This is a genomic window from Mesorhizobium sp. BR1-1-6, assembly GCF_020165355.1.
Lineage (GTDB): Bacteria > Pseudomonadota > Alphaproteobacteria > Rhizobiales > Rhizobiaceae > Mesorhizobium.
Genome location: NZ_JAIUHZ010000005.1, coordinates 56144 through 112784, shown reverse-complemented (window position 1 = coordinate 112784; position 56641 = coordinate 56144). Strand labels below are relative to the sequence as shown.

The following is a 56641-nucleotide window of genomic DNA, read 5'->3' as shown; positions in this document are numbered from 1 at the left end:
GACATCGGATTCGGCTATAGGCCCCGCGCGGCCTATGCCAGCGATCCGGCGCGCTCGCGCGGGCGCCTGTTCGAAGAGGTCGAAAGCCCGACCCGTACGCCGTTCCAGCGCGACCGCGACCGCATCATCCATTCCACCGCGTTCCGCCGGCTGAAACACAAGACGCAGGTCTTCATCGCCCATGAAGGCGATCATTACCGTACCCGGCTGACCCATTCGATCGAGGTGGCGCAGATCGCACGCGCCCTGGCGCGGGCGCTGCGCGGCGACGAGGATCTGGCTGAAGCGGTGGCGCTGGTGCATGATTTCGGCCACACGCCCTTCGGCCACACCGGCGAGGACGCCCTCAACGAGAAGATGGCTGATTGGGGCGGCTTCGACCACAACGCGCAATCGCTGCGCATCGTGACAAGGCTGGAAGCGCGCTACGCCGAGTTTGACGGACTGAACCTGACCTGGGAAACGTTGGAAGGCCTGGTCAAGCACAATGGTCCGCTGACCGATGCCAACGGCAAGGGCCTGAAGGGTCCGGTGCCGCAGGCGATCCGCGACTATTCGGAACTGCACGACCTCGAACTCGACCGGTTCGCCGGCATCGAGGCGCAGTGTGCTGCGATCGCCGACGACATCGCCTACAACACGCACGACATCGACGACGGCCTGAGGGCGGGGCTGCTGACGCTGGACATGCTGAAGGCCGTCTCGCTGCCGGGGACCATCCTGGAGGGGGTGCGCGCGCGCTATCCCAATCTCGACGAGGTGTGCACCGGCCACGAGCTGATGCGGCGCCAGATCACCGCCATGGTCGAGGACGTGATCAGGTCGACCACCGCCAACCTGGAACGCACCGGGCCGCGGAGCGCCGATGCGGTGAGGGCGGCGGGCGAGACGATGGTGACCTTTTCCGCCGAAATGGCCATCGCCGAGAAAGAGCTGAAGGCCTTTCTCTACAAACACCTCTACCGGCACAAGGAAGTCATGCGCGTGCGCGCCGATGCGGAGCGGATCGTCAGGGACCTGTTCGACGTCTATTTCGCCGATCCGCGCGCCATGCCGGACGGCTGGCGCGAGGGGCTCGACCGGGCCGAGGATCGCATCAAGGCGCGCAGCGTGGCCGACTTCCTGGCGGGGATGACCGACACCTACGCGCTGAAGGAACACCGCCGTTTGTTTGACCATACGCCGGATTTGAGCTAGGGCGGGCTCGATTTTGCCGGCCAACAAGCCGGATTCCCTGCAAAGCCGCCAGAGTCATACCCATGAACATCTTCGCCGACTTCACCGCGCGAATCATAAAAGCCGTCGAGACGCTTGATCTGAAAGACAATGACGGCGTTTCGCCCGACCTGTCGCGCATCGCCGTCGAGCCGCCGCGCGATGCCAGCCATGGCGATCTTGCGACCAATGCGGCAATGGTGCTGGCCAAGCCCACCGGCCAGAACCCGCGGGTGCTGGCTGAGCGCCTGGCGCTCGCGCTGCGGGACGACAAGGATATCGCGGCCGCCGAGGTTGCTGGCCCGGGCTTCGTCAATTTGCGGCTCAAGGACGGTTTTTGGCAGGCACATCTCACGATGCTTCTGGGCGAGGGCCGCAATTACGGCCGCTCCAGCATCGGCGGCGGCAGGAAGGCCAATGTCGAATATGTATCGGCCAACCCGACGGGGCCAATGCATGTCGGCCATTGCCGTGGCGCCGTCGTTGGGGATGCGCTTGCCAATCTGATGGCCTTTGCCGGTTACGACGTGACCAAGGAATATGTCATCAACGACGCCGGCTCGCAGATCGACGTTCTCGGCCGCTCGGCGATGCTGCGTTATCGCGAGGCGCTTGGCGACGAGGTCGGCGAGATTCCGGCCGGGCTCTATCCAGGCGACTATCTGGTCCCGGTCGGGCAGGCGCTGGCCAAGGAATTCGGCCGGTCCTTGCTGCAGATGCCGGACCAAGAGGCGCTCGCCATCGTCAAGGACCGCACCATCGACGCGATGATGGCGATGATCCGCGAGGATCTGGCGCTGCTCAACGTGCATCATGACGTGTTCTTCTCCGAGCGCACGCTGCACGCCGACAATGCCAGGAAGATCCGCTCGGCGATAAACGACCTGACGCTGAAGGGCCATATCTACAAAGGCAAGCTGCCGCCGCCCAAGGGCGAGAGGCCGGACGACTGGGAAGATCGCGAACAGACCCTGTTCCGTTCGACGGCGGTCGGCGACGACATGGACCGGGCGCTGGTCAAGTCGGATGGTTCGTTCACCTATTTCGCCGCCGACGTCGCCTATCTCAAGGACAAGGTCGATCGCGGCTTCGTCGAGCTGATCTACGTGCTCGGCGCCGACCATGGCGGCTACGTCAAGCGGCTGGAAGCGCTGGCGCGGGCGATCGCCGGCGACGAGGTGAAGCTCACGGTTCTTCTGTGCAACCTGGTAAAGCTGTTTCGCGATGGCGAGCCGGTGCGCATGTCCAAGCGGTCCGGCGATTTCGTGACGCTGCGCGAGGTTGTGGAGGAAGTCGGCCGCGACCCCATCCGCTTCATGATGCTCTATCGCAAGAACGATGCGCCGCTCGATTTCGACTTCGCCAAGGTGACCGAGCAGTCCAAGGACAATCCGGTGTTCTATGTGCAGTACGCTTCGGCGCGCTGCCATTCGGTATTCCGGCAGGCGAGCGAGCAGTTGGGAGAGGCCAATTTCGATCGCAACAGTCTGGCGGCTGCCGTGGCGTTGCTGACCGACGAAGGCGAGATCGGCCTGATCAGGAAACTCGCTGAATATCCACGGTTGATCGAGTCGGCGGCACTTGCGCTCGAGCCGCATCGGCTGGCATTCTACCTCTACGATCTGGCCTCAAGCTTCCACGGGCACTGGAACCGCGGCACCGATAATCCGGACTTACGTTTTGTTAAGGTTAACAACCGACAATTGACGCATGCCAGACTAGGGCTGGTGCAGGCTGTTTCGGATGTCTTGACGTCCGGCCTGACGCTGATCGGCGCCGCGGCGCCCACCGAAATGCGTTAGGTTTGACTAAAAAACCTGTCACCTTTTGCCCACATTGCGCTGGTAAGGGCCAACCCTGCGCGACGTCCATGGCGTCCGAATGAGTGCGAGTTCGGGAACAATAATGGCAGACAGAACCCAGCTGAGAATAGCCGACAACAACGACATCGCCAACGATGATCCGTTCGCGGAACTGACCAGGATCATGGGGTTCGACCCGCGCCAGCCGGTCAAGCCACAGGCGCCCGCCCAACCGAAAGCCGCCGCTGATCAGCAGGCGCAGGAGGTCGATTTCGACCTCGATCTCGAAAAGGAGTTGATGGGCGACTTCGACTTTGCCGAAGGCAACGCCGCGACGGTCGCCGATGTTGATGAGCCGGCGTTCGACGCCGCCGCTACCGACGGCATGGATGACGAACTCGCCATGGCGTTCGACGACATGCAGCTCGACGATGAGCATGGTGCCGACGACGCTGTTGCCGAGGCCGCGCCAACCGTCGATGCCGCTTTCGATACGGATTTCGACGATGCGGTAGCCAGCTCTCTCGATGGCGTTTCGCCGCTCGATGACGATCTGCCCATGGCGGACGAGCTTGCGGCATCGCTCGATCAGGACTTCCGGCTTGATGACGCGACCGATGCGGCCGAGCCCGCCTTGGCCGCCGAAGTGGCGGAGCCTACCGTCGACCATGAATTCGACGATGGCTTTGCCCTTTCGCTCGAAGACGAACTGATGCTCGATGGTCACGTGGCGCAGCTGCAGCCTGAAGCGGCCGCGGCTCCGGTCGAGCTTCCCCTCGAGACGGCGCTGAACGCGAACCAGGCGGTTTCCGAAGAGGATTTTGGCGATCGCTTTGATGACGCCACGGCTTTCGGCGACACGTTGGCGGATATCGATTTCGATCTGGCTGCCGATCACTCGGTCGCGACCGATGCGCCCGTGGCTGCGGAGACGGATGCGCTTGACGCGCACGACGTGACCGCCGAGACGGCCGATGCGCACGAAATGGATGACGTGTTCGCCAAGGTGACGGATGCGGAAGGCGAGACAGCAGACCTGGCCGCCGATGCGCCGCTGGACGATGCTTTCGAGCAGGATTTCAACGACGCGCTTGCCGAAGCGACGGACGAGCCGGCCGCTGAGCCTGTGGCTGCCCCCGTTCAGCCCGCCGCCCCGGCTATGGCCGAACCGGTGCATGCCGCCGCCGACGAGCGTAGCCTTGAAGACGAGTTGAACGCGCTGTTGGGCGCCATGAGCGCACGCCCGGCGCCGGTGGCCGAGGAGGAGGTCGCGGTTCAGCAGCCTGTCGCCGCGACCGCGAAACCCGACGAAGAACCGGCGGCCGGTGACCTCGACTGGAACCTGGACGAACCTGCGGCGGCGCAGCAGCATCAGGCGGTCTCGGCCGCTGACGTCGATCTTGACGATCTCATGCTCGATGAGCTTCAGGACCAGGACCTCGGCGCGCATGCCGCTGCCTCTGAAGGCGATGATTTCGAAGCGGAACTCGCCGCAAGCATCGACCTGGCCGAAGGAATCGACCGGGATGAAGACCTCGCAGCGGATTCCGCCGCGCCGGAAACTTTCCGCGACGATCCCCTCGATTGGCTGACGATGCAGTCCACGCCGCCCGAGCCGGCCCGCTCGTGGAGCCGGGTTACGCCGGTCCCACAGCCGCAACAGGCGAGTTTTACCGCCCAGCCGATGGCTTCGGCGGCCCCCATGGCCGCGGCGCCGTCTACCGCGGTCCCGACCTATCGTGCGGCCGAGCCTGCCGCTTATGCGGCGCCGGCCGCCGCACAGCGCGAGCAGTCCGCGTTCGATGACGAGATGCCTGATGTCGAGACCGTCGATGTGCCGGAGCGCGTCGTGGCGCTTCAGGATGATCTCGAGATTCCGGAATTGCACTTCGAAGAGGACGAGCCGGCCGCGCCCGGCTACGACGATCTCGACGCCGAATTCTCCAATCTGCTGACCGAGATGAATACAGTGGATGTCGCTGCGGCTCCCGCAAACACCAGCGCGCCCTATGCCGACGACTCCTACAATCCCGGCTTCAAGTCGGGATACGATGCCTTTGAACAGGGCTATGAGGCTCTCAAGCCGGGCTATGAGACGCTCAAGCCGGGCTATGAGGGGCTCAAGCCGGGCTATCAGCCCGAGGCGCGCACCTACGCGGCACGGCCAGCGGAAATGTCTGCCCGCGCGACAGCGCCGGCGGGTTATGCCGACGCCACCAATGGCTTCGACGTCGACGACTTGCCCGGCAGCCAGCCGGTTTCACAGGCCGACGATTTTGCCGTCGACGAGCTCGACTACGATCCCGAGCTGGACGAGGCGATGTCGGTTCCTGGTCTCGCCGAACGCGAGGCCGGCGGGTCGCCGCGCAGGCGCGGCCTGCTCATCGCCGCCATTGTCGGTGCAGTCGTTGTCACCGGAGGCCTCGGCGCCTTCGCGCTGTCTCCGGGCGGCCAGGGCGGCAGCGACGCCCCGGTCCTGGTCAAGGCGGATAACGCACCGATCAAGGTCAAGCCGGAAAATCCGGGCGGCGCCGTGGTGCCGAACCAGGACAACAAGGTCTACGACGCGGTCGCCAAGGGCGCCAAGCCCGCCGAGCCGGTCCAGCAGAAGCTCGTCACCAATGTCGAGGAACCGGTCGATGTGGCGGCGAAAGATCCGGCTCGCGCCGTCGATCTCTCGCCCGACCAGACCGCAGCCGACGCGACCGACGGCGACGGCGGCGATGCTCCAACCGCCGTTGCGGCGCCAGCCGATAACGCCGCGCCCGCAGCCAAATCCGAGGACCGCATCGCGCAGGTCCTCCAGGATGCCGACAAGGGAACGAATCCCGACGTCGTCGCCGTGGCGCCGCGCAAGGTTAGGACCATGGTGGTCAAATCGGACGGGTCGCTGGTGCCGCGTGAGGATCCGGCGCCCGCCGCACCGAAAGTGGCTGCCGTGGAGCCGGTCGATCCGGCGCCGCAACATGTCGCGCCGTCGGCTCAGGCCGATGCCGACCAGACCGGCACGGTGGCGCCGGACGCCGCGCAGGCGGCCGACGAGCCAGCCCTGAAACCGGTGACCGAGCCCAAGGCGGAAGCCAAGGCCCAGTCGGCCAACACGCCGGCCAAGGTCCCGGTCGCGCCGCAGCGCCCGTCCGACCAGCCGGTCGACGTGGTCGGCGAGGTCAAGCCCGATCAGGTTGCCTCCATCAGTCCCGCGGCGCCCTCGACCGGCGGCGGTTCGTGGTCGATGCAGATCGCCTCGCAGCCGACGGTCGAAAGCGCGCAGTCGACCTATCAGGATCTGCAGCGTCGCTATGGCGGCGTGCTTTCCGGCCGCACCGCCAACATCGTCAAGGCGGAGATCGCCGGCAAGGGGACTTTCTACCGCGTCCGCGTGCCCGCGCAGTCGCGCAACGATGCCATCAATCTGTGCACCAGCTACAAGGCTGCCGGCGGCAACTGCTTCGTGTCGAGGTAGTCATTCACCTCCCGTGTCGGAGGAGAGCAGTTTGAAAACCGGCGCGGCCTCAACGCCGCGCCGTTTTCTTTTTGCACTTTTCGACGTGATTCCCTTTGGCCGCGGAAGATTCTAGACTCGTCGGCATGACCGAATCAAAATCCATGATCCTCGGCTGTGCCGGGAAATCGCTCACCCGCGAAGAAATCAGTTTCTATCGCAATGAATGCCCGTGGGCCTTCATCCTGTTTGCCCGCAACATCAGCGAGACCGAGCAGATCCGCGATCTGGTCGCCGAGATGCGCGACTGCATCGGACGGCCGGACGCGCTGGTGTTCATCGACCAGGAAGGCGGCAGGGTGCAGCGGCTGCGGCCGCCGCTGGCGCCGAACTATCCAGCCGGCGGCGCGCTCGGTGCGCTGTGGCGCGACGACCATGACGCCGGAGCCCGTGCCGCCTGGCTGATGGCGCGGCTGCACGCTTTCGACCTTCTGCGCTACGGCATCACGGCGGATTGCCTGCCGGTGCTCGACGTGCCGATCGAAGGGGCGAGCGACGTCATCGGCGCGCGCGCCTATGGCAAGGAGCCGCGCCCGGTCATCGAACTCGGTCGCGCCGCGGCGGAAGGCCTGATGTCTGGCGGCGTGCTGCCGGTCATGAAGCATATTCCCGGCCATGGCCGGGCTTTCGCGGACACGCATTTCGAACTGCCTGTCGTCGACGCTTCGATGAGCGAGCTGCAGCGGCACGATTTTGCGCCGTTCAGGGAACTCAACCACCTGCCGATGGCCATGACCGCGCATGTCGTCTACAGCGCGATCGATCCGAAAAACCCGGCAACCACCTCCGGCAAGGTCATCGACGAGATCATTCGCCGCGAGATCGGCTTCGATGGGCTGCTGATGAGCGACGACACCTCGATGAAGGCACTTTCTGGGGATTTCCCGACAAAGGCGGCCTCGATCCTTGCGGCCGGCTGCGATCTGGTCCTTCACTGCAACGGCGTTTTCGAGGAGATGGCGGGCATCGCATCGCGAACCAAAGGGCTTGAGGGCAAGTCGCTTGAGCGCGCAAACCGGGCAATGACCTATATAGAAAAACGCGACGCGGCTGAAGAAACCGAGATACGCGCCGAATTCGCCACCTATTTCGATGCGGTGGCCTGACAGAGGGAAGAACGGGACGTGGCGGAAGCATTGGAAAGCAAGGCCGGGAAGGCCGCACCGATGGACCGCCTGTGGGCCGAAAGCGATGATACCCGGCTGACCGGCGATCCGTCGCTGGTCGTCGACGTCGCAGGATTCGAAGGCCCGCTCGATCTTCTGCTGCATCTTGCCCGCAACCAGAAGGTCGATCTCGCGCGCATTTCCATCCTGGCGCTGGCCGAGCAGTATTTGGCCTTCGTCGAGACGGCGAGGGCACTGAGACTTGAGCTCGCCGCGGACTATCTGGTGATGGCGGCGTGGCTCGCCTTCCTCAAATCGAAGCTTTTGATCCCGAAGCAGCCGGGCGAGGAAGGCGAAAGCGGCGAGGAACTGGCGGCGGTGCTGCAATTCCGGCTCAAGCGGCTGGAAGCCATGCGCGATGCATCGGCGCGGCTGGTCAACCGGAACCGGCTCGGCCGCGACGTGTTCGCGCGCGGCATGCCGGAAATGGTCATCATCGAGAAGCGCAATGCCTATTCGGCGTCGCTCTACGATCTGCTCACCGCCTATGCCCAGCAGCGGCAGAAGCAGGCAATCACCAATGTCACGATCGCCAGGCGCGGCGTCTGGTCGCTCAAGGACGCCCGCGATATCCTGACAAGGCTGATCGGCTCGCTGCAGGACTGGACGGCGCTCGACAGTTTTCTCGTCCGATATCTGTCCAGCCCGGAAGAGCGGCGCACCGCGATCGCCAGCTCGTTCGCGGCGACACTGGAACTCGTGCGCGAGGGCAAGATGGATGTGCGGCAGGACGAGGTGTTCGCGCCGATCTATTTGCGCGACCACCGCGCACAGGCAATCAAGGCAGTCGAGGTGGCATCATGAGCGAACGCGCCAACGCTTCGGTTGTCCCGTTCAAGATGGACAACGAACCGGAGGAGGGCGAGATCGACCAGGCTTCGGTTCAGAATCCGACCCAGAATCCGGCGCAGAATCCCGCCGAGCGGCTGCATATGGCGGAGGCGGTGCGCATGGCCGAGGCGATCGTTTTCGCCAGTGCCGAGCCGGTCAGCGAAAAGCAGTTGGCCGCGCGCCTTCCCGATGGCATCAACATCGCGCTCGCGATGGCCGAGCTGCAGCAGATCTATGCGCGGCGCGGCGTCAACCTGGTGCGGGTCGGCGATGCCTGGGCGTTTCGCACCGCCGGCGATCTCGCCTTCCTGATGAGCCGCGACACCGTCCAGCAGCGCAAGCTGTCGCGCGCGGCGCTCGAAGTGCTGGCGATCATCGCCTATCACCAGCCGGTGACGCGCGCCGAGATCGAGGACATCAGAGGCGTCGAAACCTCGAAGGGCACGCTGGATACGCTCTTGGAGACGGAATGGGTACGCATGCGCGGCAGGCGCAAAACGCCCGGCCGTCCCGTGACCTATGGCACCACCGAAACCTTCCTCGACCATTTCGCGCTCGAGGAAATCCGCGATCTCCCCGGCATGGAGGAGTTGAAGGGCGCCGGCCTGCTTTCGGGCCGCATGCCGTCGAATTTCTCCATTCCGCAGCCGCCGGCCGATCCGGATGCGCTGACCGAGGACGAGGATCCGCTGACCGATATCGATCTCGAGGAACTCGGCCTGCTGACGCCGCGCGTCACGGAAGATTGACCACAAGCCCCTGTTCCTGGAGGCTTTCCCGGGCTAGATGCGCCGATTGGTAGCGGACCGCATCGCCGAAAATGCGTGACATCCGACACCCTTTCATAAACTCTGTCGCGGTTGTGTTTGAATCCCAACGCGAAAACGCATAGATCATCGCCAGGGAAACCATTCGAGAGAGAGTTGCTATGGGTTCATTTTCGATTTGGCACTGGATGATCGTGCTGGTCATCGTGCTTCTGGTGTTCGGCCGCGGCAAGATACCCGAGCTGATGGGCGACATGGCCAAGGGTATCAAGAGCTTCAAGAAGGGCATGGCCGACGACGACGTTGCCGACGACAAGCGTACCGTCGAACATCGCGCCGACGAAACCGTTTCGGCAGCGAAGGAAAAGGCCAGCAAGAGCTGAGCCAAGGGTTGTTGCTTTTGTGTGTGTCGTTGTCCCAGAACCGCTTCGCACTTTTGGGCGGCATGCATTAGTCGGAACGGATAGCCATGTTTGAAGTCGGCTGGACCGAAATGCTGGTGATCGCGATCGTTATGATCGTGGTCGTCGGGCCGAAGGATTTGCCCAACATGCTGCGCACCTTCGGCCGCACGACGGCGAAGCTGCGTGCCATGGCGGCCGATTTCCAGAAGCAGTTCAACGAGGCGCTGAAGGAAGCGGAGCTCGACGACGTCAAGAAATCGGTCGACGAGCTAAGGGGGCTCAGCCCGGTTGCCGAGATCAGGAAACAGCTCAATCCGTTCGAGCAGGCGGCCGCCGATGTACGTTCCGGCGTCGACGCGGCGATGAAGCCGAAGCCGGCCGTCGATACGGCAGCGCCCGCCGGCTCGGTGCCGCAGGCGGCCGAACCGTTGAAGAACGGCGCGACCACCATGCCGGGGCCCACTGAACCCGATACCGCGCCGGCCGCGCCGATCTTCCCAGTCATGACCGATGAATCGGTGGTGGCGTCCTCAGCGCCGACAGAGCTGGCGCCAAAGACACCTGCGGCAGGGAAAGCGGCCAAGCCCGCCAAGGCTTCGGCGAACGGCGCGAAAGCTTCCACGCCTGCGAAAGCGGCGACCGCCAAACCCGCGCCAGCACCCAAAGCGCCGGCGAAGCCCGTGGCGGCGTCAAAGGCTGCCAAACCGGCAGCAGCCAAGGCGGCGACGACCAAGGCCGAGGCGAAACCGGCTCCAGCGAAGAAGTCAGTGGCCAAAAAGACGGCGGGAGCCGCCAAGTGAGCGTTTCGGACAAGGAAAAGGACGAGATCGAGAAATCCTCGGCGCCGCTGATGGAGCATCTCATCGAGTTGCGCCGCCGGCTGATCTGGTCGCTCGGCGGCTTCTTCGCCGCGTTCCTGGTCTGCTTCTTCTTCGCCAAGAAGCTGTTCAACCTACTTGTCGTGCCATTCAAATGGGCGACGCAATGGGCGGGGCTCGACCCGCACAAGGTCGAGCTGATCTATACCGCGCCGCAGGAATTCTTCTTCACGCAGGTCAAGCTCGCCATGTTCGGCGGCATGGTGATCGCCTTTCCGCTGATCGCCACGCAGATCTACAAGTTCATCGCGCCCGGCCTCTACAAGAACGAACGCAACGCCTTCCTGCCGTTCCTGATCGCGTCGCCAATCCTGTTCCTGATGGGCGCCTCGCTGGTCTATTTCTTCTTCACGCCGATGGTGATGTGGTTTTTCCTCGCCATGCAGCAGTCGGGCACCAACGACCAGGTGCAGATTTCGCTGCTGCCGAAGGTGTCGGAATATCTCAGCCTGATCATGACGCTGATCTTCTCCTTCGGCCTGGTATTCCAACTGCCGGTGGTGACCAGCCTGATGACGCGCGTCGGCATGCTGTCATCCAAGGCGCTGGCCGAGAAGCGCAAATGGGCGATCGTCATCGCCTTCGTCGTCGCGGCGGTGCTGACGCCGCCCGACCCGATGAGCCAGATCGGCCTCGCCATCCCGACCATCCTGCTCTACGAGGTCGCCATCTGGTCGGCGCGGATGATTGAACGCAGCCAGGAGCGCGAGCGCCTGGCGCGGGAGAAGCAGCAATCCGAGGAAGAGGTGGCGGAAAAGCCGGCAGACGCATCCTCCACATAGGGCAGGCGCGTCGCCCCTGCGGGCTGCCGGCCTCGGAATCGGTGCGCGGCCCGGTGCCGATAGGAATTTTTTCTTGACTTGGTGCCCGCCGCTATGGTACATATTCGGTTATGGTGCTGATTTGCGCCAACGACCCGCCGCCGAGGCGGGTTTTTTATTTCTGGACTGTCGCGCTATCCCTCACCACTCGAAAGCGGGCTCGCGGCCCCTGCCGTCAGCAAGCCCGATCTTGCATCGATCAGAGATGCGGTTTACCCCCTCTGGCCTGAAACGCATCGCGAAACCGACGATGCGTTTCAGGCTATATTCTTGGAGCATATCGTAGCGCAAACCGCCGCGCGCTTTGGCGGCAAGCTACCGCAGGAGCTTTCAGACCATGCTTGACATCAAATGGATTCGCGACAACCCGAAGGCCCTTGTCGAGGCGCTGGTCAAGCGCTCGTGGTCGGTCGAGGAAGCGCAGTCCACCGTCGATGACCTGATCGCCAGGGACGAGGCGCGGCGCGAACATGTCACCGAGCTGCAGACCAAGCAGGAACGCCGCAACGCCGCCTCGAAAGAGATCGGCAACGCCATGCGTTCGGGCGATGCCGCCCTTGCCGAAAAACTGAAAGCCGAAGTCGGCGAGATAAAAACCTTCATCCAGAACGGCGAGGCGCGCGAGCGCGAGCTCGACAAGGCGCTGAACGACGCGCTGGCGGTGCTGCCCAATGTGCCGCTCGACGATGTGCCGGTCGGCAAGGACGAGCACGACAACGTGGTCAAGCATATCGTCGGCAAGGTGCCGACCCGCCCGAACTGGGTGAAGGAGCATTTCGAGATCGGCGAAGCGCTCGGCATGATGGATTTCGAGCGTGCGGCAAAGCTGTCGGGCTCGCGCTTCACCGTGCTGAAGAGCGGGCTGGCGCGGATGGAACGCGCGATCGGCCAGTTCATGCTCGACCTGCACACGACCGAGCATGGCTATGAGGAAGTCATCCCGCCGCTGATGGTCAAGGACGATGTTCTTTTCGGCACCAACCAGCTGCCGAAGTTCGAGGAGGATCTGTTCTTCACGCCGCATGGGGACGGCAGGCTTGGCCTGATCCCCACCGCCGAAGTGCCGCTCACCAACCTCGTGCGCGAGGAGATCACCGCCCATGAGAAACTGCCGCTGCGCTACACCGCGCTGACGCCGTGCTTCCGCTCGGAGGCCGGCTCGGCAGGGCGCGACACGCGCGGCATGCTGCGCCAGCACCAGTTCTACAAGGTCGAGCTGGTGTCGATCACCGATCAGGAGTCCTCGCTCGCCGAGCATGAGCGGATGACCGAGTGTGCCGAGGAAGTGCTGAAGCGGCTCGAATTGCCGTTCCGCACCATGGTGCTGTGCACCGGGGACATGGGTTTTGGCGCGCGAAAAACCTATGACATCGAGGTGTGGCTGCCCGGCCAGAACGCCTATCGCGAAATCTCGTCCTGCTCTGTCTGCGGCGATTTCCAGGCCAGGCGCATGGAAGCCCGCTACAAGGACAAAGACGGCAAGGGCAACCGCTTCGTCCATACGCTGAACGGCTCAGGCACGGCTGTCGGGCGCGCACTTATCGCCGTCATCGAAAACTACCAGAACGAGGATGGCAGCGTAACCATTCCTGAAGTGCTGCGGCCTTATATGGGCGGGCTGGAAAAGATCGAATCGAAATAATGCGTATTCTCCTGACCAATGACGACGGCATTCATGCCGAGGGCCTGGCGTCGCTCGAGCGCGTCGCGCGCACATTGTCCGACGATGTCTGGGTGGTGGCGCCGGAGCAGGACCAGTCCGGCTATGCGCACTCGCTCTCGATCTCGGAGCCGCTGCGGCTGAGGAAAATCGGCGAGAAGCACTTTGCCGTGCGCGGCACGCCGACCGACTGCGTCATCATGGGCGTGAAGAAGATTCTGCCCGGCGCGCCCGACCTGATCCTGTCGGGCATCAATTCCGGCGCCAACATCGCTGACGACGTCACCTATTCGGGAACCGTCGCCGGCGCGATGGAGGGCGCGTTGCTCGGCATACGCTCGATCGCGCTCAGCCAGGGCTACAGCACTATCGGCGAGGACCGCGTCGTTCCCTACGAGACCACCGAGGCGCTGGCGCCGGCGCTGCTCAAGAAACTCGTCGCGACGCCGCTGCCGGACGGCGTGCTGCTCAACGTCAATTTTCCGAACTGCCTGCCTGAAGAGGTCGCCGGCACGGTGGTCACCTCGCAGGGCAAGCTCGTACACAGCCTGTGGGTCGAGGAACGCCGCGATGGGCGCGGGCTGCCGTACTACTGGCTGCGCTTCGGCCGCGAACCCGTCGAGGGCAAGCAGGGCACCGACCTTTTTGCGCTGCGCAATCGCCTGGTGTCGGTGACGCCGTTGCAGCTCGACCTCACAGCGCATGAGATTCGTGACCAGCTGAGCAAGGCCCTTGCATGAACCTGCCGATCGATGACCGAGAAGGATTTGCCGCCTTCCTGCTGCGCCTGCGCGGCAGGGGGACCGTGCCGAAGGCGCTGATCGCGGCCTTCGAGGCGACACCGCGGCGCGGCTTCCTGGCCGCCCAATTCCATTCCATCGCCTGGTCGGACCGCATGCTGCCGATCGAATGCGGCGAAGCGATCGAGGGCGCGGACATGCAGGCGGCGGTGATCGCCGCACTCGCCATCGAAGTCGGGAATCGCGTGCTCGAGATCGGTACCGGCTCCGGTTATACGGCAGCGGTGATGTCGCGCCTGTCAGGCCGGGTTGTCACCATCGACCGCTACAAGACGCTGGTCGAACAGGCGCGGCAGCGCTTCGAGGCGCTCGGCATCGGCAACGTCATCGCGCGCCAGGTGGATGGTTCCTCCGGTTTGGCCGCAGAAGGCCCGTTCGACCGGATCGTCGCCTGGGCCGCCTTCGACAGCCTGCCGCGTTTCCTGCTCGACCAGTTGTCGAGCGGCGGCATCGTGATCGCGCCGATCGGACCGGAGGAGGGCGAGCAGGTGCTGGCCAAGCTCACCAAGGTCGGCAGCCGTTTCGAGCGCGAGGATATCGGCCTCGTGCGCCTGCAGCCGGTATTGCGCAGCCTGGCGGCCGTTATCTAGGGATTGTCCATGTCAGCCGGCCTGCAACGGCGGCTGCGCGTGCCTCTATATGGGCAGTCTGGGCGGCCTCAAATATTTTAAGAAATTTTGCGTCTGATTCTAAGGGGTTAACCGACCAGTAACATTAACGCGCTTTAATCCTGTCCAGTTGGTGCAGAGTTTGTGCGGGTTAGTGCGATGCAACTCAGTGTTTTGAAGGCAAACAATCGCAATTTGGCGCGGGGCTGCGCTGTTCTCATGATCGCGGGTGCCGCGGCTGGGTGCAGCTCGCAAGTGTCGCGGTTCAACGGCGTCGACGACGTCTTCACCTCCTCGACAAACAATCAGCGCGCCATCATCAACAAGCAGGATGCCGTGCAGCAGCCCTATCCGGGGGATGTCGCGGCCGCGCCGCTCGATGGCAGCCACACGCAGTCGGTCAGCCGCTCCAGCCTCGAACCGGTGTCGACGCGGCCGCTGCCGCCACCGGTCGCCCAGGCGCAGCCCGCTCCCGCGCTGGCACCCGCCGCCAATCCGGTGCGTGTTGCATCGGCGCCCGCTCTGGTGCGCCCGGCACCGCATGTCGACCGGACGGCGACCGGCACGGTTGCTCCCGCGGCCAAGCCCTTCAAGGATGCCCAGCCCGACGCCAAGGCAGCCGGCACGGCGCATGCCACCGAAATCGTCGTCAGGGACGGTGAAACGATCTCCGGGCTGGCGCAGCACTACAAGGTGCCGGCCGACGTGATCATGAAGGTCAACGGGCTGAGCGCGACCAAGGGGCTGAAGACCGGCCAGAAGATCATCATTCCGGCCTACGCCTATTCCAGCAAGGCCGAGCCCAAGATGGCCGATGCCAAGCCCGCTAATGGCAAGCGCGACGTGCCGGCCACCGCGCCGGAAAAGGTTGCCGTGCTGCCGCAGCAGCCGAAGCTCAAGGAGGGCAAGTCAGCCGCGCAGGTCGATGCTTCGGCCGCGGCGAACAAGCCCAAAGACAGCAAGCCCGCGCCGCAAATTGCCGCCGCCGCGCCCAAGGCCGGCGCCGGCGCCTATACGGTGCAGTCGGGCGATACGCTTTCCTCGATCGCCAGGAAGACTGGCGTCGGGGTTGTCGCCATCAAGCAGGCGAACGGCATGCAGGACGGCTTGCTGAAGATCGGCCAGACGCTGAAGGTGCCGGCCGGCGGAACGGCCACGGTGGCCGCCGCAAAGCCGGCGACGGTAGACCCGGTGACGACAGCCACGACGCAGCCGACGGCCAAGACGACGCCGTCGCAAACGCTGGCTTCCTACACGCCGCCGAAGAAGGACGCCAAGGTCATCCAGCAGGCCGAGGATGACGACGCTGTGGCGCCGGACGCCACCGGCATAGGCAAGATGCGCTGGCCGGTGCGCGGCCGCGTCATTTCCGGCTTCGGTTCCGGCAAGGACGGCGTCGACATCGCCGTGCCGGCGGGCACGCCGGTCAAGGCGGCCGAGAACGGCGTCGTCATCTATGCCGGCGATGGCCTCAAGGAATTCGGCAATACGGTGCTGGTGCGGCACGAGAATGGCCTGGTCACCGTCTACGGTCACGCCAGCTCGATCGAGGTCCAGCGCGGCCAGAAGGTCAAGCGCGGCCAGGAGATCGCGCTGTCGGGTATGAGCGGCACGACGGACTCGCCGAAGCTGCACTTCGAAGTGCGCAAGAACTCGGCCCCGGTCGATCCCTCCGGCTATCTCGAATAGTCGGGGCTATTTCGAATAGAATAAAAAAAGCGATTTGCGGGCCGCCTGACCTCCAGTCCGGCCCGCCGGCTCAGCCCGCCCCGCAAGGAGCGGGCTTTTTCAGTTGGTCGCGGGATGCACGTCGCAATCTCAATGTATGTCGTCGTTCCAAAACCAGGGCCGCCGTCAGAAAAGCGGTTATCTGCATTTTAACTAATGTAGAGGAAAGTCATTCTCGACGCTCTGCAAGGAGAGTGGAATGATTGAATCTGTCGAAGAGGATGAACTTCCGTCCGCCAGCCCAACGCATCGCTGGCAATCGCATGTGCGAGCAACTGCTTTAATTGTTGCACCGGTCATTTCGATCGCAAGTGCCGTTCTGGCCGGTTATTTCTCCTATGCGGTAATCAATACCAAACCGCCCACAGACATGTCCAAGCTGGCCATTTCCATCCTGAAATCAGGTGATGCTTCACCAGAAATGCAGGCCTGGGCGACTGACGCACTAGGGATACAAACCGATATTCCGATGGTCCTGGGAAGCATAAAGCCTGTGCGGGAATGAACACGATATAGACAACCCGGCGTCCACGGACGGGGTCGGCCACGAAGTTTGTGACCGGCTCCTGCCCACCCGTTGTACCCCGCCTAGTCTCTCAACGGCTTGCCGAGCCGGCCAGCCAGGTCCTGCGTGAACTGCCAGGCGACGCGGCCCGAGCGGCTGCCGCGTGTCGTCGCCCATTCCAGCGCCTCGGCGCGCAACTGCCCGGGGTCGATGTCGAGCCCATGATGGCTGGCGTAGCCGTTGACCATTTCGAGATATTCGTCCTGCGAACATTTGTGGAAGCCGAGCCACAAGCCGAAGCGATCGGAGAGCGAAACCTTCTCCTCGACCGCCTCGGACGGATTGATGGCGGTGGAGCGCTCATTGTCGATCATGTCTCGCGGCAGAAGATGGCGGCGGTTCGACGTGGCGTAGAAAATGACATTGGCCGGGCGGCCTTCGACGCCGCCTTCGAGTGCTGCCTTCAACGATTTGTAGGAGGTATCGTCATGGTCGAAGGAGAGGTCGTCGCAAAACAGGATGAAGCGGTAAGGCGCGGCCTTCAGCAGCGTCATCAGCTTCGGCAGCGTATCGATGTCCTCGCGATGGATCTCTATCAGCTTGAGCGGGCGGTCGAGTTTCGGCGAGGCGTTGATTGCGGCATGCACAGCCTTGACCAGCGACGATTTGCCCATGCCGCGCGCGCCCCACAAAAGCACGTTGTTGGCGGCATAGCCGGAGGCGAAGCGCTCCGTGTTGTCGACGAGGATGTCGCGCACGCGGTCGACGCCGCGGATCAGGCCGATGTCGACGCGGTTCACCTTGCGTACCGGCTCCAGGTAACCCGGATCCGCCTGCCAGACGAAGCAATCGGCTCCGCCAAGGTCGGTTTCGGGCACAGGCGGCGGGGCGAGGCGGCTGACCGCCTCGATCAGGCGGTCGAGTTTCTGGTTCAATGCGTCGATGCTGGTATCGGTCATCTCAGGTCTTTTGCTCTGGTTCCGCGAGGGAAGGTGTGGCCGGGTTCGATCCCGACGGTTTCGAAACTCGCTGCAACCGTTTGTTACAGCGCGATCTTTTGCGAAAACCCGCTCGCGCTTTTCGCGGTCATGCTCTAACACGGGCGAACAGGCCGGAAAAGCAGCCGATTTGCCCGGCCACGCAGTTGCATTGGCAACTTTACCGACTATATTCCGGCCAAATTTCGCGGGGCTGCCAAATCCACTGAACCGTTTGGCGGCTGTTTTCAAAATTCAGGAGTACCTCGATGTTCGTGACACCGGCATATGCCCAAGGCATTGGGGCTTCTCCCGACATGTTCATCAGCATTTTGCCGTTCGTCCTGATCTTCGTGATCATGTATTTTCTCATCATCCGGCCGCAGCGCACGCAGCTGAAGAAGCGCGGCGAGATGCTGGCGGCCGTGCGCCGCGGCGACACGGTCGTCACCGGCGGCGGCTTCGTCGGCAAGGTAACCAAGGTGATCGACGACCATGAGCTCGAGATCGACCTCGGTGGCGGCACGAAGGTGACGGCGTTGCGCTCGACGATCGCCGACGTGCGCGTCAAGGGCGAGCCGGTAGCGAACCAGAACGCCAAGAAATAACCAAATTCCAGGCGGAGCGATCCGCGGACACGCTCTGACGGACGACGCTATATGCTTTATTTCTCGCGCTTCAAGATGATCCTGATCTGGCTGGCCGTGGCCGCCACAGTGGTCCTCGCCGCGCCCAATCTCATTCCCGCAAGCACGCTGGCGCAGCTTCCGAGCTGGGTGCCCAAGCGGCAGATGACGCTCGGCCTCGACCTGCAGGGCGGCTCGCACATCCTGCTCCAGATGGATCAGAACGATCTGGTGAAGGCGCAGCTGGAGACGACGCGTGACGAGATCCGGACACTGCTGCGCGAGGCCAAGATAGGCTATACCGGCCTGGCGGGCACGGGCAGGACCGTACAGGTCCGCATACAGGACCCGAACCAGCTCGATGCGGCCAAGACGGCACTGAAGCCGCTGACCGATCCGGTCGCCGCCAGCCTGTTCACCGGCGGCTCCGTCCAGGAGATGGCGCTGGATGATTCCGAGCCCGGCCTGCTCAAATTCACCGTCACCGACGCCGGCATAAAATATCGCACGTCGGCTGCGTTGGCACAGTCGATCGAAGTCGTCGAACGCCGCGTCAACGAACTCGGCACCACCGAACCGATCGTGCAGCGGCAGGGCGACGACCGCATTCTGGTGCAGGTGCCCGGTTTGCAGGACCCGCAAAGGCTGAAGGAAATCATCGGCCAGACCGCCAAGCTGACCTTCCAGATGGTGGACCAGTCTATGCCGGTGCAGGATGCGCTGAAGGGCCGTCCGCCGGCCGGTTCATCGATCCTCTATTCGCAGGACGATCCGCCGGTTCCCTACCTGATCGAAAACCGCGTCATCGTTTCCGGCGAAGACCTCTCCAAAGCGACCGCAACCTACAACTCGCAGACCAACGAGCCGGTGGTTTCCTTCACCTTCAACTCGCGCGGCGCGACACGGTTCGGGCAGGCGACATCGCAGAATGTCGGCAAGCTGTTCGCCATCATCCTCGACAACCAGGTGATTTCGGCGCCGCAGATCCGCGAGCCGATCCTGGGCGGCAGCGGCCAGATCTCAGGCAATTTCACGGCCGAGAGCGCCAATGACCTCGCGGTCCTGCTGCGCGCAGGCGCGCTGCCGGCAAAGCTGACCGTGATCGAGGAGCGCACGGTGGGTCCGGGCCTCGGCCAAGATTCGATCCATGCCGGCAAGGTCGCCGGCATCATCGGCTCTATCCTTGTCGTCGCCTTCATGTTCGTCGCCTACGGCTTCCTCGGCTTCCTCGCCAACATCGCGCTGGCGGTGCACGTGGCGATGATCGTCGGACTGCTGTCGCTGCTTGGCGCGACACTGACCTTGCCAGGCATTGCCGGTATCGTGCTGACCATCGGCATGGCCGTCGATTCCAACGTGCTGATTTATGAGCGCATCCGCGAGGAGCGGCGCGCCGGACGCTCGGTGATCCAGGCGATCGACACCGGCTTCTCGAAGGCGCTGGCGACGATCGTCGATTCCAACGTCACCTCGCTGATCGCGACCGTGGTGCTGTTCTATCTCGGAACGGGGCCGGTGAAGGGCTTTGCCATCACCTACGCCATCGGCATCCTGACCACGGTGTTCACCGCCTTCACCTTTACCCGGCTGCTGGTGTCCATCTGGCTGCGCCGCGCGCGCCCGAAGGAATTGCCGCGGGCGCCGGTGACCTTCATTCCGCCCGGCACGAAGATCCCGTTCATGGGCATCCGCCGCTGGACCTTCGCGCTGTCGAGCCTGCTGTCGGTCCTGTCGGTGGTGCTGTTCATGACCGTCGACATCAATTACGGCATCGATTTCAAGGGCGGATCGCTGATCGAGGTGAAGTCCAAGAGCGGCAATGCCGATCTTGCCGACATCAGAGCCAGGCTCTCGGAACTGAATATCGGCGAAGTGCAGGTGCAGCAGTTCGGCGAGCCGAATGACGTGCTGATCCGTGTCGGCACGCAGGACGGCGGCGAGAATGCCGAGCAGACCGTCATCGACAAGGTTCGTGGCGAGTTGCAGGACAATTACGATTTCCGCCGCGTCGAGGTGGTGGGACCGACCGTGTCAGGAGAACTGGCCAAGCAAGGCACGATCGCCATGCTGGTCGCGCTGGTGGGTATCCTGATCTATGTCTGGTTCCGCTTCGAATGGCAGTTCGCGGTCGGCGCCATCGTGGCGACGGTCCATGACGTGGTCATGACCATAGGCTTCTTCGTTATAACCGGGCTGGAGTTCAACCAATCGTCGCTGGCGGCGATCCTGACCATCATCGGCTACTCGCTGAACGACACGATCGTGGTCTATGACCGCGTTCGCGAGGATCTCAGGAAATACAAGAAGATGCCGCTGCCGCAGCTCCTCAACAACGCCATCAACGAGACGCTGTCGCGAACGACGCTGACCTCGGTGACGACGATCCTGGCGCTCCTGGCACTGGTGCTGTTCGGCGGCGAGGTGATCCGCTCGTTCACGATGGCAATGCTGTTCGGCGTCATCTTCGGCACCTATTCGTCGATCTTCATCGCCGCGCCGCTGCTGATCCTATTCAAGCTGCGGCCGCAGGCCACGAGTTCGGACGAGGAAAAGCCGGTCGGCGGCGGCAAGGCGGTCGCGACCTGACGCGCGACCCGAAGGGCGGATCGGCAGGGATGGCCAAAGGTATCGTCATCCGCGAGGCGCATTTCCCCGGCCGCGCCCCTATCGAGGCGTATGGCAATGGCGGCTTCCGCTTCGCCGACATGTCGCATCGCGGTTCGCTTCTGTGCCTGCCGTCGGGTATCCATGGCTGGGAGCCGGCGGACCCATCTGCGCTGACGGTGGCGGATTTCGAACGGCTGCTGGCCCAGGCCGAGAAGATCGAAATCCTGCTGGTCGGCACGGGCAAGGATTTACGACCCTTGCCGGCGGGGCTTCGCGCCGCCTTGAAGACCGCGGGCATAGCCGCCGACCCGATGGCGACCGGTGCAGCGGTGCGGACATATAATGTCCTGCTCGCAGAGGATCGCGCGGTAGCCGCCGCGCTGATCGCCGTCGACTGACGTGGACCAAAAGGGCGAAATCGTCATGGGCGCCGTGCGCGCCGCCGACCATGACCGCTATCTCAGCGCGCTCTACGCGCCGACGGACAAGCGCGAAGCGCTGTTTTCGCTCTACGCCTTCAATGCCGAAATCGCGGGCATTCGGGATCGCATCCGCGAGGCCTTGCCGGGCGAGGTGCGGTTGCAATGGTGGCGCGATGTCATCGCAGCCGAAGGGTCCGAGACGGGCCATCCGATCGCGGATGCGCTGAAAGCGACGATTTCCAGGTACGGCCTGCCGAAACAGGCATTCGAGAATATGCTCGAGGCCCGGATATTCGACCTCTATGACGACCCGATGCCGTCGCGAACCGATCTCGAAGGCTATTGCGGCGAAACGGCAGCCGCGCTTATTCAACTGGCGGCAATGGTGCTGGATCCAGGAGTGGCGCCACGTTTCGCCGAACTGGCCGGTAGGGCCGGTTGCGCGCAGGCGATTACGGGACTGTTGCTCCTGCTGCCGCTGCACCGCAGTCGCGGACAGTGTTTTGTTCCGGCAGATATCCTGGCCGCGGCGGGTTCGTCTCCGGAGGAATTCGTCACCGACCATGGTGGACCAGGTGCGCAGCGCGCCGTCGCCGCCATGATCGCGCTGGCGCGGGAGCATCTCTCGGCCTTCGAGAAAGGCGCATCGGGTTTGCCGGCTTCGCTGCGCCCGGCCTTTCTGCCGCTGGTCCTGTCGCGAGCCTACCTGACGAAAATGGAACGCGGTTCGCCGCTCAACGGCACGGTGCGACTCTCGACCATGCGCCGCCACTGGCTCATGCTGCGTCGCGCGATGGTGGGCTGGCCAGCAGTTTGACGTAAACGTCAATTGTGTTAAGGGATCGCTCAACCGGGAACTGTTGCCAAGACAACAGGCCGGCTGGAGGAGATGCCTGTCCATGAGCCTGCCCGTGCTGGTCGTGATCGTCGTATTTGGCATCGCGCTGTCGGTCGCCGCCGTTCATTTCTCCGGCGGCAGCCGCAAGGCCAGGCTGGCCGATGCGGAGCAGGCGCGAGAGCGTTTTGCCGAGGATTTTCCGGATGAACCGGCGGCCGCCATCCACCTCACATCCGATGGCCGAACCGCGTTCCTGGAACTCGGGCGAGGGCGCCTTGGCATCGTCCATGCCATCGGAGATCGTTTCCTGACGCGTATCGTCACGCCGCGCGATGTATTGGCGCGGAGTGACGATGGTGCCGGGACGATTGCGCTGCGCCTTGCCGATTTCACCTGGAAAGGCGGTCACTTCACCTTCGCTAACGCTGCCGACGCGCACGCTGTGCTAAGAGTTCTTCAGCCGCAGCATCCTAGTTCGACCAGGGAGGCCGCGTGATGGGCGATTACAATTTCCCGCAGGTTACCCAGCTCGCCATCCCGTTCTTCGTTGCCGCCATCCTGATCGAGCTGTGGCTGGTGCGCACCGGCCGGGCCAAGGGCTCGTTCGAGACGCACGACACGCTGACCAGCCTGATGATGGGCACCGGCAATGTCGTCGCCGGGCTGCTGCTCGGCGTCGTCTCCTATTGGGCGCTGCTGTGGCTCTGGCAGTTCCGTTTCTTCAACCTCGGCCTGTCGATCTGGGTGTTCCTGGCGGCCTTCCTGCTCGATGATTTGCGCTACTACATCTACCACCGCATCGCGCATCGGGTGCGCTGGGTGTGGGCCGAGCACGTCAACCACCATTCCAGCCAGCACTACAATCTGTCGACGGCACTCAGGCAGAGCTGGACGGGCCTGTTCACCTTCATGTTCGTGCTGCAGGCGCCGCTGGTGCTGCTCGGCTTCCATCCGGCGGTGATTGCCTTCACCTTCGGCTTCAACCTTATCTGGCAGTTCTGGATCCACACCGAGACGATCGGCAAGATGTGGGGCTGGTTCGAATTCGTCTTCAACACGCCCTCGCACCACCGCGTCCACCACGCCACCAATCCGCGCTACCTTGACGCCAACTATGCCGGCACGTTGATCATCTGGGACCGCATGTTCGCCACCTTCGTCGAGGAGTTGGAGAGGGACCGCCCGCGCTACGGCATCGTGAAAAATCTTGGCACCTTCAATCCGCTGAAAGTGGCTTTCCACGAATGGATCGGCATGTTCAGGGATGCCTTCGCACCTGATCTGACCCTGAGCGACCGCCTGAACTATCTGATCAAGCCGCCCGGCTGGAGCCATGACGGCTCGCGCGAAACCTCCGAGAGCCTGAAAGCAGCCTATGTCAGGCGAAATCCGGGTGAGGCCGGGAAGCCCGGGCTGCGACCGGCGCGTGCCGAGCCGGCCGAGTAGTTATTTCGTGGGCCAATCTAGGACGGGCCCGATCCGCCATCTCGCATCAATGTCTCGTAGTCGCGGCCGCCGCAAAAGATGTTGACGATGCGAATGATGTCGCTCTCGATTATATAGGCTATGACGGCGGAGTGCTCGAACGGAACGGTTCGCAGTCCCGGCACGATGTCGTCGCGCAGGCGATCGCCACGAGGTGCGTTGCCGATGTTTTGACAACGGTCTTCAATTCGAAGCACGAATCTCAGCGCCGCGTTGGGGCTTCCGCCCGACTCAACTATGTATCTGAAAATGTTGGTAAGATCGTCTCTGGCACTTTCGCGATACTCGACCTCAAGCCGCCGAATCATCAATGCGGCTCGAATATTGCTCAGCGAATTTCTTAAGCTGGTCGCGAACCTCTTTTCCGGAAAGGTTCGGCCTTGTGTCCTCAATCGAAGATTTTACCCGCGCCCGGATCGACGCCATGCGTTCGGCATGCTCGTCCTCTTCGCGCTGGAAAGCGCGAAGTGCTGCGCGAATGACTTCGCTTGCCGAGCCGAAGGAACCGTCCTCGACTTTTTCGCGGATCATGCGCGCCATGGCGGGCGTGACGGTGACGGACAGTTTCTCGGCTGTTTCCATGCAATGACTCCCACTAGGCGAGTGGGATAGTATCCTACTTCCGCGGCAAGGCCAGTCAGTAAGGCTATTCCGCCGCTTGAGCTTGCGCCGGCAGTCCCAGCCATCGCCGGCAATCACCCAGCGCACGCGACGTGATCGCATGCCGCTTGGCGACCGTCTTGTCCTTGCCGCGCAGGCGTTTGCCTTCGATCTTCACCGCCTCGACAGGCGGGAACAGGCCGAAATTGACGTTCATCGGCTGGAAAGAGCGCTTTCCCGGCTCGTCGTCTGAAACAATGTGACCGCCGGTGATGTGGTTGAGCAGCGCTCCGAACGCCGTGGTGAGTGGCGGCAGCGACGGCGCGTGGCCGAGCCGCTCGGCGGCGGCGAAGCGGCCGGCGAGCAGGCCGATGGCGGCGCTTTCAACATAGCCTTCGCAACCGGTGATCTGGCCGGCGAAACGCAGGCCCGGGCGCGACTTCAGCTGCAGCGAGGCGTCGAGCAAGGTCGGCGAGTTGATGTAGGTGTTGCGATGCAGGCCGCCGAGGCGGGCGAATTCGGCGTTCTCCAGACCAGGAATCGTGCGGAAAATGCGCACCTGCTCGGCATGCTTCAATTTGGTCTGAAAGCCGACCATGTTGTAGAGCGTGCCCAGCGCATTGTCCTGCCGCAGTTGCACGACGGCGTAGGCTTTGACGGTTGGATTGTGCGCATTGGTCAGGCCCATCGGCTTCATCGGCCCGTAGCGCAGCGTCTCGACGCCACGCTCGGCCATGATCTCGATCGGCAGGCAGCCGTCGAAATAGGGCGTGCCTTCCCATTGCTTGAATTCTGTTTTCTGGCCGTCCACCAGTGCCTGCACGAAGGCAAGATACTGGTCCTTGTCCATGGGGCAGTTGATGTAGTCCTTGCCGGTGCCGCCGGGCCCGACCTTGTCGTAGCGCGACTGGAACCAGCAGGTGTCCATGTCGATCGTGTCGAAATGAATGATCGGCGCGATCGCATCGAAGAAGGCGAGCGCATCGGCGCCCGTCGCTTCGGCAATCGACTGTGCGAGCGAGGGTGCGGTCAGCGGGCCGGTGGCGATGATGGCCTGGTCCCATTCGACCGGCGGCAAGCCGGGTACTTCCTCGCGCTGGATGGAGATCAGCGGATGTGCCTCGATCCTGGCCGTCACCGCGTCGGAAAATCCGTCGCGGTCCACGGCCAGCGCCCCGCCGGCCGGCACCTGGTTGGCGTCGCCGGCGCTCATGATCAGCGAGCCGGCCAGCCGCATTTCGGCATGCAAAAGACCGACGGCGTTGTTCTCGGCGTCGTCGGAGCGGAAAGAATTGGAGCAAACGAGTTCGGCCAAGCCGTCGGTCTTGTGCGCCTCTGTGCCGCGAACGGGCCGCATTTCGTGCAGCACAACGGGAACGCCGGCTTGGGCTGCCTGCCATGCTGCTTCGGATCCGGCGAGGCCACCGCCGATGATGTGAATAGGTTTTTTGCTCATGAGCGCCGGAATAATCGCTTGGCGGGACGATTGCAATTGCCGCACCTGGAACATGCCGCGGCGGCGAAGGCGAAGGCTGCCCTGAAAACAACAACACCCGCCGGGGGAGGAGGTCCGGCGGGTGTCGTTTTGGGGGTCGACCCTCGGGAGGAGGTGAAGGCCGACCGTATTCGTCATCGCCGGGGAGGAGGTCGGCTTTGACGAAATTCCTTTCGCCGTTTGAAAAGGGGCGAAGCCTCTGGAGCAAAATTCGTTTTGCTCCGGGGAAACAACGCCCGCCGCGGGAGGAGGTGCGGCGGGCGCCGTTTGGGTGGCCAACCTTCGGGAGGAGGTGAAGGTCGGGCCTATCCGTCATCGCCGGGGAGGAGGTCGGCTTTGACGAAATTCTTTTCGCCATTTTGAAGAGGGGCGAAGCCTCTGAAGCAAAACTCGTTTTGCTCCGGGAAACAACGCCCGCCGCGGGAGGAGGTGCGGCGGGCGCCGTTTTGGTGGTCAACCCTTGGGAGGAGGTAAGGGGTGACCGTATTCGTCAGGATCGGGGAGGAGGTCGACCCTGGCGAAATTCCGTTGTTAGATCGCCTGGCGGGCGATGATCTTGATTTCGTCGCGGACGATGCCGAGATCATGCAGCTGGCGGTTGGAAAGGCGACCCAGCTCGGTAACCGTCTCGCGATAAACGCGCCAGTTACGATAGTTGCGGATCAGGTTCGTTGTCATGCTCTTCTCAAAACTGGTTCGGACCATTCGCGGTCCGAAGCGTTAGACCGCCTTGCGAGCGACGTAAGGAATGTCGCTGCGGCTGATGCCGAGGTCGGTCAGTTCACGGTTGCTCAGGCGGCTCAGCTCGGAAACGGTGTCCCGGTAGCGGCGCCAGTTGCGGTAGTTGCGGATCAGGTTCATGGTATTTTTCGTTTCGTCTTTTCTTGCGGATCATTCCGTTTGTGTACAAACCATAAATAGGCGGGCCCATATCGATTTAAAAGCGCTATGGCTGCATGGCAGCAATGCAAATTGTGCAATGCAACATTAACAAGCCTTCGCGGACCTGACACAAAGAAGCCAGAATCAGAAAGTGCCGTGACGTCAACGGTTTGGCAGCTCCAGCTGAAAAACCGACCAAGCAGCAGGGGGAAGCATGGCGGGCTACGCGACACGGGTCAGGTCGGACATTGCGCGATGGCTTGAGGCCGGACTGATCGACGCCCCGACGGCCGATGCATTGCGGCGCGACGTCGAGATCAACGCGCGCCAGTCGTTGAGCTTCGGTTCGATCCTGGCGATGATGGCGGCGCTGCTGTTCGGCGCGGCCATCCTGATCTTCGTCGCCGCCAACTGGGAAGCCATCCCGCGGCTGGTGCGGGTTGCCGCGCTCTTTGCCGTCATCCTTGGCGGCTATGTCGGCGGTGCAGTGCTGAAAACCCGCGACCACGCGGCGATCGGCGAGGCGTTGTGGATCGTGGCGGCGGCGGCTTTCGGCGGTTCGATCGCGCTGATCGGCCAGATGTACCATCTGTCGGGCGACGAGGCCTCGGCCTTGATCACCTGGGGCGCCGGCACCGCATTGGCGGCGGTGGCGCTGCGGTCCAACCCGCTGACCGTCGCCGCGGTCGGCATCGCCGACGCCTGGCTGCTCCTGAAAGGGTTCGACTATTTCAATCGCAGCGAATTTCCGCATCTCTTCCTCGTCATGGCGGCTGTGCTGTTTGCCGTCTCGTTCTGGACCCGCAGCCAGGCGGCGCGGCACCTGATCATCCTGTCGCTGCTCTTCTATCTTGTGCTGGTCGCCGTGGATCACGAGACGCTGCCGGTGGCGATCCCGCTGGTCATCGTATCGGTATTGTTGTTCGTGGCTTCCGTCTTCGCGCCGGAACCGGTCGACCGGATCGTGCAGCTTGGCGGCCGCTTGCCGCTGCATGCTCTGCTTGGCTTCCTCACCGGACTGGCCATCATCCAGTTCGAACTGGCCGGCGAAAGCAGCTACGACAGAGGCTTCGCCATTGCTTCGGTCGTCGCGCTGGCCGGCATTGTCGCCGCCATTGTGCTCGCGGGGCGCGAGAGCCGTGGCCTGCGCTGGCTTGCCTATCTCGGCTTCGCCTTCGAACTCGCCATGATCTATGTCGTGACCTTGCAGTCGATGCTCGACACCGCCGGCTTCTTCCTTGCCGCGGCGGTGCTGCTTGGCATTCTGGCGATCGTCATCATCCGCGTGGAGAAACGCATGAAGGATCCGGCCACCGGAGGAGCCACGGCATGATGTCCGGGAAGAGGCTTGTCATCTCGGCGCTGGTGCTGGCGCTCGTCCAGATCGGCTTCCTGGGTTGGATCATCGCCGGCCGGGCGGCGATCCTGCGCAGCGGCAAGGAAGTGCTGCTGAAGATCGAGCCTGTCGATCCGCGCGACCTGCTGCGCGGCGACCATATCATCCTCGGCTACGACATCTCGCGCATACCGGTGAAGATGATCGCCAACATCCCGGCCGGAAAACTTTCCAGCGACGACACCTCGATCGTCGTCCGTCTGAAGAAGAACGCCGACGGCTACTGGACGCCGAGCGCCGCGTGGTTCGGCGCGGCGCCGACACCGACCGGTGCCGACGAGGCCGATATTCGCGGTCATGTCGCCGGAGGCTGGGATCTTCGCGGCGAGGGACTGACGATCGCGCCGGATTACGGCATCGAACGGTTCTACCTGCCGGAAGGCGAGGGGATGGCAATCCAGAACGACATGCGGGTACGCCCGTTCGGGATCCGTCTTGCACTGGCCAGCGACGGCACCGCCCAGATCAAGGCGCTGGTGGACGGCGACAAGACGCTGTTTCAGGAGCCTCTATATTTGTTTCAGGAGCCTCTATATTAAGGTGTGCAGGGGTGGGCTGCCATCCATAGCTTGAACGGGGAGGGCGGTGCGGCCTCGAAGGCTCAAGCCTTGGAAGCTTACGTCTAATCGACCTCAGGGGCGTCCTTTAGGCGCTAGCGTCTCGCCACTGGATTGTGTTGCGTGGTAGGTATATTCTCGACGCTGGCGGTGGCATTCAGAAAGATGGAAAGCCCATGGCGACCGGGTACTTGGATCACCAGTTGGAGTGTCCTTTTTGCGGCACGATAAGGCTGCGGATTCCTGCCGATGCCGAACCTTCGACGGGCATCCGGTGCGACGACTGCGGTCAGTATCTTGGCACATGGGACGAATTGCAGGATGATTTCCAGCGCCAAGGCGGTAACGATGGCATCTTCCGCCTCGACAAGGGACGTATCAAGAAGCTCGCCTAGGCAGTGTCCTGATTTCCTGCCAGCGCCTGTGCGCTAGTGGACTATCCGATGCCATGCGGCAGTGGTGCGCGTGAAGGGACTCGAACCCCCAAGCCTTGCGGCGGCAGGACCTAAACCTGCTGTGTCTACCAGTTCCACCACACGCGCCTCGGGCGGGCTGTAGCAGAGCCTCGGCGGCCTTGTCGAGGTCTTGGGAGTGAGGTGGAATACCGCATCGTCCTTTGAATATCGCGGCAGCCGCCAGCCGCGACCTGAGGGTCTGGCAATTCCGTCACGCCCGCACGGTCTGGCGATCCCATTAGCCATCATTCTGTCAATGTCAGGGCCGAAATGATGGTTATTCGCCTAAACGCGAAGATGGTTGAAAATTGGCCTCGCCTGTGACAAAAGGCGTGTCGAATGTGACGGGACGCGACGATCCGCTTCTGCAAAATGTGATAAGAAGTAGGAAAAACAAAGACTTATTCACATTTTGGAACGCAGTTTGGAAGAGTTTGAGCCGTATTTCAGGTCAAATCGCCAGGTTCCGTACCAAAAGCCATTCCCGGCAAGATTATACCGGCAGGCTGTGAACGGCAGAGAGCCGTTTGGCAGCCTCATTGGTGAAAACAAAGGTTTTACGATGCAGGTCACCGAAACACTCAATTCCGGTCTCAAGCGCGAGATCAAGATCACCGTGCCGGCTGGTGACATGGAAGCCAAGCTGATGGCGCGGCTGACGGACGCCAGGAATAAGGTTCGCATCAACGGCTTCCGTCCCGGCAAGGTGCCGGTGCAGCACCTGCGCAAGGTCTATGGCAAGTCGTTCATGGCCGAAGTGGTCAACGAGATCCTCAACGATTCGACCCGGTCGATCATTTCGGGCCGCGGCGAAAAAGCCGCCATGCAGCCCGAAGTCATCATGACCGAGGACGAGAAGGAAGCCGAGAAGATCCTGGCCGGCGGCGCCGACTTCGAATTCCGCCTTAACTACGAGATCATCCCGCCCATCGAGATCAAGGATTTTTCCGACATCAAGGTGACGCGCCAGGTGTTCGACGTCCCTGACGCGGAGATTGACGAGCAGGTCAAGCGCGTCGCCGAATCGGCGCGCAGCTACGAGCCGAAGACCGGCAAGGCGGCCGAAGGCGACCGCGTCACGATCGACTATGTCGGCAAGATCGACGGCGAGGCCTTTGCCGGCGGCGCCGGCACGGATCAGCCGCTGGTGCTTGGCTCCAAGGAATTCATTCCGGGCTTCGAGGATCAACTCATCGGCGCCAAAGCCGGCGATGAAAAGCAGGTCACCGTGACTTTCCCGGAAAACTACCAGGCGGCGCATCTGGCCGGCAAGGAAGCGACTTTCGACGTCACGGTCAAAGAAGTGTCCAAGCCGGGCGAACTCGAAATCAACGATGAGACCGCCAAGAACCTCGGCCTGGAATCGCTGGAGCGCCTGCGCGATGTGGTGCGTGGCCAGATCGAGAGCCAGTTCGGCTCGATGACGCGCCAGAAGGTCAAGCGCCAGCTGCTCGACCAGCTTGACGCGGCTTACTCGTTCGAGGCGCCTTCGAGGCTTGTCGAGGCCGAGTTCAACAACATCTGGGCGCAGGTCAACCGCGATCTGGAAGCGGCCGGCCGCACCTTCGCCGATGAAGAGACGACCGAGGAAGAAGCGCGCGCCGAATATATGCGGCTCGCCGAGCGCCGCGTGCGCCTTGGCCTTGTACTGGCCGAGATCGGCGAGAAGGCCGGGGTCACCGTGTCGGACGAGGAATTGCAGCGCGGCCTGTTCGAGCAGGTTCGTCGCTTCCCGGCCAACCAGCAGCAGGAAGCCTTCGAGTTCTACCGCAACAATCCCGAGGCGCTGAATGCGCTGCGCGCGCCAATGTTCGAGGAGAAGGTGGTCGATCACCTGCTCGGGCAGATCTCGGTTACCGACGTCAAGGTCAGCAAGGAAGAGCTGATGGCCGACGACGAGGAAGCCGAGACGGCGACCAAGGCAAAGCCGGCGAAGAAGGCCGCGTCGAAGAAGACTGAAGACAAGAAGAGCGACGACGCGGAAGAGCCGAAGAAGAAGGCAGCGCCGAAGAAAAAGGCCGCCAAGGACGCCGAGTAAATCCCGAGTTGATGGAACTGACGAAGGCCGCCCCTCGAGGCGGCCTTTTTCGTTGCGAAACTGCAACAGCCAATCCGTTTCGCGGACGGTGACCATTGTCGATACCAAGCATTGATCACTATCTGCGCTCCTGCTGCAAACCACAGGGTTGTTGGAGGGGCGGTTGAGCCTATTCTTCGAAACGCGACGCGTCGTCGCCTTGGCGATCGTCCTGGCCCTTGCCTGCGATTTCGCCCAGGCCGATGCCGGCACCTGGCGCATCGGCACGGACGATGACGGCCTTGTCACGGCTTCGGTCCATGCCACCAACAAGCTGATCACCGGCGGTGGCGCCCTGAGCTATAGCCCGATCCTGACCATCGCCTGCCGCCCGGACAGCCAACCGCGCTGGACCGAATGGTTGCAATTGAACGACACCGTCTCGGCCAATCGCAAGATCACCATGTCGGTCACCGTCGACGACGACAACAAGTTCGACGAGAGCTGGTTGGTCGGCCCGCGCGGCCGCATGCTGGTGCGCGATGGCGCCGACGGCATAAAGCGCCTTACCGCCGCGAACCGGCTCCAGCTTTCGTGGCGCTTCGGGCTGCTGTCGGGGCGGGGCCACGCCGATTTCGACCTGACCGGATTTGATGAAGCGGTCAGCCAGCTCGCCGGCAGCTGCAACGCTGCTATGCCTTGATCCGCTGCGGACAACCTAAACCTTTGTAGGTCGACCTCTTCTACCTGCCGGCCAGATTCCGTGGTATATAGAGGCCGCAATTTCATATGGGAGAAGCGGACAATCTGTTCTGCCGTACAAGGCGCATCGCTGACGATGCTGGCTTATACCAGATCGTCTCAGGCGCATTTGACGATCAGGGAGGAAAAAGTCATGCGCTTAGCCGCATTTTTCGCCGTCGTGTTTGTTGCAACCTTCGTCGCTAATCCATCGCAGGCTCAGGATACTGCGGCTGGCGAGAAGGTCTTCACCAAATGCAAGGCCTGCCACATTGCGGACGAGGACAAGAACAAGATCGGTCCATCGCTGCACGGCGTCATCGGCCGCACTGCCGGTACGCATCCCGGTTTCAAATATTCCGACGCCATGATTGCGGCCGGCAAATCCGGCGTCAAATGGGACGAACCAACACTGATGACCTATCTTCACGATCCCAAGGCTATGGTCAAAGGCACCAAGATGGCGTTTCCCGGCCTCAAGAACGATGCAGACGTGACCAACGTCATCGCCTATTTGAAAACGTTCTCCAAGTGACTTTCTCCTCCGCCATGCGTCTATCCTCTCGTTCGCCGTGATCTCGTCCGAACCCGAAGGGGCCGCGTAAGCAAAAACCGGGTTTCAATTTCGCTCACGCGTGCCTTCGGTTCGGGATCATGGCCTAGGTTTCTTGCTTCCATCGGTCTGAGATGTCGACTAGGGAAAGCCGCCTCAAGGATATCGTCATCCGCCTTCCGGAAGCGACGGCGGGTGATTTCTTCGCGCTTTTAAAACCGCGGGTCATGGCGCTTGCCCTATTCACTGCTTTCGTGGGCCTAATGACGGCGCCTGGTCCGACGAATCCGGTCATCGCGGTGATCGCCATCAGTGCGATTGCGATGGGAGCAGGCGCGGCCGGGGCGCTCAACATGTGGTACGACGCGGACATAGATGCGTTGATGTCTCGCACGTCCAAGCGGCCAATCCCGTCGGGCCGCGTCGCGCCAGGCGAAGCCCTCGGCTTCGGTCTGGTGCTTTCCGCACTTTCGGTGACGGTGCTCGGCGTGCTGGTGGGGTGGCTTGCCGCATCGCTGCTGGCATTCACCATCTTCTTCTACGTCGTCATCTATACGATCTGGCTGAAACGCTCGACACCGCAGAACATCGTCATAGGTGGCGCGGCAGGCGCTCTTCCTCCGGTGATCGGGTGGGCTGCTGCCACCGGCGCCATCGGCATTGAAAGCATCATTCTGTTCCTGATCATTTTCCTCTGGACACCACCGCATTTCTGGGCGCTAGCCCTGTTCAAGGTCGGAGAGTACGCCGCGGCAGGCATCCCCATGATGCCGAACGTGGCTGGCCAACCCTCGACCAGAAAGCAAATCTTGGCCTATTCGCTGGTTCTGGCGCCAATCGGCGTGCTTCCCTGGGCCTTTGGATTCGCGAGCGGATATTACGGGACTGTCTCGACCGTCTTGGGTGCGGGATTCGTCTGGCGCGCCTGCAAGGTGCTCACCATCCCCGACAAGGAGATGAAGCAAGCAAAGGCGTTGTTTTCTTATTCGATTTTCTATCTGTTCGCGATCTTTGCAACGTTACTTGCCGACACTATTGTAATGCGTACGATCGCATCAGCCGGCCATTGACGCCGGCGCAAAACATTACGTCGGCAGTGCGCAAAAACCCAGCAGCAGCAGAACAACGACGCCAAGGCCGAGTATGAGAACTGTCCTTCCGTTCATGACCCTTCACCTTCGACTTGAGGAGAATATCGAAGAAAGGCGTCCAGAGCTAGACAGGCGACCGGGCCTTCTTACCCAACCTTCTTACAAAGCGCGACAAGTCGCTCGCATGAGAGTATATTGATCCTGGTGCAGGTCGCGGTTTGCGTGGCCAGTCATGCAGAACGGCAGCACCGTGAAACCGCGGCCTTACCAGACCTGTCTGGAGGAATGGTCATGGCAAGCTTTCACGTCATAGCAGGCGCCAGCGAGACGCTGGAGCACACCAGAATTCGCAAGATCGGTGTCACCGACCTTTTCGATGCGCTCAGGCGCGGCGTCGACGATTTCATGGTCAAACCGTCGCACATCATTTTTCTCTGCCTGATCTACCCGCTTGCAGGGGTCGTGCTTGCAGTCTGGACATCGGGCAATAACACGCTCCCATTGTTGTTTCCGCTCGTGTCCGGATTTGCGCTAATTGGTCCATTCGCCGCAATCGGCCTCTATGAGATCAGCCGGCGACGGGAAGCCGGGCTAGACGCCTCATGGAGGGCCGCCTTCGAGGTCAGGAATTCTCCGGCGCTGCCAGCCATCGCCGCGGTTGCGATCATGCTGCTTGCAATCTTCATCGCCTGGCTTTTGACTGCGCAGGCGTTTTACCAACACCTGTTCGGCCCCGCCCCACCGCAATCCTTCTCCAGCTTCATCAATGACATATTCGCCACAGGACGCGGCTGGACGCTCATCATCCTGGGGCACGCCATCGGCTTCGTCTTCGCTGCGATCGTGCTGTGCACGACGGTCGTCGCCTTCCCGTTGTTGCTCGAGCGAGATGTCGGCGCCTATGAAGCCATCCACACCTCGGTGCGCGTGGTGCTGGCGAACCCGATCGTGATGGCGGTATGGGGCCTGATTGTCGCCGTCGCCCTGATCATCGGCACGCTGCCAGTATTCGCGGGGTTGGCGGTCGTGCTGCCGATCCTCGGTCACGCTACCTGGCATGTCTACCGCAAGGTCGTGGAACCGCCGCCGACGGCCGGACCGGCGCCTCGATGAACTCCCTGCCGCGCCGGCAAGAGGACCGGTGCGTGCAGGTTGATCAGAGCCCTTTCCCGCTTCAGTAAGCCGGATGGCTGAAGCGGGCCTGGTGGGCGCCCATAGTCAGGTTACAGAAATCCTTGCCGCTGACACGCACCAGCGTCCTGTGATCGCCGCCCTCGAAATAGATATCGGCGGCACTGCCAAGGCTTTCGTCAAGGACTACCGGCACATCGTAGGCCGCGCCGATCGGCGGAATGGCGCCGGTATCGCAATCGTCAAAGAGCGAAACCGCTTCATCTTCGGTGGCGAGTCCAAGACTCTTGTCCATGACCTTCTGCAACGCGCCGAGCTCGATCCTATGTGTGCTGGGGACCACGGCCAGCGCATAACCCAGATCGTGGTGAACGAGCACCGATTTGGCCATTATGCTGCCGGGCACGTGCGCGGCTATAGCGGCCTGCCTGCTTGTGGCCGTGCGATGATGCGCGACAGTGTCGTAGGAAATCCCTTTCCGGTCGATATAGTCCTTCAGTTTGTTTGCGATTGTCATTTTGGGCGTCCCTTGCTGAGTTCGCGACGCAGGTCAAAACGCGGCAATCATTTCGCTTCCGTCGTTTCGGTATGAATAAAGATGGCCCAACCGTCGATTGTTTCAAGGCGAGGGTGGCGGCACCGGACCGCCCGCAGCATCGTCGGAATCCTGATCGGCCATCGACAAGGTCTGAACTCCGATTTGGCGTCAGGGCCCAGCCCCGAAAAACGCCATCCGGGTGAGAAGCGTGTAATCCGCTTCAAAGACCATCATCGCCACGAATACCAACACCAGCACGGGCGGCAGGATGATTGCGTATGTCAGCGCCAGCCGTTCCCAGGCCATGTGCATGAAAATGGCGACGATGAGCCCTGCCTTGAGGATCATGAAGATCAGGATCAGCGACCATCTGAGATAGCCGTGCAGACCGAAATAATCGATCAGATAGGAGCAGGTGCTGAGAATGAACAGCCATGCCCAGACCACCAGATAAAGCTTGATCGGGTGCTCCTGATGAACTTCTGCCGGGGGGGCGCCGGTCGTCGCCGCGTCATGAGCAGCGTGCAGCGTGTGTTGCCCGAGGCCGTTTGCGGTTGCTTCAGCCATATCTGCCTCTCACCAAAGATAGAAGAACGCGAAAATGAAGACCCAGACCAGGTCGACGAAATGCCAGTAGAGTCCCATGATCTCGACGTTCTCGTAGCGGCCCCTGCGGCTGGTAAAGAAGCCGGGCCGCCCAAAGTCAAAATCTCCACGCCACACCTTTCGCGCCACGATGATCAGGAAGATCACCCCGATTGTCACATGCGTGCCGTGGAAGCCGGTGATCATGAAAAAGGTTGACCCGAACTGGGCAGCGCCCCAGGGATTGCCCCAGGGCCGCACGCCTTCGGTGATCAGCTTGGTCCATTCGAAGGCTTGCATACCGACAAAGGTCGCACCGAGTGCTGCGGTCAGAAGCATCAGGATTGCCGTTTTGCGGCGGTCGCGGCGATAGCCGAAATTGACCGCCATGGCCATGGTTCCGCTGCTTGAGATCAGCACGAAAGTCATGATGGCAATAAGGATCAGCGGAATATCCGAGCCGCCGATACGAAGCGCAAAGACCTCGCTGGGATTGGGCCACGGCACGCGTGTCGAAATGCGCGCGGTCATATAGGAGAGCAGAAAGCAGCCGAAGATGAAGGTGTCGCTGAGCAGGAAGATCCACATCATGGCCTTGCCCCATGACACGTTCTTGAACGCCCGCTGATCCGAGGACCAGTCGGCGGCGATGCCTTGCCAGCCTGCGGGCCGCGGCTCTGTCTGAGCGATATGCGTGAGTGTCTCTGCCATCCGCCCGTTCCTCCTACGTCAGTAACCCCCGGCAAATATCGATGAAAGTCGCGGCCCAGCCGGCCAGAAGCGCGAAGATGGCAAGCCAGACGAAAAGCAGGAAATGCCAATACATGGCGCACAGCTCGACGCTGAGGCGAAGCCGCGCCGGCCTTGCCCCGTTCCAAGCGCCGACGGTTGTTCTGCCCAGGCCCACCAGTCCGCCCAGTATGTGCAGGCCATGCATTCCGGTAAGCAGGTAGAAGAAACTGTTGGCCGGATTGGAAGCCAGAAAGTAGCCATCGGCAGACAGCTCGCGCCAGGCCATAAACTGTCCAATCAGGAAGGAGAGCGCCGTGAACCCGGCGGTGGCAAGGCCGAGCTTAACCATGTCCATTTGACCCTTGCGCGCCGCGAGCGAGGCGCATTGCAGCGCAATGCTGCTGAGGACCAGCATGCCGGTGTTGAACCAGAGCAGCCGCGGCAGCGGCAGCGCCTGCCAGTCCGACAGCGCCATGCGCATGAAGTAGGCGCTGGTGATCAGCGCGAACAGACAGCCGACGACCGCCAGGAAGACGCCGAGGCCGATCTTGGCGGTCGGTAGCGCCGATCCTTCCATACCAACAAAATCCCCGGCCATACCTTGCTCGAGCCATGGCTTGGTCATCAGCCGCTGGTGGGAAAGCCACCATCCGGCAAAACCGGCGATCACGAGCATGAAGACCAGAATGACGCTCATGCCGGCTCCTTGGAGGGACCGAAGGAGCCCGGTACGTTTTGCGGGATGAAGTCCTCCTTGGCGCCCGGTACGCTGTAGTCATAGGCCCAGCGATAGACGATCGGTAGGTCCTTGCCGAAATTGCCATGGGCCGGTGGTGTTTGCGGCGTCTGCCATTCGAGGGTCGTGGCCCGCCACGGGTTGCCGCCGGCCTCGCGGCCATGACGGATGCTCCAGATCAGATTGAACAGGAACACAATCTGGGCAAAGCCGACGATGAACGCCATGATGCTGATGAACGAGTTCAGATGGTGGGCCGATTCTGTCATCACCGTCATATCGGTCAGTTCATTGTAACGCCTGGGCACGCCCATCAGTCCGAGGTAGTGCATGGGAAAGAAAATCAGGTAGGCGCCGAGGAAGGTGATCCAGAAATGGAACCGGCCCAGCGCCTCGTTCAGCATCCGGCCGGTGACCTTCGGATACCAGTGGTAGATCGCACCGAAGATCACGATGATCGGCGCGACCCCCATGACCATATGGAAATGGGCAACGACGAACATCGTGTCCGACAGCGGGACGTCGACCACGACATTGCCAAGGAACAGCCCGGTCAACCCGCCATTGACGAAGGTGACGATGAAAGCCAGGGCAAATAGCATCGGTATGGTGAGGTGGATGTCGCCGCGCCACAACGTCAGCACCCAATTGTAGACCTTGATGGCGGTCGGAACCGCGATGATCAATGTCGTGGTGGCGAAGAAGAAACCGAAATAGGGATGCATGCCGCTGACATACATGTGGTGCGCCCAGACGACGAAGCTCAGCGCACCGATGCCGACGATGGCCCAGACCATCATGCGATAGCCAAAGATGTTCTTGCGCGCATGGGTGCTGATCAGATCCGACACGATGCCGAACGCCGGAAGGGCCACGATGTAGACTTCGGGATGGCCGAAGAACCAGAACAGATGCTGAAACAGGATCGGGCTGCCGCCATTATGCTGTAATTGCTCGCCCATTTCGACGATCGCCGGCATGAAGAAGCTGGTGCCGAGCGTCCGATCAAGCAGCATCATCACACAGGCGACGAATAGCGCCGGGAAGGCGAGCAGAGCCATGACGGTCGCGGTAAAGATGCCCCAGACAGTCAGCGGCAGACGCATCAGCGTCATGCCGCGCGTGCGGCCCTGCAACACCGTCACGACATAGTTCAGCCCGCCCATGGTGAAGCCGATGATGAACAGGATCAGTGAGACGAGCATCAGGATGATGCCCCAGTCCTGGCCCCCCGGTGTGCCGGTCATGATTGCCTGCGGCGGGTACAGCGTCCAGCCGGCCCCCGTCGGTCCGCCAGGCGCAAAGAAGCTCGACACCAAAACCAGCACGGCAAGCAGGTAGATCCAGTAGCTCAGCATGTTGACATAGGGAAAGACCATGTCGCGAGCCCCCACCATCAATGGGATCAGGTAGTTGCCGAAACCGCCGAGGAAGAGCGCCGTGAGCAGATAGATCACCATGATCATGCCGTGCATGGTGATGAACTGGTAGTAGGCTTCAGGCGTGATGAAGTCGAAGGTGCCGGGAAAGCCGAGTTGCAGCCGCATCAGCCAGGACAGCACCAGGGCGACCAGGCCAATTCCCGTTGCCGTCGCCGAATACTGGATGGCAATGACCTTGGCGTCCTGCGAGAAGACGTATTTCGTCCACCAACTGTGCGGATGATACAGTTCGACTTCCGCGACTTCGGCCGGCGGGATGGCATCTGCAGGGGTAATATCGACCATAGGAACACCTCCGTGTCCTTTTTAGCGAGACCCGACGGTTTCGAGCTTTGCTGCGATCCTCGAACTTGACACCGTCGTTGGACCCGGCGCCTGGCTTGCCGAGCCCGTCTGCTGGGGCGCCGACAATTGCGCAAACGTCTGTTGCTGGCCAAGCCACGCCAGATAATCCTCCTGCGTATCGACCATCACCACACCGTGCATCATCGGATGTCCTTGGCCGCAGAGTTCAGCGCACAGGACCTGGAAGGTTCCGGTTTTCGTTGGGGTGAACCAGAAGTAGGTGACCGAGCCCGGGATCATGTCCATTTTGGCGCGGAATTCCGGCACATAGAAATCATGCAGCACGTCGATCGAGCGAAGCAACATCTTGACCGGCTTGCCAACCGGCAGATGCAGATCGGCCGCTTCGACCACGACATCGTCCTGGCCATTGGAATCGCTGGTGATCACGCCCAACGGATTGTCAGCGGTGACGCCGCGGGTGTCGGACGTGCCGAGCTTGCCGTCCTTGCCGGGCAGGCGGAAACTCCATTGCCATTGCTGGCCGACAACTTCGACCACGGTTGCGTCGCTCGGAACGTTGACGAACCGGTTCCAGACGAACAGGCCGGGAACCAGCAAAGCCGTTACGCCGACCGCGGTGACAACCGTCAGCCAGGATTCGAGACGCCTGTTCTCCGGTTCATACGCCGCCTGATTGCCTTCCCGATGACGGAAGCGGAAGACGCAATAGGCCATGAACAAAACCACGGCGGCAAAGACGACGCCGGTGATCCAGAAAGTTATGATGATGGTGTTGTCGATATAGTCCCAGTTCGAGGCAATCGGCGTCCACCACCATGGGCTCAGGAGGTGGAACAGCACCGAGCCCACAACTATCAAAACGAGTACAAGCGCGAAGGCCATGTCCCGTTCCTCCCGGCATTCCAGGGGCGCGAAGCCGTCTCCGGAAATGCCAAGTGCATCATAGCTTGATTTGGGGTCGCAATTCTAGAGCCGACTGTCTTGACGGGAAAAATCCCGCCTTGCCTGCGCCAACCCTTCGAGAGGAGCCGTCCATCACACACGGGGACGCGTTCGTCCGGCTGTTGCGCCTGCGCCGGATCGTTTGGGCGAAGTCGACGGTGGGGTGTGCCAAGCCACGTCGGCAGGCCGAATTCGATCTTCGCGCCGACGAAGTTTCGTTTGTGCTATTTCAGCAGGCCGACCAGAACGTCGAAGGCGGCGTCGATGTCGGCGCGGACCGCGGCCTTGACCGCTTCCGCGTCCCGGTCACGCAACGCAGCGAACATCTCCTGATGGTGCGCATTGGCGGTCGAATAGTTTCCGGAATCGTGCAGCATGTTGAAATAAGGACTGATCTGCAGCCACAAGTTCTCGATGATGTTGAGAATGTTCTCGGAGCCGGCCGCCCGGTAGATGGAGAAATGAAAGGCGTAGTTGGCGCGCAGATAGGACTTGACGTCTCCCGCCGCATTGGCCTGTTCGAGCGCGTCCAGATGCTGGCGCAGCCGGGCGATAGCTTGGTCGTCCATACGCTCGGCCGCCCATGCGGCGGCGATCGCTTCGATCTCGAAGCGGACGTTTCTCAGATCGACGAGGCGTGTGCGGCTGAGTGCGGGAATGCCGATCGAGCGGCCTGAAACCACCATCAGCGCGTTGGCGGCGGTCAGCCGCCGCAGGGCCTCCCTGACCGGCATCGGACTGACGCCGAAAGCATCGGCAAGGCTTTGCACCGTTACCATCTCGCCCGGCACGATGCTGCCGTCGAGGATCAATTCGGTGACATGGCGATAGACCCTGTCCTGCAAGGTCTCCTTGGACAGGGGCGCGATCTCGACACCCGGCTTTCTGAACGCCGCTCCAGCCATCTCCCCTCAACCTTCCCGCGCAAGCTGCGCCATAACCCGTATCCGGAATGCAGGCTTCCGGCTGCGGCGTCAAGCACCCCCGCCGTCGCCTTGTTATGAGCATATTTCATCATTGATCTTTGATCAAATGGTGATACGGTTGCGATATCGGATGGCAAGGTCACGTCTCGTGCCCTTGGGAGGCATCCGATCGTTCGGATCGGGAGGAGTTTCATAATGGGTATCGGATTGAAAGCCCGGCGGCTTGCGCTGCTGGCCGGCATGGCTGCCTGTGCTTTTGGCATCTCCGCGGCCGAGGCCGCTGAAAAACACAAGATTTTTCTCAGCATGAGCTTCATCGGCAATGACTGGCAGGCCGAGGCGGCGAACATGGTCAAGGCGATGGCCTCGCACAAGAGCCTGGTCGACAAGGTCGACCTGCAGGTCCAGGTGGCCGGGCCGAATGCGCAGCGCCAAATCCAGCAGATCAACGCCATGGTGCAGGCGGGAGCGGAGGCGATCGTGATTTATCCGATCTCGCCGACGGCGCTGAACCAGGTCGTCAAGAACGCTTGCGAGAAGGGGGTCAAGGTCTTCGCCTACGACGCCGAGATCACCGAGCCATGCGCTTACAATGTCCATATCGACCAGGAGGAGGCTGGCAGGGTGACAGCCGAATGGCTGGCCAAGAAGCTCAACGGCAAGGGCAACATCATCGCCGTGACCGGCGTTCCCGGCACTTCGGTCGACGAGCTGCGCACCAAGGCCGCCAAGGCGGTGTTCGCCAAATATCCGGACATCAAGATTGTCGGCGAAGCGGTCGGCATGTGGAGCCAGGCGGTGGCACGCACCGAACTCTCCAAGATTCTCGCCACGCGCAGCTGGGACGACATTAACGGGCTGTGGATGCAGGTAGGCTGCTTCACCGCCAATTCGATGCAGCTCGAGGCGGGCAGGAAGGCCAGCCAGCTTCTGCCTTGCGCCGGTGAAGGCTCCAATGGCGGCCGCATCCAGATGCTGCCGGAAGGGACGGAGGTCGAGGGTGCTGCTTCTCCCTATGCACCGCTCGGCGCGCCGCGCATTTCGTATGCCTCGCCGCCTTATTCCGGCGCGCTCGCCTTGAAGCTCGCCATCGAGGCGATCGAGGGCAAGGATGTGCCGAAAGCGACAATCCTGCCGCTGCCGATCGTCACCAACGAGACGAGCAAGCTTTGCAACGAGGGCACCTGGGCCGAAATGAAGGCCGGATGCAACACCTTCAAACCGTCGCTGGTTTCCAACCCCGGCTGGTTCGCGTCGATCTTCTCCGACCAGACGCCCGAGATCGGCCTCAACGCGGCGCTCGTCGGCCAGCCCGAGGAGTAGGCTTCAGCAATCCGTGCGCGTGGGGCACTCTGGGCTCCACGCGCCCGCAAGCATGGCATGCCGGAACCGGGAATGATGACTTTAACAACGCATGTGCCGGCTATTGCCGTCAACGGCATACGCAAGGCGTTTGGCGCGACGGTCGCGCTTGACGACGTCTCCTTCGCGATCTCGCCTGGCAGCGTGCACGCTTTGCTGGGTGAGAACGGCGCCGGCAAGTCGACGCTGGTCAAGCTCCTATCGGGACTGGTGCGGCCCGATCAGGGCCAGATCAGCATCCTTGGCGCGCCGGCCGCGCTCGGTTCGCCGCGCGCCGCGCATGAACGCGGGGTGCAGACGGCGTTCCAGGAGATGACGCTGGTCCGCGACCTCAGCGTTCTCGACAATATGCTGCTGCCCTATGCGCCATCCGGCCCGACCGGATTGATCAGGCGGTCGGCCGCGCGCAAGGCAGTCGGCCGGCACATTGCCGATCTCGGTTTTTCGGTCGATCTCGACGCCGAGGTTGCGACGCTCGATCTCGCGGTCCGCCAGAAGATCGAGATCGCGCGCGCCGTCTACCGCAAGCCGCGCATCCTGCTGCTGGACGAGCCGACCTCGACGCTTTCGGGCGGCGACGTCGAATGGCTGGGAACAATCATCGCGCGGCTCAAGGCCGCCGGAACGACGGTCGTGTTCATCACCCACCGCATGCGTGAGGTGCGGGCCTTCTGCGATACCTTGACCATCCTTCGGAATGGCCGCCACATCATCACCGCACCGGTGGCCGACATCTCGGATGAGGATGTGATCGAGAAGATCATCGGCCGCGCCCTCGCGCAGACCTTTCCGCCAAAGCCTGAGGGCGCGGCCGTCTTCGGTCCGCCGGTGCTCGGCGTGCGCGACCTCAAGGCGGGCAGAAAACTCGACGGCGCCAGTTTCGATTTGCGCAGGGGCGAAATCCTCGGCATCGCCGGACTTCAGGGCATGGGCCAGCTAGACCTGTTCCTCGCCTGCTTCGGCATGGCCGAGATCGAACGCGGCCACGTCATGGTCGACGGCCGCAAAGTGTGGCTCGGCTCGCCGGCCGATGCGCTGAGGCCCAACATGGCGATCGGGCTGGTGCCGGAGGATCGCAAGACCGAAGGTCTGTTCCTGAAATTGTCGGGCCGGCAGAATGCATCCCTGCCGGTGGTCGGCCGCTTCACCCGGCTCGGCTTGATCCGCGAGGAGGAGGAAGCACGCGCGGTGCAGGCGGCCTTCTCGACGGTCGAGGTGGACAACCGAGCGCTGTGGACAAGGGCCGGCGCCTTTTCCGGCGGCAACCAGCAGAAGATCGCCATCGCCAAGTGGCTGGTCGCCGAAAGCCGCATCCTGCTGCTCTTCGACCCGACCCGTGGCATCGATGTGGGCACCAAGCATGAGCTCTACGTGATGATGCGCAACTATGTGGCGGCGGGCGGCTCGATCCTGCTGCATTCGACCGAAATTCCCGAACTCGTCCATCAATGCGACCGCGTGCTCGTTCTCTATGACGGACGGCTGGTGGCCGAGCTCGCCGGCGACGAGATCACCGAGAGCGCGATCATGCGGCCGGCGCTGGGACATGACGGCAATATCCTGGAGGCGGCACAGTGAGCGCGGTCGGTTCGACGGCAACCGGACAGGCCGGATCCCTGGTGCGCCTCCTGGCGCGGCATCGCGGCGCCATCATCGCGGCGATCGTCTTTGCAGTGCTGCTCGTCGTCGTCGACCTGATCAGCGCCGGGCGGCTCACCTATTTCGACATCTCGTTCCTGTCGAGCGGCGGCGCCACCTCGGCGCTGGCGGCGATGGGCCAGACCATCGTCATCCTGTCCGGCGGCTTCGACCTGTCGGCGGGCGCCGTGGTTTCGCTGGTCAATGTGGTGCTGGCCACGTCGATGGATCCGATGGCGACCGGAACGAGCGTCTGGCTGTGGACGCTGGCCGGCATTGGCGTCGGCATGCTCGTCGGGGCGTTCAACGGCTTCTTCATCGCGGTGCTGCGCATGCAGCCCATCGTCGTCACGCTGTCGACCATGTTCATCTTGCAAGGCATCACACTGCTGGTCATGGACAAGCCCGGCGGCTTCGTCTCGCCCGATCTCGGCGCCTTCTATCTCGGCGATGCGATCCCGGGCTGGTTGCCCATGCCGCTGGTCGTCATCGGCATGGTCCTGCTGGCATGGTTCTGGCTGAAAGGCACGCGGTTCGGCACGGCGCTTTACGCGGTCGGCAGCGATCCAGACGCTGCGGCCGCGGTCGGCGTGCGCGTCGCTCTCGTGCGCTTCCTCGTCTATGTCATCGCCGGCGGCTGCTACGGGCTTGCCGGCGTGTTCATCAGCGCCCAGACCGGCAGCGGCGATCCGCTGGTCGGCAATCCGCTGCTGTTGTCGATGTTCGCCGCCGTCGTGGTCGGCGGCACGCGGCTCGGCGGCGGGCAGGGTGGTCCGTTCGGCACCGTCTTCGGCGCCTATATCCTGATGATGGTCGTCAACGTCCTGCTCGTGCTCAACGTCTCGGCCTATTATTCGACCATTGCCGAGGGCACCATCCTGATCCTTGCCGTGCTCGCGGGCTCGCTGTCGCATGGCTCCGTCCTCGCCTACCAAATCCGCGCCTTGCGCGCGCGGCTCGCCGCCTGGCGTGCCGGCATGCTGCCGTCGCAACTCGATCCCACCGACCGCAGATTGCGCATCGCTCACAAAACGCCCATTTCAGGACAGGCGCCCGGCTTTCGCGTGCGCAATGCCGAGGCGCTGCGCTACGCGCTGCCGGCCTATGTCTGCCTGGCCGTCGTCATGATCGTCACCCAGATCTGGCTCGGCCGGGCCATCTTCAATCCCAGCTACTGGAACTCGCTGTTCGTGCTGTCGAGTTTCCTTGCCGTGCTTGCGCTCGGGCAGGGCAGCGTCATCCTCACAGGCGGGCTCGACTTGTCGGTGCCGTGGACGATCGGCCTGTCGGGCATCCTCCTTGCCGGCATGGTCAACGGATCGGACGCGGCACTCGCCTATGCGCTGCCGGTGGTGCTCGCCATCGCCTGTCTTATCGGACTGGCGAACGGCATCGGCATCGTTTTCCTCGGCATCTCGCCGATCGTCATGACGCTCGCCACCAACGGCATCTTGCAAGGTTTCGCGCTTCTCTATTCGCAAGGCACGCCGGCCGGCTTCTCCTCGCCCATGCTGCGCTGGTTCATGACCGGCAAGCTATGGGTGGTGACGCCGGTCGTGCCGTTCATGGTCGTCTTCGTGGCCCTTGCGGTGCTGCTGCTCGGCCGCACCGCCTTCGGCCGGAAGGTCTACGGCATTGGCAACAGCCCGCGCGCGGCCCAGCTTTCGGGCATCGCCGTCGGACGGACGCTGATCTTCGTCTATATGCTGTCGGCATTGTGCGCGGCCATCGTCGGCGTCATGCTGACCGGCTTTTCCGGCCAGGCCAGCCTCGGCATGGGCGACGACTATCTCCTGCCGTCCATCGCCGTTGTCGTGGTCGGGGGCGCGCTGATCACCGGCGGGCGCGGCCACTATCTCGGCATGCTCGGCGGCGTGCTGCTTTTGACGGCGCTGCAGATGCTTCTGGCCGGCACGACGCTGCCCTACGCCACACGGGCGATCCTGTTCGGGCTGGTGGTGCTCGGCGCCGTCATGGCGCTGCGCGAAAGACGCATACAATGAAGGGAATGGAATCATGAGCACGAGCGCACCCAAATCGCCCGACGAATTCCTGGCGGGGCTCAAAGGGCAACGTGTCCTGGTCACGGCGGGCGCCGGCGGCATTGGCTTCGCCATTGCCGAAACGCTGTCGCGGCTCGGTGCGCGCATCGTCGTCTGCGATGTGTCCGACGAAGCCCTGGCGGCCGCCCCCAAGAAGATGGCGCTCGTCGCAGCGGTCAAGGCCGACGTGTCGCGCGACGACGATGTCGACCGGCTGTTCGAGGCGGTGGAGGAGAAACTCGGCGGCCTCGACGCACTGATCAACAATGCCGGCATCGCCGGGCCGACCGGCGGCGTCGACGAAATCGATCCGGCCGACTGGAGGCGCTGTCTCGACATCGGCCTGACCGGCCAGTTCCTGTGCGCACGGCGCGCCGTGCCGCTCATCAAGGGGGCCGGCGGCGGTTCGATCGTCTCGATGTCGTCGGCGGCCGGCCGCCACGGCTATGCGTTCCGCACGCCCTATTCGGCGGCCAAATTCGGCGTCATCGGCTTCACGCAGAGCCTTGCCAAGGAGCTTGGGCCGCACGGGATCAGGGTCAACGCCATCCTGCCGGGCATCATAGAGGGGCCGCGCATCGAGAGCGTTATCTCGGCACGCGCCAAACAGGTCGGCATCAGCCATCAGGAGATGACCGAACGCTATTTGCAGAACATCTCGTTGCGCCGCATGACCAGCCCGTACGACGTGGCTTCGATGGTCGCATTCCTGCTGTCCGACGCGGGCATCAACATTTCAGGCCAGTCGCTCGGCGTCGACGGCAACGTCGAAACGCTTTGAGGAGCAAGCCATGGCCAGGGTTGCAATTGTCGGAAGCGGGTTCATCGGACGGGCATGGGCGATCAGCTTCGCGCGCGCCGGCCATGATGTGCGCATGTGGGACCAGTCGCCGGTCGCGGCAGGCGGCGCGCGCGACTACATAGAAGGCGTGCTCGGCGATCTCGCTTCGAATGATCTGCTGCGCGGACAGACCGCGCACGCGGTGCTCGAGCGCATCGTCGTCATGGGAGACTTGGACGCGGCTCTGGCCGGCGCCGTGCATATCCAGGAGAACACACCGGAAAATCTCGAAGTGAAGCGCGAGGTGTTTTCGCGGATCGATTCCCTCTCTGATCCGCAGGCGGTGATCGCCAGCTCCACGTCGGCGCTGCTGCCGTCGAAGTTCACCGATCATCTCCCGGGGCGGCACCGCTGCCTGGTCGTGCATCCGATCAACCCGCCCTACCTCATTCCGGCGGCGGAGGTGGTGCCGGCGCCGTGGACGTCCGCCGAGACGCTCGAAAGGACGCGCGCCTTCCTCCTCGATGCCGGCCACGCGCCGCTGGTGATGAAGCGCGAGCTCGACGGCTTCATCATGAACCGGCTGCAAGGGGCGCTGCTCGAGGAAGCTTTCCGGCTTGTCGCCGACGGCTATGCCAGCGTCGAGGACGTCGATATCGGCATCCGTGATGGCTTGGCGCTGCGCTGGTCGTTCATGGGGCCCTTCGAGACCATCGATCTCAACGCGCCGGGCGGCGTGCGCGACTATGCCGAGCGCTACCAGGGCATCTATTCCAATATTTTCCCGCAGATGCTGCGTCGCGTCGACTGGGCGGGCGAGGTGATGGAAACCGTCGAGTCCGAGCGCAGCAGGCGCTTGCCCAGGGAGAAACTGGGCGATCGGCAGGTATGGCGGGATCGCCGGCTGATGGCGCTGGCGGCGCACAAGAAGAAATCGGATCAGGAGTTCGGACAATGAAAGAAACCAGCCGCAAGCCCGGCGCCACGGCGGCCAGGGGCAAGGTCATCATCACCTGCGCGGTGACGGGGGCGATCCACACGCCGACCATGTCGCCCTATTTGCCGATCACGCCGGACCAGATCGCCTCGGAGGCGATCGCCGCCGCGGAAGCCGGCGCCGCGATCCTGCATCTGCATGCCCGCGATCCGGAGACCGGCAAGCCCGACCAGACGCCGGAGGCCTTTGCCCGTTTCCTGCCACGCGTCAAGCAAGGCACCAATGCCGCCATCAACATCACCACCGGCGGCAGCCCCTATATGAAGGTCGAGGAGCGGGTGCGCCCGGCCGCCCAGTTCAAGCCGGAGGTAGCCTCGCTCAATATGGGCTCGATCAATTTCGGGCTCTATCACCTCGCCGACAAATACGAGACCTTCAAGTTCGACTGGGAAAAGCCGCATCTGGAAGCGACGCGCGACCTCGTCTTCCGCAACTCGTTCAAGGATATCGAGTACATCCTTGCCACCTGCTACGACAATGGCACGCGCTTCGAGTTCGAGTGCTACGACATTGCCCATCTCTACAATCTCGCCCATTTCGCCGACCGCGGATTGGTGAAGCCGCCCTTCTTCGTGCAGTCGGTGTTCGGCCTGCTTGGCGGCATCGGCACGCATCCGGAGGATGTCGCGCATATGAAGCGCACGGCGGACCGGCTGTTCGGCGACCAGTTCCGCTGGTCGGTGCTCGGCGCCGGCGCCAGCCAGTTGCGCATCGCCGCGCAATCGGCAGCACTCGGCGGCAACATCCGCGTCGGGCTGGAGGACAGCCTGTGGGCCGGCAGGGGCAAGCTTGCCAAGTCGAATGCCGAGCAGGTCGTGCTGGCGCGCAAGATCATCGAGGGGCTCGGCATGGAGGTGGCGACGCCGGACGAAGCGCGCGAGATCCTTTCGCTGAAAGGCGGCGACAAGGTCGCTTTCTGACACAGCCAATCGCTGCGCGAGCCAACAAAGAGGAGGACGGCATGAGGATCGAAGTCGTGGTGGACGTAAAGACCACGCTGGGCGAGGGACCGCTCTGGGACGTCGAGCAGGAGCGTCTCTACTGGATCGACAGTTTCGACGGGCGCGTCTTCCGCGCGACCGCCGACGGGCGCGAGATCCGTTGCTGGGACGTGCCGATGAAAATCGGCTCGATGGCGCTGCGCAAGGATGGCGGCGGCGCTGTCGTCTCGTTGCAGCGCGGTTTCCATCTGCTCGATTTCGCCACCGGCGAGGTGACGCGGATCCATGATCCGGAGCCGGACAAGCCAATGAACCGTCTCAACGACGGCAAGGTCGACCGGCGCGGCCGCTTCTTCGCCGGCTCGATGGACACGATGGAAGAGGGGCCGTCCGGCGGCCTTTACAGGCTCGATCCGGATTTCTCCGTCACCAGGATCGATTCCGGCATCATCTGCTCCAACGGTCCATGCTGGAGCCCCGACGACCGCACCTTCTATTTCGCCGACACCTGGACCGGCGAGATCTGGGCCTATGATTACGACATCGAGACCGGTGCGGCCAGCAACCGCCGCACCTTCGTTCGCGTCGATACCAGCCGCGGTGGTGCCGCCGACGGCTCGACCGTCGATGCCGAAGGCTGTCTGTGGAATGCGCTGGTCTATGACGGCCGCCTGGTGCGCTACGCGCCGGACGGCAGCATAGACCGTATCATCGACATGCCGGTGAAGAAGATCACCAGCGCCATGTTCGGTGGACCGAGGCTCGACACGCTCTACGTCACCTCGATGGCCAAGCCGCCGCTGCCGCGTTTTCCCGGCGATGGCGTGCTGCGCGGCAGCCTGTTCGCCATCACCGGCCTTGGCGTGACCGGAGTTCCCGAGCCGAGGTTTGGTGGCTGACGGGCGGCCTCTTAGAGCAGTTCACCGTTTCATGAAACGGCGAACCGCTCCATCTCTTTGTTTTTGCGCAATCCATAGGGAAAGCGCTACGCGCTTTTCCCGGGAAAACCGTACACACTTTTCCTTGAATTGCTCTCGCCGCTCCTCCCGGACGTCTTCCGCAAACTTCCTGCCGCTCGCAATCAGCTAAAAACTATCGGCACCATTTCTCCACCGCTAAGGCGATGGCCTTCGTGCAGTCGACGAGATCGCGCACCGAAACGCGCTCGTTCGGCTGATGCGCCTGCGCCGGATCGCCAGGACCGAAGTTGACGGTCGGGGTGTTGCCCAGGCCGGTCGGCAGGCCGATGTCGCTGTGTGCGCCGAAGCCGCTCAGGGCCGGCGACAGGTCGGCTGCTTTGACGGCCTCCTGGAACAGGCCGACAAAGGGGTTGTCCGACGGGATCTCGGCGCAATCGGCATCGAGGATCCATTCGACACGGGCAGGGTGCTTTCGCAGATAAGGATCCGCCTGGCAGACATTGGCGATGTGCTCTTCGATTTCGCGTTTGACATTGCCGCCCAGCCTGAACTCGTCATGCTCGCTCGGCAGATACTGTGCGTCGATGATGATCTCGCCGCGTCCTGCCATGGAGGATGGATGTTCGCCGGCATTGATCTGGGTGACGATGATCTGGTTGGGCAGGTCCATCAGCGGGTGGTTCTTCCTGGGATCGAACATCCAGCGCCGGTTGAGGATGTCGATGCCGTCGAGGATCTGCCGGCAAAGCTGGACGGCGTCGACCGGGCCGCTCGAATACCAGGCGTTCGGCGTCAGTTCGGCATGGCCGCCTATGCCGTCGATGATGATCTTGCCCCACAGAATGCCGTGACAAAGCGGTGCGATCCTGTTCGCCGTCGGTTCCGTCATGATGCCGGCGTCGGCGCGAAAGCCGCGATCAACCATGGCGAGCGACCCCATGCCGCCGATTTCCTCGTCGACGACGGTGGTGAAGACGACGTCGCCGGAGAGGGAAACGTCGAGTTCCTTCAGGATTTCGACCGCCATCAGCATGCAGGCGACGCCGCCCTTCATGTCGACCGTGCCGCGACCGTGCAGGAATCCATCCTTCAGGACAGGCTGGAAGGGATCGGTGGTCCAGTGCCCGGCGGCACCCGGCGGCACGACGTCGATATGGCCGGTCAGCATGATGGACCGCCCGCCGCCGGTGCCTTTCAAAACGCCGCCGAGATTGGGCCGGCCCTCGAACGTCCTGCCCTTGTTGGCGCCGGCACGTCCCTTGTATTTTTCGTAGAGTGCCGGGCCGTCTGGATCCCAGAGATCGGTCGAGAAGCCGAGTGCCTCAAGGCGCTTTTGCAGGTAGAGCTGGCAATCCCGCTCGCCGGGGCCGGCCTCCTTCGGATTCGATTTCACGATCGAAGGGAAGGCGACGAGATCGCTCAGCGTCTTGACGATGCGCTCGGCGGCTGCCTCGACGCGCGCGGCGATGGTCTCTTCCATGGAAGGCATTGTTATCTCCAACGTTGGGAAAGTCGGTCGGCGAGAAGGACGAAAACCAGAAGGGCGCCGACAATCCCCACCTGCCAGACCGTGTTGATGTTCAATTGCAGAAGGCCGGTCTTCAGCGTGACCAGCAGCAGGACGGCCGCGAACACGCCGCCGACGCCACCGCGTCCGCCGGTGATGACGATGCCTCCCAGCATGGCCGCGGTCAGCGATTCCAGTTCGAGGTTCTGGCCGATATTGGGCCTGCCGCTGCCGAGCCAGGCGAGAGAGACGAGGCCGGCAGCACCGGCCAGTGCGCCGCTCAGCACGTAGAGAATGAAGCGTACGCGATCGACCGGAATGCCGACCAGTTTGGCCGAGCGCTCGTTGAAGCCCATGGCATAGATCCAGCGCCCCCAGGCCGTCGAGAGCAACACGAGACCGGCAAGCGCGAAGCAGGGGACGGCGAGCGTGAGGAAAGGCACGGGGATGCCCATGATCGCACCGCGCCCCCAAACGAGCAGCCAGGCGGGCACGCCGGACTGCGCCGCGCCGCCGGTGACCGCAAGCGCGAGGCCGGAATAGACGAAGAATGTTCCCAGCGTCGCGATGAAGGGGAGAAGGGCGAGCTCGTTCACCAGCCATCCGTTCAAGGCACCGAGCACAGCGCCAGCCAGGATGCAGACGACCGGCAACAGAAGGGGCGGCAACCCCAGCTTCAGGGAAAGCATGGCAACGATCGCCGAGAGCGAAACGGCGCCGCCAACGGACAGGTCGATGCCCGCGCCCCCGGCCAGGACGACCAGCGCCTGTCCAAGGCCGACCAGGGCCAGGATCGTCGAAAATTGCAAAATTGTGGTGACGGTGCCGAGATTGAAGACCGAAGGCTTGAGCGCCAGCAGGCCGACAATAACGAGCAGCCAGAGACCGCACAGCAGAGCCAAAGTGAGGGCGGGGCCCCGCAGGTTTCGGATCCTGTTCATGCGCGGGCTCGCAGGAATTGGGCAAGCGGCAGCCGGTTGGAGACGGCTTCGAAGCCGAGCACGCCGATGATGAGAACACCGGTAACCACAGGCTGCCAAAGCGAGGGAACGCCGATCAAGAGCAATCCATTCTGGAGAATTCTCAGAAGCAGTACACCGAAGACCGTGCCTATCAAGCTGCATCTGCCGCCCAATATGCTCGTGCCGCCGAGAATGACCGCGGCGATCGCATCGAGCGCCAGCGTGCTGCCGATCGTCATCTCCACGTTGCGGTAGGTGGCGACGTAAAACGTGGCGGCAATGCCAGTCAGGACGCCACTGATGACGAAGGTCATGAAGCGTACCTTGACCACGGGGATTCCGGACAGCCGGGCCTTTTCCTCGGAATTGCCGATCGCCAGCAGGTGCGGCCCGTAGGGGGTTCGCCGCAACGCTAGCCAGACGACCAGATAGGCGATGGCAATGACGATGGCTGGGACTGGAATGCCGAGTACGGTGGTTGCCAGAAGATTGGTGAGGCTCGAGGGCAGGCCCGAGAGCCACTGCCCGCCGAGAAGGACAAAGACGGCGGTGCGGTAGACGCCAAGCAGGCCGAGCGTTCCCACGATTGCCGGAACGCGACCGAGGACGACGACGGTGGCCGTCACGCAGCCGAGCAGCGCACCGACCGCAGGGCCAGCGATGAGCGCCAGCAGCGGATTGCCCTCGGCGCCGAGCACACGGCCGATCGCTATTGCCGCCAGACCCATGACGATGCCGATCGAGACGTCGATGCCGCCCATGGCCAGCAGCAAGGTCATGCCAAGGCCGATCAGCAGCAGTTCGACGCTGTTGCGCAGGACGGTCGCCGCATTGCCTGGCGTCGCGTAGTGGGGCGATGCGACAGAAAAGATGACGATCGCCAGGAGACAGGCGGCAAGCAAGGACCACTCCCGCCCGTTCATGGCCAAAACGCCGTTTCCAAACTGTCGCACCGTGTTCATCCCAAGGCTCAGAAATTGAACTTGTCGACATTGTCCTTCGTGAAGACCGCCGGCGGTCCGAGCAGCAGGATGCCCTTGGCGGCATCATAGGTGGCGGGCTTTTCGAGGCCGGCGATCTTGTTTTCCGCTTCGAAGCTCTTGCCGTCGATCAACTGCTTGCCGGCCCAGACCGTGAGATAGCCCAGCTGTTCGGGATCCCACAGCACGGTGAAGCCGAAGGCGCCGCTCTTCAGGTAGGATCGCGCCGTGTTCGGGCTGCAATAGCCCGTGCCGATGACGGAGCCGATCTTACCGGCGGTTTCGATGGCCTGGGCGACGCCCGGGCAGGTCGAGGATGCGACGGCGATGATGGCCTTGATGTCGGGATTGGCGGCCATGAGATCGCCTGATATCTGCGCGGCGCGCTCGGCCGTGCCGCCGGCGAATTGCGGAGCCAGCAGTTTCAGCTTCGGATATTTGGCGGTGGCCTCTTTCTGCATGAAGCCGATCCAGGCGTTGAGATTGGACGCCGTCGCCTCGCCGGAGACGATGCCGATCGTGGCGTCCTCGCCGACGCGCTTCACCAACTCATCGATGATCGTCGTGCCGAGCCCTTCGTCGGTCGCCTGCGCCACATAGACGGCACGGCCGCTGTCGGGTGCATCGCTGTCGCTGGTGAAAAGCTTGATGCCCTTGGCCTTGGCGCTCTCGACGACGGGCGCGATGCTGGACGCATCCAGCACGCTGACCGAGATCGCCTGGACACCCTGGTCGATCAGGTTCTGCACGATCTGCAACTGATCGACCGGGTTGGTGTCGACGGGGCCGGAATAGATGAAATCGACGCCCAGGTCCTTCGCGGCGCGATTGCCGCCGGCTTCCATGGCATTGAAATAGGGTATGCCGATCAATTGCGGGACGAAGGCGACCTTGGGCTTGTCGGCGGCATGCGCCGCCGTGGCGACCACGAGTGACAGCACGGAAACGGCGAGCGCTTTTTTGAGTTGAGAAAGCATTGGTTTATCCTCTCTGGAATGGACGTGCATTTCAGTTTGATTTTTCAAGCGCCCGCACGTCGGGATGAGCGCCTGTTATGAGCGAAACGACTTCCTCGTGATTGGTCTCGGCCGCCAGCCGTTCGGCCACCTTGCGGCCGCGCCGGAACACCACGATGCGGTCGGCGACCTCGAACACTTCGGAAATGTTGTGGCTGATGAGGACGACGGCACAACCGCGCGCGGCAAGCCGCCGCGTCAGTGCCAGAACCTTGCGGGTTTCGGCGACGGCAAGGGCCGCCGTCGGCTCGTCCATGATGACCAGCCTGGCATTCAGATTGAGGGCCCGGCAGATGGCCACGGCTTGGCGCTGACCGCCGGACAGGCTGCCGACGGGTGCTTCCGGATCGGAAATATGCGCGTCGAGCTCTTTCAGCAGGCCGTCGACGCGCTGGCGCATTTCCTTGCGCTTCAGGAAGGGAATACCCAAAATGGAGCGTTTCAATTCGCGGCCGAGAAAGACGTTTTCGGCAATCGACAGGTTTTCCGAGAGCGCCAGTTCCTGAAAGATCGTCGCGATCCCCGACGACGCCGCATCCTTGGGCGAGGAGAAAGCCACCGGATTGCCCTCGATGAGAAGCTTTCCATCGCTGGGCGGATGGGCGCCCGCCAGGATCTTGATGAAGGTGGATTTGCCGGCGCCGTTGTCGCCGAGAAGCGCCAGCACCTCGCCAGAGCGGATCTCCAGGTCGACATTGGCAAGCGCGGTCAGAGCGCCGAAGCGCTTGGCGATATTTCTGGCGACAAGAAACGGTTCTGTCATGGCGGTTCCCCGGCGGTTGCTGGTCGGCTAGACGGCCTTGCTGACCCAGCGCAGCACGTTGGTCCAAAGACGCGCATAGCCCGGCCATTCCACGAAGCTGTTGGGCAGCCAATGCGGGCCGATATCCGACGTCCAGGCCAGCGTGCGGCCCTGGCCATGGCGGCCGGTGACCAGCAGCGGATGACCGCCGTGATCCTGCGGCAACCGTGCGAGGATTTCGACGTCATCGCGATCGCGAGCGACGACCTCGTTGGCGCCGAGCAGCAGCGGCCATTCGCCTTCGATGCCGGCAAAGATCGGGTGATCCTTGGGACCGGTGATTTCAGGCCGGAACCCTTCGGGAATCTCGAGCCGGTCGTCATAGGGGAGGCAGGTTACCGGCAGCGCCTCCTCGACGGCCGTGCGGTGCCAGCGCGCCTTGCCGTCGATGCCCTGGAAAGAGAAATAGCCGCCGATCATGACCATGCCACCACCGGCCTGCGTCCAGTCGCGCAGAAGCTTGAGCCGGTTGGGCACTGTCTTGCCGTGCAGCCAGACATCGGGGTGAAGCAGCAGCGAGTTCGCGCCGATGTCGGAGAGGATGATGGCCTTGTATTGCGACAGGCCCTCCGTGGTGAAAGGCAGCTTTTCGACGGCTTCATGGGCCGGCATGTAGTCGAGGTCGAATTCGCTGCTCTTCAAGGCATCGACCAGCGGCGTCGCGCCCAGGTGAAAGGTGACGCTGCCGAACTGATCGAACCCCTTGTAGTGGGTCGCCGAACTCATCCAGCTCTCGCCGACCAGAAGCACTCTTGTTTTCGCCATGACCAATACTCTCCTGGGTTCCCGTAAGTTGTTGGTTCAGCTTGCCAACATGGCGTTGTTCGCCAAGGCGGCGGCCTTCAAAGTCGCGAAATCCGCGATGTAGCCCTGTGCGCCTTCGACCGTGGTCGTCAGGCTCGCGCCGATCGCCGCATGGCGGGCGGCGTCGTCCAGCGACGCACCATGCAGCCAGAGGCTTAGGAATATGCCGGCGAAGCTGTCGCCGGCGCCCGTCGCATCGACGCGGTCGACAGGCAGTGCCGGCACCTCGATCTGCGGTCCGCCATTCGCCGGAAAGACGACCGCGCCAAACTCGCCGAGATTGAGCACGACCGTTCCGCGCGGCTTGATGCGTGCCAGCATCAGCCGCACCTCTTCGATCATCGTCGCCATCCTGGAGCGAAAGTCGAAAATCTCCCGAATCATCACATCGTTGATGAAGGTCAGGTCGATGTGCCGGACCATCTGCGTGAAGGTTTCAGGCGTGCGTGCGCTCTTGGGCAGGCCGGCCGAATGCAGGCTCACCCTCCAGCCGGCCTGATGAAAGCGCGCGATGGAAGCGGTCATCGTTTCGTAGTGGAAGCCTTCGATGTGAAGACAGGCCGGGCGCGGCTCGGGCTGGATGTCCAGATTGGCGGTCAGATCGATCTCGCCGAGTTCGAACGGTTCACTGATGATCGTGCGGCTACCATTGCGCTCGATGATCACGATGGCTTGCGAAAGGCGGTTGTTGGGCGTGTTGCGGATCGGCAATGCGTGGACGCCCAGTTTGGAAAGCGCGCCGAGCGCCCAGTCACTCTCCGGGTCTTCACCGACCGCCGTCGCCAGTTCCACGTCGAGAGCGTAGGGCGTCCCAACACCGGCGGCGGCAACCGCGAGATTGGCCGCCGGCCCGCCCAGCGCCTTCTCGATATGACTGGCTGTGATGCGGTCGTCGCGATGCGGCAGGACGTCGACGCGGCAGAGAAAGTCGACGCTGACCCGGCCCGCGACCAGGAGCCTCGGCAGATGATCGAGATTCTTCGGCCTGTGGGGCGCGCGGCCCGGCAGCGAACGCGCAAACGAACTCGGCCGGTACATCAGCGTGGCGATCGCCTTTTCAATGCGTTCGCGCGTGGCCTCCTTCAGGCCGGCAGTCCCATTGATAAAGTTCGACACCGT

General features: G+C 62.8%; 55 protein-coding genes and 1 tRNA gene (2 of these 56 cut by a window edge). 35 read left to right on the top strand and 21 right to left on the bottom strand.

Annotated features, from left to right (window positions below; all coding sequences use genetic code 11):
• The 14 genes from LB545_RS12560 to LB545_RS12495 form a co-directional block, all read left to right on the top strand.
• A protein-coding gene (locus LB545_RS12560) for a deoxyguanosinetriphosphate triphosphohydrolase (protein WP_224705163.1) crosses the window boundary here: on the top strand, positions 1-1197 show its 3' portion. Its footprint begins 18 nt before the window's first position; the window shows 1197 of its 1215 coding nt (coding positions 19-1215); the start codon falls outside the window, past its left edge; its stop codon occupies positions 1195-1197.
• Positions 1198-1259: 62 nt separating this feature from the next.
• Complete coding sequence (argS, locus tag LB545_RS12555) at positions 1260-3017, top strand: arginine--tRNA ligase (protein WP_224705161.1); 1758 nt, start codon at positions 1260-1262, stop codon at positions 3015-3017.
• A gap of 103 nt (positions 3018-3120) precedes the next feature.
• Entirely contained in the window at positions 3121-6480 is a 3360-nt protein-coding gene (locus LB545_RS12550) for an SPOR domain-containing protein (RefSeq protein ID WP_224705159.1), read from the top strand.
• Between the two features lie 125 nt (positions 6481-6605).
• A complete protein-coding gene (gene nagZ, locus LB545_RS12545; RefSeq protein ID WP_140517130.1) occupies positions 6606-7625 on the top strand; it encodes a beta-N-acetylhexosaminidase in 1020 nt (339 codons plus the stop codon).
• A gap of 60 nt (positions 7626-7685) precedes the next feature.
• Positions 7686-8489, top strand: a complete 804-nt coding sequence (locus LB545_RS12540) for a segregation and condensation protein A (protein ID WP_140623496.1) — start codon at positions 7686-7688, stop codon at positions 8487-8489.
• Positions 8486-9265, top strand: a complete 780-nt coding sequence (gene scpB / locus LB545_RS12535; RefSeq protein WP_140896054.1) for an SMC-Scp complex subunit ScpB — start codon at positions 8486-8488, stop codon at positions 9263-9265. The genes LB545_RS12540 and scpB overlap by 4 nt, the downstream gene beginning before the upstream one ends.
• 179 nt (positions 9266-9444) lie before the next feature.
• Complete coding sequence (locus LB545_RS12530) at positions 9445-9666, top strand: twin-arginine translocase TatA/TatE family subunit (protein WP_015317533.1); 222 nt, start codon at positions 9445-9447, stop codon at positions 9664-9666.
• An 86-nt stretch (positions 9667-9752) separates the two neighbouring features.
• The gene (gene tatB, locus LB545_RS12525; RefSeq protein ID WP_140521033.1) at positions 9753-10487 is read left to right on the top strand and encodes a Sec-independent protein translocase protein TatB; all 735 of its coding nucleotides are present in this window, start codon (positions 9753-9755) and stop codon (positions 10485-10487) included.
• On the top strand, positions 10484-11347 hold the full coding sequence (tatC, locus tag LB545_RS12520) for a twin-arginine translocase subunit TatC (RefSeq protein WP_140495766.1): 864 nt from the start codon (positions 10484-10486) through the stop codon (positions 11345-11347). Before tatB ends, tatC begins: the two co-directional genes overlap by 4 nt.
• 376 nt (positions 11348-11723) lie before the next feature.
• Positions 11724-13028, top strand: a complete 1305-nt coding sequence (serS, locus tag LB545_RS12515; protein ID WP_140495767.1) for a serine--tRNA ligase — start codon at positions 11724-11726, stop codon at positions 13026-13028.
• Entirely contained in the window at positions 13028-13786 is a 759-nt protein-coding gene (gene surE, locus LB545_RS12510) for a 5'/3'-nucleotidase SurE (RefSeq protein ID WP_140495768.1), read from the top strand. Before serS ends, surE begins: the two co-directional genes overlap by 1 nt.
• The gene (locus LB545_RS12505; RefSeq protein WP_140495769.1) at positions 13783-14436 is read left to right on the top strand and encodes a protein-L-isoaspartate(D-aspartate) O-methyltransferase; all 654 of its coding nucleotides are present in this window, start codon (positions 13783-13785) and stop codon (positions 14434-14436) included. Before surE ends, LB545_RS12505 begins: the two co-directional genes overlap by 4 nt.
• Positions 14437-14613: 177 nt before the next feature.
• A complete protein-coding gene (locus LB545_RS12500) occupies positions 14614-16143 on the top strand; it encodes a LysM peptidoglycan-binding domain-containing M23 family metallopeptidase (protein ID WP_140521032.1) in 1530 nt (509 codons plus the stop codon).
• 238 nt (positions 16144-16381) lie between these two features.
• Positions 16382-16687 carry a hypothetical protein gene (locus LB545_RS12495; protein ID WP_140495771.1) on the top strand — a complete coding sequence of 102 codons (306 nt, stop codon included), beginning with the start codon at positions 16382-16384 and terminating at the stop codon, positions 16685-16687.
• Positions 16688-16770: 83 nt separating this feature from the next.
• Here LB545_RS12495 and LB545_RS12490 read toward each other — a convergent pair whose 3' ends face one another.
• Complete coding sequence (locus LB545_RS12490; RefSeq protein WP_140880581.1) at positions 16771-17646, bottom strand: ATP-binding protein; 876 nt, start codon at positions 17644-17646, stop codon at positions 16771-16773.
• A gap of 287 nt (positions 17647-17933) precedes the next feature.
• On the opposite strand from LB545_RS12490, the gene yajC reads away from it, so the two are divergent.
• The 6 genes from yajC (at position 17934) to LB545_RS12460 (ending at position 23603) form a co-directional block, all read left to right on the top strand.
• A complete protein-coding gene (gene yajC, locus LB545_RS12485) occupies positions 17934-18272 on the top strand; it encodes a preprotein translocase subunit YajC (RefSeq protein WP_140495773.1) in 339 nt (112 codons plus the stop codon).
• Between the two features lie 51 nt (positions 18273-18323).
• Positions 18324-20876: a protein translocase subunit SecDF gene (gene secDF, locus LB545_RS12480; RefSeq protein ID WP_140495775.1), complete on the top strand. Its 2553-nt coding sequence runs from the start codon at positions 18324-18326 to the stop codon at positions 20874-20876.
• A 29-nt stretch (positions 20877-20905) separates the two neighbouring features.
• Positions 20906-21295, top strand: a complete 390-nt coding sequence (locus tag LB545_RS12475; protein ID WP_140495776.1) for an Mth938-like domain-containing protein — start codon at positions 20906-20908, stop codon at positions 21293-21295.
• A 25-nt stretch (positions 21296-21320) separates the two neighbouring features.
• The gene (locus LB545_RS12470) at positions 21321-22136 is read left to right on the top strand and encodes a phytoene/squalene synthase family protein (protein WP_224705157.1); all 816 of its coding nucleotides are present in this window, start codon (positions 21321-21323) and stop codon (positions 22134-22136) included.
• Positions 22137-22218: 82 nt separating this feature from the next.
• The gene (locus LB545_RS12465; RefSeq protein WP_224705155.1) at positions 22219-22653 is read left to right on the top strand and encodes a type II secretion system protein; all 435 of its coding nucleotides are present in this window, start codon (positions 22219-22221) and stop codon (positions 22651-22653) included.
• Entirely contained in the window at positions 22653-23603 is a 951-nt protein-coding gene (locus LB545_RS12460) for a sterol desaturase family protein (protein ID WP_181181908.1), read from the top strand. The genes LB545_RS12465 and LB545_RS12460 overlap by 1 nt, the downstream gene beginning before the upstream one ends.
• A gap of 17 nt (positions 23604-23620) precedes the next feature.
• Here LB545_RS12460 and LB545_RS12455 read toward each other — a convergent pair whose 3' ends face one another.
• From LB545_RS12455 to LB545_RS12435, 5 genes are all read right to left on the bottom strand, one after another.
• On the bottom strand, positions 23621-23950 hold the full coding sequence (locus tag LB545_RS12455; RefSeq protein WP_181181909.1) for a type II toxin-antitoxin system RelE/ParE family toxin: 330 nt from the start codon (positions 23948-23950) through the stop codon (positions 23621-23623).
• Entirely contained in the window at positions 23934-24224 is a 291-nt protein-coding gene (locus tag LB545_RS12450; RefSeq protein ID WP_224705153.1) for a type II toxin-antitoxin system ParD family antitoxin, read from the bottom strand. The genes LB545_RS12455 and LB545_RS12450 overlap by 17 nt, the downstream gene beginning before the upstream one ends.
• Before the next feature lie 64 nt (positions 24225-24288).
• Positions 24289-25698, bottom strand: a complete 1410-nt coding sequence (gene trmFO, locus LB545_RS12445; RefSeq protein WP_140564091.1) for a methylenetetrahydrofolate--tRNA-(uracil(54)-C(5))-methyltransferase (FADH(2)-oxidizing) TrmFO — start codon at positions 25696-25698, stop codon at positions 24289-24291.
• Between the two features lie 570 nt (positions 25699-26268).
• Positions 26269-26415 (bottom strand): DUF1127 domain-containing protein, encoded by a 147-nt coding sequence (locus LB545_RS12440; protein ID WP_224705150.1) that lies wholly within the window; start codon positions 26413-26415, stop codon positions 26269-26271.
• 42 nt (positions 26416-26457) lie between these two features.
• Entirely contained in the window at positions 26458-26598 is a 141-nt protein-coding gene (locus tag LB545_RS12435; protein ID WP_013531315.1) for a DUF1127 domain-containing protein, read from the bottom strand.
• A gap of 235 nt (positions 26599-26833) precedes the next feature.
• Here LB545_RS12435 and LB545_RS12430 point away from each other — a divergent pair, with 235 nt between their 5' ends.
• The 3 genes from LB545_RS12430 to LB545_RS12420 all read left to right on the top strand — a co-directional run bounded on the left by LB545_RS12430 (position 26834) and on the right by LB545_RS12420 (position 28967).
• Entirely contained in the window at positions 26834-27952 is a 1119-nt protein-coding gene (locus LB545_RS12430; RefSeq protein WP_224705148.1) for a DUF2157 domain-containing protein, read from the top strand.
• A complete protein-coding gene (locus LB545_RS12425; RefSeq protein ID WP_224705146.1) occupies positions 27949-28554 on the top strand; it encodes a GDYXXLXY domain-containing protein in 606 nt (201 codons plus the stop codon). The genes LB545_RS12430 and LB545_RS12425 overlap by 4 nt, the downstream gene beginning before the upstream one ends.
• 194 nt (positions 28555-28748) lie before the next feature.
• Complete coding sequence (locus LB545_RS12420; RefSeq protein WP_140495784.1) at positions 28749-28967, top strand: hypothetical protein; 219 nt, start codon at positions 28749-28751, stop codon at positions 28965-28967.
• 62 nt (positions 28968-29029) lie between these two features.
• Here LB545_RS12420 and LB545_RS12415 read toward each other — a convergent pair.
• A tRNA-Leu gene (locus LB545_RS12415) sits at positions 29030-29114 on the bottom strand.
• A 475-nt stretch (positions 29115-29589) separates the two neighbouring features.
• On the opposite strand from LB545_RS12415, the gene tig reads away from it, so the two are divergent.
• The 5 genes from tig (at position 29590) to LB545_RS12390 (ending at position 34542) form a co-directional block, all read left to right on the top strand.
• Positions 29590-31065: a trigger factor gene (gene tig / locus LB545_RS12410; protein ID WP_140495785.1), complete on the top strand. Its 1476-nt coding sequence runs from the start codon at positions 29590-29592 to the stop codon at positions 31063-31065.
• Positions 31066-31228: 163 nt separating this feature from the next.
• Positions 31229-31747, top strand: a complete 519-nt coding sequence (locus tag LB545_RS12405; protein WP_140555296.1) for a hypothetical protein — start codon at positions 31229-31231, stop codon at positions 31745-31747.
• A 192-nt stretch (positions 31748-31939) separates the two neighbouring features.
• On the top strand, positions 31940-32320 hold the full coding sequence (locus LB545_RS12400) for a c-type cytochrome (RefSeq protein WP_140495787.1): 381 nt from the start codon (positions 31940-31942) through the stop codon (positions 32318-32320).
• Between the two features lie 152 nt (positions 32321-32472).
• Positions 32473-33408, top strand: coding sequence for a heme o synthase (locus LB545_RS12395; protein WP_224705144.1), 936 nt, complete (start codon positions 32473-32475; stop codon positions 33406-33408).
• Positions 33409-33720: 312 nt separating this feature from the next.
• Complete coding sequence (locus LB545_RS12390; protein ID WP_140517100.1) at positions 33721-34542, top strand: DUF2189 domain-containing protein; 822 nt, start codon at positions 33721-33723, stop codon at positions 34540-34542.
• Positions 34543-34603: 61 nt separating this feature from the next.
• Here the strand turns inward: LB545_RS12390 and LB545_RS12385 are convergent, their stop codons facing one another.
• From LB545_RS12385 to LB545_RS12355, 7 genes are all read right to left on the bottom strand, one after another.
• Positions 34604-35077, bottom strand: coding sequence for an aminoacyl-tRNA deacylase (locus LB545_RS12385; protein WP_140665111.1), 474 nt, complete (start codon positions 35075-35077; stop codon positions 34604-34606).
• Between the two features lie 189 nt (positions 35078-35266).
• Entirely contained in the window at positions 35267-35665 is a 399-nt protein-coding gene (locus LB545_RS12380; RefSeq protein ID WP_140762814.1) for a cytochrome C oxidase subunit IV family protein, read from the bottom strand.
• A gap of 9 nt (positions 35666-35674) precedes the next feature.
• The gene (locus tag LB545_RS12375) at positions 35675-36394 is read right to left on the bottom strand and encodes a heme-copper oxidase subunit III family protein (protein ID WP_140495792.1); all 720 of its coding nucleotides are present in this window, start codon (positions 36392-36394) and stop codon (positions 35675-35677) included.
• Between the two features lie 13 nt (positions 36395-36407).
• Positions 36408-37112 carry a cytochrome c oxidase subunit 3 gene (locus tag LB545_RS12370; RefSeq protein ID WP_140495793.1) on the bottom strand — a complete coding sequence of 235 codons (705 nt, stop codon included), beginning with the start codon at positions 37110-37112 and terminating at the stop codon, positions 36408-36410.
• Positions 37109-38878: a cytochrome c oxidase subunit I gene (ctaD, locus tag LB545_RS12365; protein ID WP_224705142.1), complete on the bottom strand. Its 1770-nt coding sequence runs from the start codon at positions 38876-38878 to the stop codon at positions 37109-37111. The genes LB545_RS12370 and ctaD overlap by 4 nt, the downstream gene beginning before the upstream one ends.
• A gap of 21 nt (positions 38879-38899) precedes the next feature.
• On the bottom strand, positions 38900-39784 hold the full coding sequence (gene coxB, locus LB545_RS12360; protein ID WP_140521021.1) for a cytochrome c oxidase subunit II: 885 nt from the start codon (positions 39782-39784) through the stop codon (positions 38900-38902).
• Between the two features lie 284 nt (positions 39785-40068).
• Entirely contained in the window at positions 40069-40749 is a 681-nt protein-coding gene (locus tag LB545_RS12355) for a GntR family transcriptional regulator (protein WP_140495796.1), read from the bottom strand.
• A gap of 216 nt (positions 40750-40965) precedes the next feature.
• On the opposite strand from LB545_RS12355, the gene LB545_RS12350 reads away from it, so the two are divergent.
• The 7 genes from LB545_RS12350 (at position 40966) to LB545_RS12320 (ending at position 49430) form a co-directional block, all read left to right on the top strand.
• Positions 40966-42093, top strand: a complete 1128-nt coding sequence (locus LB545_RS12350) for a sugar ABC transporter substrate-binding protein (RefSeq protein ID WP_140495797.1) — start codon at positions 40966-40968, stop codon at positions 42091-42093.
• A gap of 75 nt (positions 42094-42168) precedes the next feature.
• Complete coding sequence (locus LB545_RS12345) at positions 42169-43710, top strand: sugar ABC transporter ATP-binding protein (RefSeq protein ID WP_224671178.1); 1542 nt, start codon at positions 42169-42171, stop codon at positions 43708-43710.
• Positions 43707-45773 (top strand): ABC transporter permease, encoded by a 2067-nt coding sequence (locus LB545_RS12340; protein WP_224705140.1) that lies wholly within the window; start codon positions 43707-43709, stop codon positions 45771-45773. Before LB545_RS12345 ends, LB545_RS12340 begins: the two co-directional genes overlap by 4 nt.
• Before the next feature lie 13 nt (positions 45774-45786).
• Positions 45787-46593 (top strand): SDR family oxidoreductase, encoded by an 807-nt coding sequence (locus tag LB545_RS12335; RefSeq protein ID WP_140495799.1) that lies wholly within the window; start codon positions 45787-45789, stop codon positions 46591-46593.
• Positions 46594-46603: 10 nt separating this feature from the next.
• Positions 46604-47551, top strand: a complete 948-nt coding sequence (locus LB545_RS12330; RefSeq protein WP_140561497.1) for a 3-hydroxyacyl-CoA dehydrogenase — start codon at positions 46604-46606, stop codon at positions 47549-47551.
• A complete protein-coding gene (locus LB545_RS12325; protein WP_140521016.1) occupies positions 47548-48510 on the top strand; it encodes a 3-keto-5-aminohexanoate cleavage protein in 963 nt (320 codons plus the stop codon). Before LB545_RS12330 ends, LB545_RS12325 begins: the two co-directional genes overlap by 4 nt.
• 41 nt (positions 48511-48551) lie before the next feature.
• Entirely contained in the window at positions 48552-49430 is an 879-nt protein-coding gene (locus LB545_RS12320) for an SMP-30/gluconolactonase/LRE family protein (protein ID WP_140521015.1), read from the top strand.
• 193 nt (positions 49431-49623) lie between these two features.
• On the opposite strand, the gene LB545_RS12315 is transcribed toward LB545_RS12320, so the two are convergent.
• From LB545_RS12315 to LB545_RS12285, 7 genes are all read right to left on the bottom strand, one after another.
• On the bottom strand, positions 49624-50940 hold the full coding sequence (locus LB545_RS12315) for a M20 family metallopeptidase (protein WP_140521014.1): 1317 nt from the start codon (positions 50938-50940) through the stop codon (positions 49624-49626).
• 2 nt (positions 50941-50942) lie between these two features.
• The gene (locus LB545_RS12310; protein ID WP_224705137.1) at positions 50943-51899 is read right to left on the bottom strand and encodes an ABC transporter permease; all 957 of its coding nucleotides are present in this window, start codon (positions 51897-51899) and stop codon (positions 50943-50945) included.
• Positions 51896-52822 carry an ABC transporter permease gene (locus LB545_RS12305; RefSeq protein ID WP_224518945.1) on the bottom strand — a complete coding sequence of 309 codons (927 nt, stop codon included), beginning with the start codon at positions 52820-52822 and terminating at the stop codon, positions 51896-51898. The genes LB545_RS12310 and LB545_RS12305 overlap by 4 nt, the downstream gene beginning before the upstream one ends.
• Before the next feature lie 68 nt (positions 52823-52890).
• The gene (locus LB545_RS12300) at positions 52891-53877 is read right to left on the bottom strand and encodes an autoinducer 2 ABC transporter substrate-binding protein (RefSeq protein ID WP_140495805.1); all 987 of its coding nucleotides are present in this window, start codon (positions 53875-53877) and stop codon (positions 52891-52893) included.
• A gap of 31 nt (positions 53878-53908) precedes the next feature.
• Positions 53909-54679 (bottom strand): ATP-binding cassette domain-containing protein, encoded by a 771-nt coding sequence (locus LB545_RS12295; RefSeq protein WP_140517083.1) that lies wholly within the window; start codon positions 54677-54679, stop codon positions 53909-53911.
• A gap of 27 nt (positions 54680-54706) precedes the next feature.
• A complete protein-coding gene (locus LB545_RS12290; protein ID WP_140495807.1) occupies positions 54707-55483 on the bottom strand; it encodes a glutamine amidotransferase in 777 nt (258 codons plus the stop codon).
• Between the two features lie 36 nt (positions 55484-55519).
• Positions 55520-56641, bottom strand: the 3' portion of a protein-coding gene (locus tag LB545_RS12285; RefSeq protein ID WP_224705135.1) for a carbohydrate kinase family protein. The gene runs 60 nt beyond the window's last position; the window shows 1122 of its 1182 coding nt (coding positions 61-1182); its start codon lies beyond the right edge, outside the window — the gene reads right to left on this strand; it ends in the stop codon at positions 55520-55522.

Coding starts and splice junctions, on each gene's coding strand:
- LB545_RS12505 (WP_140495769.1), top strand. CDS start 13,783: ATGAACCTGCCGATCGATGACCGAGAAGGATTTGCCGCCTTCCTGCTG.
- LB545_RS12355 (WP_140495796.1), bottom strand. CDS start 40,749: ATGGCTGGAGCGGCGTTCAGAAAGCCGGGTGTCGAGATCGCGCCCCTG.
- LB545_RS12310 (WP_224705137.1), bottom strand. CDS start 51,899: ATGAACAGGATCCGAAACCTGCGGGGCCCCGCCCTCACTTTGGCTCTG.
- argS (WP_224705161.1), top strand. CDS start 1,260: ATGAACATCTTCGCCGACTTCACCGCGCGAATCATAAAAGCCGTCGAG.
- tatB (WP_140521033.1), top strand. CDS start 9,753: ATGTTTGAAGTCGGCTGGACCGAAATGCTGGTGATCGCGATCGTTATG.
- LB545_RS12460 (WP_181181908.1), top strand. CDS start 22,653: ATGGGCGATTACAATTTCCCGCAGGTTACCCAGCTCGCCATCCCGTTC.
- LB545_RS12540 (WP_140623496.1), top strand. CDS start 7,686: ATGGACCGCCTGTGGGCCGAAAGCGATGATACCCGGCTGACCGGCGAT.
- LB545_RS12400 (WP_140495787.1), top strand. CDS start 31,940: ATGCGCTTAGCCGCATTTTTCGCCGTCGTGTTTGTTGCAACCTTCGTC.
- LB545_RS12440 (WP_224705150.1), bottom strand. CDS start 26,415: ATGACAACGAACCTGATCCGCAACTATCGTAACTGGCGCGTTTATCGC.
- LB545_RS12290 (WP_140495807.1), bottom strand. CDS start 55,483: ATGGCGAAAACAAGAGTGCTTCTGGTCGGCGAGAGCTGGATGAGTTCG.
- LB545_RS12455 (WP_181181909.1), bottom strand. CDS start 23,950: ATGATTCGGCGGCTTGAGGTCGAGTATCGCGAAAGTGCCAGAGACGAT.
- LB545_RS12420 (WP_140495784.1), top strand. CDS start 28,749: ATGGCGACCGGGTACTTGGATCACCAGTTGGAGTGTCCTTTTTGCGGC.
- LB545_RS12335 (WP_140495799.1), top strand. CDS start 45,787: ATGAGCACGAGCGCACCCAAATCGCCCGACGAATTCCTGGCGGGGCTC.
- LB545_RS12465 (WP_224705155.1), top strand. CDS start 22,219: ATGAGCCTGCCCGTGCTGGTCGTGATCGTCGTATTTGGCATCGCGCTG.
- LB545_RS12295 (WP_140517083.1), bottom strand. CDS start 54,679: ATGACAGAACCGTTTCTTGTCGCCAGAAATATCGCCAAGCGCTTCGGC.
- LB545_RS12385 (WP_140665111.1), bottom strand. CDS start 35,077: ATGACAATCGCAAACAAACTGAAGGACTATATCGACCGGAAAGGGATT.
- scpB (WP_140896054.1), top strand. CDS start 8,486: ATGAGCGAACGCGCCAACGCTTCGGTTGTCCCGTTCAAGATGGACAAC.
- trmFO (WP_140564091.1), bottom strand. CDS start 25,698: ATGAGCAAAAAACCTATTCACATCATCGGCGGTGGCCTCGCCGGATCC.
- LB545_RS12395 (WP_224705144.1), top strand. CDS start 32,473: ATGTCGACTAGGGAAAGCCGCCTCAAGGATATCGTCATCCGCCTTCCG.
- surE (WP_140495768.1), top strand. CDS start 13,028: ATGCGTATTCTCCTGACCAATGACGACGGCATTCATGCCGAGGGCCTG.
- LB545_RS12470 (WP_224705157.1), top strand. CDS start 21,321: ATGGGCGCCGTGCGCGCCGCCGACCATGACCGCTATCTCAGCGCGCTC.
- LB545_RS12350 (WP_140495797.1), top strand. CDS start 40,966: ATGGGTATCGGATTGAAAGCCCGGCGGCTTGCGCTGCTGGCCGGCATG.
- LB545_RS12325 (WP_140521016.1), top strand. CDS start 47,548: ATGAAAGAAACCAGCCGCAAGCCCGGCGCCACGGCGGCCAGGGGCAAG.
- coxB (WP_140521021.1), bottom strand. CDS start 39,784: ATGGCCTTCGCGCTTGTACTCGTTTTGATAGTTGTGGGCTCGGTGCTG.
- LB545_RS12300 (WP_140495805.1), bottom strand. CDS start 53,877: ATGCTTTCTCAACTCAAAAAAGCGCTCGCCGTTTCCGTGCTGTCACTC.
- LB545_RS12490 (WP_140880581.1), bottom strand. CDS start 17,646: ATGACCGATACCAGCATCGACGCATTGAACCAGAAACTCGACCGCCTG.
- LB545_RS12425 (WP_224705146.1), top strand. CDS start 27,949: ATGATGTCCGGGAAGAGGCTTGTCATCTCGGCGCTGGTGCTGGCGCTC.
- LB545_RS12450 (WP_224705153.1), bottom strand. CDS start 24,224: ATGGAAACAGCCGAGAAACTGTCCGTCACCGTCACGCCCGCCATGGCG.
- LB545_RS12475 (WP_140495776.1), top strand. CDS start 20,906: ATGGCCAAAGGTATCGTCATCCGCGAGGCGCATTTCCCCGGCCGCGCC.
- tig (WP_140495785.1), top strand. CDS start 29,590: ATGCAGGTCACCGAAACACTCAATTCCGGTCTCAAGCGCGAGATCAAG.
- LB545_RS12380 (WP_140762814.1), bottom strand. CDS start 35,665: ATGGCTGAAGCAACCGCAAACGGCCTCGGGCAACACACGCTGCACGCT.
- secDF (WP_140495775.1), top strand. CDS start 18,324: ATGCTTTATTTCTCGCGCTTCAAGATGATCCTGATCTGGCTGGCCGTG.
- serS (WP_140495767.1), top strand. CDS start 11,724: ATGCTTGACATCAAATGGATTCGCGACAACCCGAAGGCCCTTGTCGAG.
- LB545_RS12435 (WP_013531315.1), bottom strand. CDS start 26,598: ATGAACCTGATCCGCAACTACCGCAACTGGCGCCGCTACCGGGACACC.
- LB545_RS12370 (WP_140495793.1), bottom strand. CDS start 37,112: ATGAGCGTCATTCTGGTCTTCATGCTCGTGATCGCCGGTTTTGCCGGA.
- ctaD (WP_224705142.1), bottom strand. CDS start 38,878: ATGGTCGATATTACCCCTGCAGATGCCATCCCGCCGGCCGAAGTCGCG.
- LB545_RS12375 (WP_140495792.1), bottom strand. CDS start 36,394: ATGGCAGAGACACTCACGCATATCGCTCAGACAGAGCCGCGGCCCGCA.
- LB545_RS12320 (WP_140521015.1), top strand. CDS start 48,552: ATGAGGATCGAAGTCGTGGTGGACGTAAAGACCACGCTGGGCGAGGGA.
- LB545_RS12500 (WP_140521032.1), top strand. CDS start 14,614: ATGCAACTCAGTGTTTTGAAGGCAAACAATCGCAATTTGGCGCGGGGC.
- nagZ (WP_140517130.1), top strand. CDS start 6,606: ATGACCGAATCAAAATCCATGATCCTCGGCTGTGCCGGGAAATCGCTC.
- yajC (WP_140495773.1), top strand. CDS start 17,934: ATGTTCGTGACACCGGCATATGCCCAAGGCATTGGGGCTTCTCCCGAC.
- LB545_RS12430 (WP_224705148.1), top strand. CDS start 26,834: ATGGCGGGCTACGCGACACGGGTCAGGTCGGACATTGCGCGATGGCTT.
- LB545_RS12550 (WP_224705159.1), top strand. CDS start 3,121: ATGGCAGACAGAACCCAGCTGAGAATAGCCGACAACAACGACATCGCC.
- LB545_RS12315 (WP_140521014.1), bottom strand. CDS start 50,940: ATGCCTTCCATGGAAGAGACCATCGCCGCGCGCGTCGAGGCAGCCGCC.
- LB545_RS12495 (WP_140495771.1), top strand. CDS start 16,382: ATGATTGAATCTGTCGAAGAGGATGAACTTCCGTCCGCCAGCCCAACG.
- LB545_RS12390 (WP_140517100.1), top strand. CDS start 33,721: ATGGCAAGCTTTCACGTCATAGCAGGCGCCAGCGAGACGCTGGAGCAC.
- LB545_RS12330 (WP_140561497.1), top strand. CDS start 46,604: ATGGCCAGGGTTGCAATTGTCGGAAGCGGGTTCATCGGACGGGCATGG.
- LB545_RS12345 (WP_224671178.1), top strand. CDS start 42,169: ATGACTTTAACAACGCATGTGCCGGCTATTGCCGTCAACGGCATACGC.
- LB545_RS12530 (WP_015317533.1), top strand. CDS start 9,445: ATGGGTTCATTTTCGATTTGGCACTGGATGATCGTGCTGGTCATCGTG.